Source organism: Staphylococcus sp. GDY8P198P (assembly GCF_017891615.1).
Classification (GTDB): domain Bacteria; phylum Bacillota; class Bacilli; order Staphylococcales; family Staphylococcaceae; genus Staphylococcus; species Staphylococcus cohnii.
Genome location: NZ_JAESJQ010000004.1, coordinates 230,687 through 288,357 on the forward strand (window position 1 = coordinate 230,687; position 57,671 = coordinate 288,357).

Consider the following 57,671-nt stretch of genomic DNA (forward strand, 5'->3'; position numbering starts at 1 on the left):
TTCATTAATAAATAAACGTCAATTTCTATCTTATTTTAATAGAAATTGACGTTTGCTGTATATTGGGATAGATTCATCATACGAAACTTGGCATATTACTGATGAGAAAAATGATTTCTTGATTATAATTTAAGACAATGGTATAACATACAAAACAAAATCTTCTATTCAAGAAAAAAGCCTGTGAATGAATCATGGAATGCATTCATTCACAGGCTTTTTTTATAAACTTATATTTTAAATTCTTTTTATTTTTCCTGTTTCATACCTAATAATTGATTCTTCATTTCTGTTTCTAATTGGTTTAATTCAGTTTCTGCTTGTCTACGTTTATTTCGACCTTGTTCTTGAATTTGGAGCGTTTGTTCAATCGTATCAATAATATCTTGTTGTGTTGTTTTTAAGGTCTCAATATCAACGACACCACGTTCATTTTCAGTAGCTGTAGCAACTGCATTTTGTTTTAATAGTTCTGAATTCTTGAGTAACAAATTATTCGTTGTATCTGTTACTGCTTTCTGTGCAGAAACTGCATTGCGTTGTCTCATTAACGTCAAAGCAATTGACATTTGATTTTTCCATAAAGGAATGCTCGTTAAAATGGAACTTTGAATCTTTTCTGCTAAGGCATGGTTTACATTTTGAATCATTCGAATTTGAGGTGCTGTTTGTATAGCAATTTGTCTGGATAGTTGTAAGTCATAAATACGTTTATCTAATCTATCTATAAACTGTTCCATATCTGATACAGCTTGAACATCCATTTGATTACCTGTAGATTCAGCTTGTGCGTTTAATTTAGGCACATCTTCCTGTTGGAGTACTTGTTGCTTTCTTTTAGCAGCTTCAATATACAGTGTTAATTCATCAAAATATGTTTTATTTAAATTATACAATTCATCTAGCATTCCTATATCTTTATTTAAATTATTTTTATGTTTGTCTAATTCAATAGAAATACGATCAATTTGAGAACCGACAGATTGCATTTTTGAAAAAATTTCATTTACTGATGCTTTTGTTCTTCTGAAAATACGTTTTAATTTCGATTGATTTTCTGGGTTTAACTCATCTGGGTTTACTGATTTAAGTTTGCTCATCAATCCATTTAAGGATTCCCCAACAGGGCCAACATCTGTAGTTTTTACCTCATTAAGAATACGGTGTGAAAATTGAGACATATCAGATTGTGCAGTAGTACCATAATTTAATAAGCTATCATTATCCATTGGTTTTATTTGTTTACTCAATTCATCAATTTTCTGTTGATCTTCTTGAGTAAATTGTTTTGTGCTGTTGATAATTTCCGATTCATTTGCTGATTGTTCATCAATATATTTATCCAATGGATGCGAATTTAAAAAGTCTTGTTCTCTTACCATTTAATTTCACTCCATTTCTTCATGTAATTTACTTATGCCTTTTTTGTTCAATTTTATTTAATTCCATTTCTATATCTAATTGACTATAGTCTTCTTCATTAATTCTCTTTAAGTCCGCTACTAAAGTTCGTTTAACTTCATCTAATGTGATACGAGTTTGTGCTAACTTTTGCTTTTCTTCTTCAGATTTTTTTGGAGATTTTGCTAATCTCGTATAAGATTCAATGAGATTCAATGCATTATCAATATGAGAGTAGAAAAAACTTTCTACTTTAAAAAACATTCTGGGTTGTTGTTTAACAGCAAAGTAAATAGCTCGAGATAATCTATATATTTCATTTACTTGTCTAAAATCTTTGATTGATCTCACATTAACAAAAGATTTTAAAATTCTTCTTATCTTGTCTTGAGCATTATTTAATTGACTATTTACAAAATGATAATCTCTTCGTGTTAAGCCAATTTCATTTAAATATTTTCTAGAAGTTAAACGCTGAGTAGGGAAGTAGAATGCTATAAACGCTACTGCAGAAATAAGAAAATCAAAAATAAAATTTAATTCTAATGCAAATATACTAGAAATCCACGCGATAACTGCTATTGGAAAAGCAATAATGGTCCCATAAATTCGCGAAATATTATATCTCAAACTTCATCTTCCTTTATAATGTACTAAAATTTTTCCATGATGGGTTCGTTTCTATTTCTTCAATTTCATAATCTTCAACTTGAGAAGCAGGTGAAGCACCCTCAATGATAGCGTTAATAAATGAAGTTAGTGATGTCTCATCACTTTGGGCATAAATCTCTACATAATCAGATATATTTTGAACAGTACCCACAACATTATATTTTCTTGCTATCTTCTCAGTATAATAGCGAAAACCAACACCTTGCACTATACCGAATACTTTAATATGTTTGCATTGCATATAATCACCTCTTATTATCATTATACGAAATTTTGTCATACAAAACTAATATTTTTGTCTGAACAACAATTGTCTATCCGTCAAAAGTATGAAACAGATAACTTGATTTTGTGTATGATACAGTTAAAATATTACACATAGCTATTTAGCAATATCATTTGAGTATCGATGAATAAATGTATTCTTTTAATACATTACATACATATAGCTAATATTTGCAAATAAATCAAAATAAACGTAATAAATCAAACTTAATATAATGTTGATAATGAACGAAAAATGTATTTGACGAAGTTAAAATATGAAGTTGAAAGTGAAAGGGTGTAATTTACATGTGGACAGTTGCAAAAATTCGAGCTGATTATGAAGGCTGGTGGTTATTTAGTGACTGGACTGATCATATCGTAGAACAATATCATTTTGAAAACTATGAGAAAATGCTAAATTACTATCAATCAATCATTGAAAATAGTAAAAGGCATTATGATAATTTCCTAGTTGGTAAATACAATATTCATGCATTTTATAATAATTGTGAATTAGGATTTTGTGAAGATTGTGATGAAGATTTACAGATTTTTTATAGTTATATTGTTTTAAATAATAATGAAGTTTATTATAAATTACCGATTGTTTAATAAATTGTTTTTTCATAATTGCATTGCATTTTCAGCTATTATGGCTTATAATATGAGTCAAGCAATTGTTTTATTCCATATTGCAAAGAATATTGTAAGACAGATTTACACTGTGAAATTGTATTTTTTGTAATATGCGAATAATGCATATTGAATGAATATTAGTCTTGGAGGTTTCACATTTATGAAACAAGGTACAGTAAAATGGTTTAACGCTGAAAAAGGATTTGGTTTTATCGAAGTAGAAGGAGAAAACGATGTATTCGTACACTTCTCAGCGATTAACCAAGAAGGTTACAAATCATTAGAAGAAGGTCAATCAGTTGAATTTGAAGTAGTTGAAGGCGACCGCGGTCCTCAAGCTGCGAACGTTGTAAAACTATAATATAGATTGCAATATTGACTATAAAAAGAACCTTGTTAAAGGTTCTTTTTTAATATACAAATTAATAAATTGTAACTTAAAAAGCTCTTTTTAAAGTGAATACTCGTAAATCGAGTACTTTAAAAAGAGCTTTTAAATATATTTGGTTCTTTATAATACTAACAAGTTATTTTGTATCATTTATTATTAATTGTCGCAATGATTGTCGTTTTATAACTTCTCTCGCTTTACTATCTTTTAAAAAGAATACTGATGGCTTTTGCATTTGGTTATAATTAGAAGCCATGGAATAATGATAGGCACCAGTTGATAATACTGCTAGATAGTCACCACGCTTAACTGTACTAGGTAACTTAGCATCTTTAATTATAATATCTCCAGACTCACAAAGTTTACCAGCAATTGTTACAGTTTCATCTTTAGGCTCATTTCTATTAACTAACAATGCTTCATACTGTGCGTCATATAACGCAGTACGGATATGATCACTCATACCACCATCTACCGATACATATTTGTTAACATTGGGAATCTCTTTGATTGTGCCAACTTCATATAATGTTATACCAGCTTCTCCAACAATGGATCTCCCAGGCTCTATTCCAATTTCAGGAAGAGGGTAGTCGAATTCAGTTGAAAATTGTTTAATTGCATCAGTGATTTCAGTAATACCTGTTTCGATAGGGAAACTAACATCACCCTCAACATATTTAATACTGAAGCCACCACCCAAGTTAATCAGCTCAACATTTATAGCATTTTCTTTTAACCATTGAATTACTATTTTTGCAGTTTCAATCATTGCTTCTGTGCCTTCAATTTGTGATCCTACATGAAAGTGAACGCCTTTTAATTTTAAATGCTTAGTGTTTTTTACTTTTTCAACTGCTTGTATTGCCAACCCATGTTTAATTGACAGACCAAATTTACTATCTTCCTGACCAGTTTGAATAAATTCATGAGTATGTGCTTCTACACCAGGGTTTAAACGTAATACGACATTAACCGTTTCACTCGCATACTTATCGATGAGTTCTATTTCTTCTAAAGCATCAATAACGATGTAACCAACTTGACTTTCTAATGCATACTGTATCTCATGTTTTGTCTTGTTGTTACCATGAAAATGTATATGCTGTGGATCAAAACCTGCCTCCAATGCTGTATACAGTTCTCCTTCAGATACTACATCAAGTTCAAGACCTTCTTCTTGTACTAATTTCACCATTTGTAGACAGGTAAATGCTTTAGAAGCATATGAAATGTTATAGTTCAATCCACTTTTCTGAAAAGCAGAGTGAAATCGTTGCATTTGTGTTCTGATTTGATCTTCGTCATAAACAATCGTAGGGGTACCGAAACTTTGTGCTATTGTTTTAAGACTTGTACCTCCCATTGTTAACTCGCCACGATCATTATATTCTACTACCATAATTTATCTATACTCCTTTATTAGTGAGTCATGATTCATTGCACTTAATTGTTCAGAATTCGCGCCAACACCTTTAAATGTAAACTCATCAACACGAATATCATTATTATATAATATTACTTCGTCTTGTGCATGCACGTTATGATCAACTTCAACAAACATATGACTCATCATCAACGCACGAATAGGGTAACGCTTGCCATTGATAAGTGCCTCATGTTTTGCTCTTGACTTAAGAATACCATCTCCATAGCCAATATCAACTACTGCTAATTTTGTATGATCATGTTTAGCTTCAAATGCAAAACTATAGCCACAATAATCTCCTTCATTTACTTCACGAATTTGGATGACATTACCTTTTACAGTCAATGATTGTTCAATCGCATTTACATCAATTGTTTGATAAGGTCTAGAGCCATAAAGCGCAATACCGACTCGCGCATGTGTATGGTTTTCAAGCACACCGTTTTCTCTATAATAGCTTGCACTGTTTTGTGCATGTATCATATCAAAGTGATAACCTTCGTCTATTAATGTACTAACAATATCTAACCAAGCCTTACGCTCTACGTTATATTCAGATACATCAAATTCATCAGCATATCCAAAGTGGGTCCATAAACCAGCGATATGCATTTTATTTTTATTTGCATTTTTCATATGATGATGTATCACTTCTCTTATTTCATCAATATTTTTCAAACCTGAACGGTGAAGTAAATTTTCAAATTCTAAATGCACTTGAATACCTTGTAAATCTTCAATATGTTCATAATAGAAGTTTAATGAGGGGAGGGTCATTTGAATCTGATAATCTCGTACTTTATCAAATTCATACACCGCATTCATTAAAAAAATTGTTGCATTAGGGGCTAATTGTCTAATGCGAACTGCTTCTCTTAAGGAAGTCGTACTAAAGGTATTGATACCTGCTTTTAAAAATTGCTGTACAGCAAATTCCAATCCGTAATGATAAGCATTATTTTTAACTACTGCCATAATTTGATTATTTTGGATTACTTTAAGCGCACTATTATAAAATCGTTGAGCATCCACAGACCATATTGCTGTCATTGTGTTTCCACCTCACTGTATGATTTTAAAATCGCTTCATAATAATCTACAATTTTAATTAACATATGTTCATTAAAATTTAAATGGGCAGTATGCAACCCTGTTACAAAACCATTTGACTCGTCTCGTACACCGACAAAAATAAAATAACTAGGTGCAAGTTGACTATAAAAGCTAAAATCTTCGCCAAATAAATACGGTGTGGGCTTGTCTACTATTGTTAAGTTGGCAATGTTCAGACCATTTTCAACATGTTTACGTAATTCAGGTGAATTATATGTTGGCGGATAGCCTTCTTCAAACTTCACTTCACAATCAACATCAAACAATAATTTTACACTTTCAGCAATTTTGTTCATTTGCTGTTTAACAGTTTCCAAATCATAGACATCATAAGTTCTAATTGTACCTTCTAAATAACCATTGCTAGGAACTGTATTTATGGCTTCTCCAGCTTCAAAATGACCCATATGTACAATATTTCTCTTTAACCCATTTAAATGGAATTGTTGTATCTGACCAACTTGACTTAAAACATGCTGTAGCGCTTCTCCAGCAGAATGTCCTTGCTCTTTGTCCGCAACATGACTTGATAGACCAGTTAAATAAAAACGATATTCTGTGGCACTTGCTGTAATTTCTTCGTCACGAATCACAACTCGACCTTCATCTTCAAAAGGCATTACGTGAATACCAAATATAGCTTCGATAGGGTATTTATCAAAAGCGCCTGCACGGATTAAACGATTTGCGCCACCTCCAGTTTCTTCAGCTGGCTGAAAGATAAATACAATATTTTGAGGTAGTGTACCTTGATCTGCCATAGATTTACATCGTATAACAAATAGCATTAATGCAGTTGTATGTCCATCATGCCCACATGCGTGCATAACATTATCAGTTTTACTACGATACGGGATGTCATTCTCTTCATAAATAGGTAAGGCATCTATATCCGCGCGATAAGCAATCGTATGATTACCATTACCAGGAAGATAGGCAATCAAACCCGTTTCCAGTGGCCGATGATATTCGATATTAAGATCATCTAAAAATGCTGCAATATATTTAGTGGTTTCAAATTCATGGAGGCTTAATTCTGGATGTTGATGTAAGTGACGTCTATGGGTTGTAACAAATTCTAACTCATTCATTAAAATCAAATCCTTTTAGTTATTGTAATATGTATAGGTATAAATTAATGCTCAATTAAGAAGATTTATGTATAAAAAGGAGGTTAGACGACTTGCATAGTTGCATATTGATATATACATTAAAATAAATGTATTTATCAATGATTGCATGTTATGTCGTCTAAAACCTCCTATAAATATTAAAATTTCAGTTTTTATTAATTAATCATTTAATTTTCTTAGTGCTGAAACGATTTCTCTTTTTGAATCTTCAACTTCACTTGTTTGCTTAATTACTTTTGCTGGTGTTCCAGCAACTACAGATCCAGCAGGGACATCTTGCGTAACGATTGCACCAGCTGCAACAATAGAACCTTCACCAACACGAACACCTTCAAGAATCACTGCATTTGCACCAATGAGTACGTCATCTTCAATGACCACTGGTGATGCACTAGGCGGTTCAATTACACCAGCTAATACTGCACCAGCTCCAACATGGACGTTTTTGCCCGTAGTAGCACGACCGCCAAGTGTTGCGTTCATGTCTACCATTGTTCCTTCACCAACTACAGCACCGATGTTGATAGTAGCACCCATCATAATTACTGCGCCATCTTCAATAGTAGCTTGTTCACGAATAAATGCACCAGGTTCAATACGTGCATTAGTATTGGTTAAGTCTTTTAATGGAATTGCTGAATTACGACGGTCCATCTCAACTTCTAATTCATCAATCACTGATTGATTATTTTCATAAAATTGCTTCCAATCATCCGCTTCACAAAAGATTACTTTAGAATCAGAACCACCAAACACTTTAAAGCTGTCAGGGAACGTTACTTTGTCAAACTGACCATTCACATAAACTTTAAGTGGTGTAGATTTCTTTGCATCACTTATATATTGAATAATTTCTTCTGCCGTTAAATGTTGTACCATAATTTAATTCGCTCCTTAAAAGTTATAAATTATCAAATGTATAAAATTCATTTGATTTATTAATTAATTTTTCTGCTGCACCAATCGCTCCATTAGCAAAAATATCTTTTGATTGAGCGCGGTGGGTGATTTCTATTGTTTCATCAGTACCTGCAAATAAAACATCATGTTCCCCAACAATCGTACCACCACGTATTGAGTGAATACCAATTTCATCTTGGGAACGCTTTTCATTTATTTCATGTCTGTCGTAAACTGGTGTTGTCTTTTCACGTAAAGACTCAATTACATCATAAAGTTTTACTAATGTACCACTAGGCGCGTCCACTTTTTTATTATGATGTGCTTCTGTAAGTTCAATGTCAAAATCTTGAAGTAGGGGAACAGCAGCTTCCAAAATTTTAGTTAATGCGTGAACCCCATAACTCATATTTGCACTGAAAAATACTGGCATTTCACTACTTAATTCTTTTAATTTTGCAATAATTTTTTCTTTTTCTCCAGTTGTTGCGATAACTAATGGCAAATTAAATTCATCGTCTAACAAAGGCAACAATAACTCTGGATTTGAAAAATCAATTGCGACATCAGCATCTTTAACGTCTGAAATACTTTGGTACGTTGGATAAGGATATGATTTTGAGGAATTAGGTACAATCACACCTTCAATTTGATGTCCTTTTTCTTCAGCTAATCTTGCTACCCGTTGATTCATGGCTCCATAGCCTATTAAAACAATCTTCATGTATTGTCACCTGCTTTAAATTGTTCGTATGCTTGCTCTAACGTTTGACGTTCTGCATCTTGAAGCTTCACTAATGGGAGGCGTACTTCATAATTACCAAACCCTTCAACCGCTGTTAATGCTTTGATTGGAATAGGATTGACATCAACAGCTAATGCATCTAATAGTGTTTGAATTGGTTGAAATTGTGAATTGATATCTTTTCTACTTTGTTTTGCTTCGAATAAAGACTGGAACGCATTAGGAATTACATTTGCTGCAACAGAAATGACACCGTGACCACCTTTTTCAAAATAATCAACCACATTATCATCATTACCGCTGTACAAAGCAAAGTTATTTAAATCTAATCGTTTTTTCAATTCATCCATATATTCAAAATCATTAGTAGCATCTTTTATCGCTACAATATATTCATTATCACTTAATGTTTCAACTGTTTCTGGATTAATAGTCATGTTCGTACGTGAAGGTACATTATACAAAATGACAGGTAATTTTACTGCGTTAGCTATAGTTGTAAAATGTTCAATCAATCCACGTTGATTTGTTTTATTATAGTAGGGCGTAATCAACATAATACCATCTGCACCAATTTCTCTCGCACGTACTGAAGCTTGGATAGATTTTTGAGTATTATTTGTACCCGTTCCAGCGATAACTGGCACTTTACCATCTACATAATTAACAACTGTCTCCAACACTTGATCTTTTTCTTCATCTGTTAAAGTAGGATTTTCGGCTGTTGTACCATTAACCACAATACATTTCGCATTATTTTCTAATAAATATTTTACATGTCTTCTAAGCGCATTTAAATCAACTTCATTGTGTGTAAACGGTGTTGTTAGAGCAACACCTACACCTTCAAAAATATGTCCCATTTTATTTTACTCCTTTCAAACTCATTACTTGTTCTAGAACTTGTACTGCATTTAAAGCCGCACCTTTTAGTAAATTGTCTGAAGTACACCAAACATGGAAAGTATTATCTAATGAATCATCTCGACGAATTCTACCAACAAAAATTTCATCTTTGCCAGTAGCGTTAACCGCCAATGGATATTCATTTTGTTCTGGATTATCAATAAGTACAACGCGTTGATCATTGTCAAAGAGTTGCTGAATCGCTTGAACTGAACTTTCACTTTCAAGCGTAACGCTCATATGTACACTGTGACTATCTTGAACAGGTACACGTACACAAGTTGCTGTTACTTTTAAATTATCATCTTTTAAAATTTTTCTAGTCTCATCAATCATTTTTTGTTCTTCTTTTGTATACCCATTTTCTAAAAAACTATCAATATGTGGCAACACATTATTATAGATAGGGTGAGGGTATGCTTCCGGGTCTTTACCATTCGCACCTTCAGATAAGTCTTGTCTACCTTTTACACCAGAACCTGAAACTGCTTGATATGTTGTATAAGCTACACGCTCTAGGCCAAATGCTTCTTGTAATACTTTTAAAGGTACAACTGATTGAATAGTAGAGCAATTTGGATTAGCGATAATCTTTCTGTTTAAAACAGGTTCATTAACTTCAGGTACAATTAAATCAATGTCATCTGCCATTCTCCATTGACTAGAATTATCAATAACAATGGCACCAGCTTGTTCAAAAATAGGGGAGAAGTGGGCACTTGTACTTCCACCGGCACTCATTAAAACATAATCATAATGTTCACTTGCAGCCTCTTCAGTTAATTCTTTAACAGTATACGTTTTGCCTTGGAATTCAATTTCTTCTCCTGCTGAACGTGCTGAAGAAAACAATACTAATTCATCAAACGGTACATTTTTACGATCTAATGTTTCTAACATTTTTCTTCCTACTAAACCAGTTGCGCCTGCTATTGCTAATTTTGTCATAGAATATACACTCCATTTTCATTTTTATAAGTTTTTAAAAATTAATTATATTTAGAAAATTCAGATATCAAAAGTTTGATATAAGGCATGAACTGCACGTTCACCATTTTCGGAATCTATTACACATGAAATACTAATTTCTGATGTGGTGGTTTGATAAAAAGCAATATCATTTTCAATCAATGTAATAAATGCTTTTGAAGCAACACCAGACATATCTCGCATACCAGAACCAATTAATGAAAGTTTAACGTATCCTTCGTTAATCTTGAAGTCTAATGCATTAAATCTTTCTTTTAACACATCTAAGATGTTTGTTATTTGAACAGCATCTGTATCTTTTATCGTAAAAGACATTTGCAACCCTTCCAAATTAATAATTTGAGAAATCATATCCACATTGACTGATCCTTCTTCTAAATGATTGAATAAATCCGTCAATAATCTATTGTCCGGTAGGGGATAACTAATTGTAACGTGTAACATGTGTGTATCTAATGCTACACCAGTAACTGCTTTTTTTTCTAATAATTCTGCTTGTGACATAATCCATGTTCCTTTCACATTTGATAAAGTTCTTCCTAAATACAGTGGGATGTTATAATTATTTGCTAACTCCACACTTCTAGTTTCAAGTACACCTGCACCTAAAGCACTCATCTCCATCATTTCCTCATAAGATACATATGCTAATCGTTTCGCATCTTTGTAAACCCTTGGATCTGTCGCATATACACCATCTACATCAGTATATATCTCACAAGTCGTTTGATTACTTGCAGCTAAAGCTACAGCAGTCGTGTCTGAGCCGCCACGACCTAAGGTAGTTATTTCTAATTCATCATTAATACCTTGAAACCCTGCTATCACTAGTACATCATTGTTTTCAAAAGCTTGTTCAAATGTACTAGGATTGATTTCAGCAATTTTACTTTTCAAATGATGCCCAACCGTTTTAATTCCTGCTTGATATCCAGTCATCGCTTTTGCGTTTACACCGATATCATTTAATACCATCGACAAATAGGAAACGGTCTGTTGTTCACCGGTTGTTAATAGCAAGGCTAATTCTTGATCTTTAGGTGTCGTAGTAAGCGTTGAAACATTAGCCATAAGCTCATCTGTTGTTTTTCCCATTGCACTAACGACAACGATAAGTTGTTCGCCTTCATCAACTCTTGTTTTTAACATACCTGCTATATTTTTAATTTTAGTAAAATCACTTACGGAAGAACCTCCAAATTTCAAAACACTTCTTTCCAATTCCATATCCTCCTCATTTGATAGGGGAGAATCACAGTGATATAAAAAAAGAACAAGTCCGGAATGCGAACCTGTTCTATAATTTATATACAAGTGATGCACTCCATTATTTTAAAATAATGACAGACTCTTAGCTCTTAACCATAAAGTCCAACTTGTTATAAGCTGCTATTATAACTGTTTCGGCATCTCACCCTTTCAAAATTAGCTGCTAGCAGACAGGTTCTTCTAAAATTTACTAATGATTGATGCGCCTCATCAAAACTTATTTAATTTTGTTTATGAATCATATTATACATATGCTTATATGTACTGTAAACCGCTTTTACAAAGTTTTTTAAATTTACTGAAAAATTAAACCGTTTTATTAACGTTTTGCTAAATAAGTGTAATTATATATATTAAAATTTAAATATTCAAATGTATGAACTATTAATTTAAAATTCTTCATAAGTGGCCGGATCTTGGTCTTTACGTCTGCCATCTGTACGTGTTAATACATTGATTTTCTCAATATCATTACTATCAAGATAAAAGTCAAAAATATCCATATTTTGCAGTTGTCTTGATACAGTTGTAGATTTCGGAATAGGCACAACACCATTTTGAATATGCCATTTTAATATAACTTGAGGAATTGTTTTATTATGTTTTTTAGCAATTTCGACCAGATTTTCATCATCAATAACACTAGAAGCACGACCTAATGGGCTCCATGCTTGAGTAACAATTCCTTTGGATGTGTTGTATTGAACTAATGCTTCTTGATTGAAATACGGGTGTAATTCAATTTGGTTTACTGCTGGCAGAACACCAGTTTCTTGTTGTAGTGTTTCGATATGTTCTGGTAAAAAATTACACACACCAATCGATTTTATTAAGCCCGCTTTTTGTGCTGCAATCATTGCTTGCCAAGCTTCAACATATTTACCTTGTTTAGGATTAGGCCAGTGAATTAAATATAAATCAAGATACTCAACACCTAAGCGATAAATTGATTCCTGAATTGCAGTCAGTGCATCGTCGTAAGATTGATAACGTCCAGGCAATTTTGAAGTAATCATAATTTGATCTCGTGAAACACTGCTCATCTCGATTGCTTTACCAACTGTTCCTTCATTCTCATAATTATAAGCTGTATCTAACAAACGATAACCTTGTTCTAATGCATTCACAATTGCATGTGCACCATGCGCACCATTTAACTTATATGTACCAAACCCAATTTGAGGAATCACTTGTCCATCTAACATATTTAACTGTTCCATTTACATACCTCCATAACGATATATGTCTTTGATTATATAATGCATAACCATTTATGCCTAATATTTAGTCTTCATAGGGGAGAAGACTATAAACAAAAAAAGCTGAGATAAATCAATATCTCAGCTTCAGAACATAGACGAACCCTTTGCATTAAGTTGCGAAGGGTTTGTCTATTGTCTATTTATATAGCTTTTTCAAAATAGTAGGGGTATTTCATACCATTATTGGCCATTTTACTAACCATATTGCCATTTTTTAAAGATTCGTGGTAACACAAATTATCATGGTATGCATAGAAACTTTGTCATGGCGACTATATTTCGTTCATCGCATACCATGTGTTCTTTTATATCGCCAAATCTTCTCTCAATTGTTTGACTTCGCAAATTATATTGTTTCTTTACAGTATCAACAATACTTTTCAATTTGGGAGAGAAAAGTATCTTTTTTCACAATTTCTTTGATTGTTTGTCACATTGACTTGAGACAAAATATTCTCTGAATTAATAGTGTTTTTAGTGTGATATTGGCAGTAATTTGGGCCGACTCCTGCGGGAAGAGCACTAGCCGAAGACTACAGGCAAAGGCAGTGCCCGCGGAAAGCGTGCACAAAAAAACTGCCAACAAAGTCGTAGACTTTGTCGACAGTCTGAGCTTATATATTAATATCTCAGCTTTAACATATGATTTCATCCATTGATGGTATTTTTCATATATGCTTAATAACGCTATTTGCTATCTAATTTACCATTGAAATATGCAATACTTTTAATCTATGTGTTGACTAATATACTTCTATATTTTTAATGGTCTTATTTATTTAATACGCCAGTTTCCTGTAAATAAGCTTCATAAGATATTTCTTTTGATAAACCGCCAGTAGGATTTAAGTCAATTACTCGGTTCGCGATTGTGTTGATAAATTCAAAGTCATACGACGTGAAAATCATTGAACCTTTGAAATTTTTCAAACCATCGTTTACTGCAGTAATACTTTCTAAATCTAAGTGGTTTGTTGGTTCATCTAGTAATAGAACATTCGCACTAGATAACATCATTTTACTTAACATACAACGCACTTTTTCTCCACCAGATAAAACACTCGCTTTTTTCTTAACTTCTTCACCACTAAATAACATGCGGCCTAAGAAGCCTCTTAAGAATGTTTCTGTTTGTTCATCTTCAGGCGCATATTGACGTAACCAATCAACAAGGTTCATATTTACACCTTCGAAGTATTCAGAGTTATCTTTAGGGAAGTAACTACGTGAAGTCGTAACACCCCATTTTACAGTTCCTTCGTCTGGCGTCATTTCACCAGCTAATATTTTGAGTAATGTCGTTTTCGCAATTTCACTATCTCCAATTAAAACTGCTTTATCATTAGGGTTCATTGTAAATGAAATATTATCTAACACTTTATTACCATCTATTGTTTTTGATACATTTTCAACAAATAGTAAATCATTACCAATTTCACGTTCTGGCGTGAATTTCACATATGGGTAACGACGTGAAGAAGGTTGAATATCGTCTAGTTCAATTTTTTCTAGTTGCTTTTTACGGCTTGTTGCTTGTTTAGATTTAGATGCATTTGCAGAGAAACGAGCAACGAAATCTTGCAATTCTTTAATCTTTTCTTCTTTTTTCTTGTTTTGTTCTTGTGCCATTTTCATTGCTAATTGACTTGATTGATACCAAAAATCATAGTTACCTACGTATACTTTTATTTTTCCATAATCTAAGTCTGCAATATGTGTACATACATTATTTAAAAAGTGTCTATCATGTGATACCACAATCACTGTATTTTCAAAATTGATTAAGAAATCTTCTAACCAGCTTATCGCAGGGATATCTAAACCATTGGTCGGTTCATCAAGTAGAAGTACATCAGGTTTACCAAACAAACTTTGGGCTAATAATACTTTTACTTTTTGGTTATTTTCTAATTCAGCCATTTTTTTATCTTGTAAATCTGCAGATATACCTAATCCAGATAATAAAGAACCTGCATCTGCTTCGGCATTCCAGCCGTCCATTTCAGCAAATTCACCTTCTAATTCTGCAGCTCTGATACCGTCTTCATCACTGAAATCCGGTTTCATATAAATTTCATCTTTTTCTTTCATTACTTCATATAGACGTTCATGTCCTTTAATGACAACATCAATCACACGTTCTTCTTCATATGCAAAGTGATCCTGTTTTAAGATTGCTAAACGTTCGTCTTTCCCCATAGATACATGACCTGATTGAGCATCCAACTCGCCAGATAAAATCTTTAAAAATGTCGATTTTCCAGCACCATTAGCTCCAATCAAACCATAACAATTTCCTTCTGTAAATTTAATATTTACATCTTCGAATAATTTACGATCACCAAATCGTAAACTCACATCAGTAACTTGTAACATGCATTTGCTCCTTTACGTTAATCTACCGGACAAATTATAACACACTTAAGAGGGAGTTTCGACCATTCACAATGAGTTGATGCTTGTTTCTTTATGGCATGTTATAATAGATAAGAATAAATTTAAGTACGAAGGAGAACAGTATGGCCCAAGAAGAGAAAAATATTGTAGGTTCCATTGAATTTCTTGAAGTTGTTGGATTAGAAGGATCTACTTACAAGTTACAAGGACCAAACGGAGAAGAAGTTAAACTCAATCAATCAGAAGTTAATGAAGAAGATAATTTAATCATAGGCGAGGAATATAGCTTTTTCATTTATCCTAATAGATCTGGCGCATTGTTTGCTACACAAAATATGCCAGACATTACAACTAGCAAATATGATTTTGTGAAAGTTTTAAAAACCGATCGAGATGGTGCACACGTTGATGTAGGTCTTCCAAGGGAAGTTTTAATCCCGTGGATTGATTTACCAAAAGTAAAAGATGTATGGCCAATACAAGGTGATGAATTATTAGTTACTTTACGTATTGATAGCGAAAACAACATGTTTGCTCGTCTAGCAACTGAAACAATTGTTGATTCAATGTACACACCAGTAAACGATGATACATTACAGAATAAAGTTATCGAAGCAAGACCATACAGAGTTTTAAGAATCGGAAGCTTCATGCTATCCAAAGATGGTCATAAAATATTCGTCCATGAGTCTGAACGTAAATCGGAACCTCGCTTAGGTGAAAAGCTAGAAGTTCGAATTATAGGGCATAATGAAAAAGGGGAACTCAACGGTTCGTTTTTACCATTTGCACATGAAAGACTTGACGAAGATGGTCAACATATATTTAATTTACTTGTAGAATATGATGGCGAATTGCCGTTTTGGGACAAATCAAATCCTGAAGCTATTAAAGAAGTATTTAATATGAGTAAAGGCGCATTTAAACGTGCGATTGGTCATTTATATAAAAACAAAATTATAACAATTGAAACTGGCAAAATCGCGTTAACTAATAAAGGTTGGAGCAGAGTTGAAGACTAGTTCTTTCTATATAAAATAGTGTTTAAATATTTATAATTTTATCCTGTACTACATAAATCAACATGTAGGACAGGATTTTTTTGTTTTTATATTACAAATCATGCGCTTTTTGTAATATTCATTTTTCCACAAATGTTGTCATATCAAGGTTTGTTCAAAAGTTTAAGCCATAGATCCTACCATTGTGAATTTTGTAAACAAGGTCAATAAATACTTAACAAAACATTTACATTAACTATATTTGTATTTAATAAAAGGTGTGTAGTATAGGAACTGTAAGAAATACATATAACTTTTGGGTTATTCACTTATTAGGAGGATGTTTCAATGAAAAAATGGCAATTATTTGGTACTACTGTAATCGGTGCTTCACTTTTATTAGGAGCTTGTGGCGGCGGAAATAGCGATTCTGGTAAAGGAAGTGGAGAAGTTAAAGGTGACGGTTCATCTACTGTAGGTCCAATCATTGAAAAATTAAATGAAAAATTTGCTAAAGATAATTCAGATGTAACTGTATCAAATGGTACATCGGGAACTGGTGGTGGATTTGAAAAATTCATTTCAGGCAGCACTGATTTCTCAAATGCATCTAGACCTATAAAAGATGAAGAAAAGAAAAAATTAGATGATAAAGGCATTAAATATGATGAATTTAAAGTTGCACAAGATGGTGTAACAATTACAGTAAATAAAGAAAATGACTTTGTAGATGAACTTACGAAAGAGCAATTAAGAGAAATCTACTCAGGCAAAGCAAAAACATGGAAAGACGTTAATTCAAAATGGCCAGATAAAGAAATTAAAGCATTCTCTCCTGACCAATCACACGGTACTTACGATTTCTTCTCTGAAGAAATTATGGACAAAAAAGATATCAAAGCAGAGAAAAATGCTGACACAAATACAATAGTCCAATCAGTAGAGAAAAACAAAGACAGTGTCGGTTACTTTGGTTATAACTTCTATAAACAAAATAAAGACAAATTAAAAGAAGTTAAAATCAAAGATGAAAATGGTCAATTAACAGAACCAACTAAGAAAACAATCCAAGATGGTTCTTACGCATTAAGCAGACCACTTTATATCTACACTAACGAGAAAAAATTAAAAGATAATGAAGGATTCCAAGACTTCATGAAATTTGTCATGAAGGATAAAGGAAAATCAGCTGAAGAAGCAGGATTTGTTGCCTTACCTGAAAAAGATTACACAGAACAACAAAGTAAATTAAAAGACATCATTGGTAAAGATAGCGACAAAAAAGACAGCAAAAAAGAAGATAAATAAACATAATAGCAATTTTTAAAGTTGGGATTCAGGAAGTAGGTAGACAAAACGCATTATTAAATTTATCTATCTACTTCCAAGTTCAATTTATCTAGCGTTTAACAATATAGTGAAAATCGCTATGTTGCTAAACGCTAGATGAAGAACAGTCCCAACTTTATTTTAAATATTGGGAGTCTATACGAAAGAAGGGTATTTACATGGCTAATCAGAATACTTCTGTTAGTGAAATGATTGCTAAAAATAACGGCAAGAAAAAAGGCATTAGCGATAAAATTGTACCGATCATTCTGGGAATCATTGCAATTTGCTCAATCTTAGCAACAGTAGGGATTATCGTTACATTATTAACAGAAACCATTACATTTTTTACACGTGTTCCAATAACTGAGTTTTTATTTTCTAAAGAATGGAATCCATTCTCATCAACACCACAATATGGTATTTGGGCATTAATTTTAGGTACGCTTAAAATTACAGCTATTGCAACAATCGTTGCTGTTCCTCTTGGTTTAGGAGCTGCTTTATATTTAAGTGAATATGCTTCTACAAGAGTGAGAAAAATAATAAAACCTATATTAGAAATATTGTCTGGGATACCAACAATTGTTTTCGGCTTTTTCGCTTTAACATTTGTTACCCCTGTACTTCGTTCAATATTTCCTGAGTTAGGCAGCTTTAACTCAATTAGTCCTGGTATTGTCGTAGGCGTTATGATTATTCCGTTGATTTCAAGTATGAGTGAAGATGCTATGTCATCAGTGCCAAACAAAATACGTGAAGGTGCACTTGGTTTAGGTGCAACAAAATTTGAAGTTGCAACAAAAGTAATATTACCAGCCGCTACTTCAGGTATTATGGCGTCTATCGTATTAGCTATTTCTCGTGCAATCGGAGAAACGATGATCGTATCACTCGCTGCAGGTAGTACACCTAGTTCCTCATTAAATTTAACTGGGTCAATCCAAACTATGACAGGATATATTGTACAAGTGGCAACAGGAGATGCGACATTTGGCTCTGATATCTATTACAGTATCTATGCTGTTGGTTTCACATTATTCTTATTCACACTTGTGATGAATTTAATTTCACAATGGATTACGAAACGCTTTAGAGAGGAGTATTAATATGGGAGAGACAAATACTAAAGCGCTTGTTAATCAACAAAAAGTTGAAAAAAAACTTTCCAGTAGATTAGCAACAAATAAATTCAATAAATGGGCATTTTTTACATGTACTTTAGTAGCCTTACTTTTTCTAGCAGCTCTAATCATAGACACACTCATTAAAGGTGCAGGACATTTAACACCGTCATTCTTCAGTAATTTCTCGTCCTCAACACCTTCAATGGCAGGTGTGAAAGGTGGTTTAATCGGTACAATTTGGTTGATGATTACAATCATACCCATTTCAATTGTATTAGGTGTAGGTACAGCAATTTATTTAGAGGAATATGCCAAAGATAATGCATTTACAAGTTTTATTAAAGTCAGTATTTCAAACTTAGCCGGCGTGCCTTCAGTGGTTTTTGGTTTACTTGGACTCACTATTTTTGTAAGAGGTATGGGGATAGAAGCACTTGCTTTAAGTAACTCAGTACTTGCAGCAGCATTAACCATGTCGTTACTAATCTTACCAGTCATTATTGTCGCAAGCCAGGAAGCTATCAGATCTGTGCCAAATTCGGTTAGAGAAGCTTCATATGGCTTAGGTGGAAATAAATGGCAAACAATACGTCGAGTTGTATTACCAGCAGCTATTCCAGGTATACTAACAGGTTTCATTCTAGCATTATCACGTGCATTAGGTGAAACTGCACCGCTCATACTAATCGGTATACCGACCGTTTTATTAAGTTTACCTTCAAGTGTATTCGACCAATTCCAAGCATTACCTATGTCGATTTACAATTGGGCAAAACTTCCACAAGATGAATTCCAAAATGTTGCGTCTGCCGGTATCATTGTCTTGCTAGTCATTTTACTGCTAATGAACGCAATTGCGATATTTTTGAGAAACAAATACAGTAAAAAATATTAATGTTATTTCAAAATCAAATTTAATTAAACGGTTATTTTGGGGAGAAATTATAAATTTATAGTTTGAAAATAACCGTAAAAGGAGTTTTAATTATGGCTAAAGATACAATTAAAGAAGAAAAAACAAAAATAGCGGAACATACGAATCAAAATTCAGTACCAATTGCATCCATTGATAGAAACACAGATAACAAAGAACATAAAATTCCTGATAGTGAGAAAAAAATTGTCTATTCTACAAAAAATCTAGATTTATGGTACGGCGATAATCATGCTTTAAAAAACATAAATCTAGATATCTTAGAAAATAATGTCACTGCTATTATAGGGCCATCAGGTTGCGGTAAATCTACTTATATCAAAGCATTAAATAGAATGGTGGAACTTGTACCATCTGTTAAAACAGCAGGTAAAATCATTTACCGTGATCAAAATATTTTCGACGAAAAATATTCAGTTGAAAAATTAAGAACAAATGTCGGAATGGTGTTCCAACAACCCAACCCATTTCCAAAATCAATATATGATAATATCACATACGGACCTAAAATACATGGTATTAAAAACAAAAAGATTCTTGATGAAATTGTAGAAAAATCTTTACGTGGCGCTGCAATATGGGATGAATTAAAAGACCGCTTAGATACAAACGCATATAGCTTATCAGGTGGCCAACAACAGCGTGTTTGTATTGCACGTACATTAGCAATTGAACCAGATGTTATTTTAATGGATGAACCAACATCTGCGTTAGATCCAATTTCAACGTTAAAAGTTGAAGAGCTCGTACAAGAACTAAAAGAAAAATATTCGATCATTATCGTTACACATAATATGCAACAAGCTGCGCGTGTATCTGATAAAACAGCATTTTTCCTTAACGGTTATGTAAATGAATACGACGACACTGATAAAATCTTCTCTAACCCATCTGATAAACAAACAGAAGATTATATCTCTGGTCGTTTCGGTTAATATATGGTTATTAGAGAGAAATATGAAGGCCAATTAGACGCATTAATGAAAGATTTACGTCGACTTGGCCTTCACGTATATTATAATATTGAATATGGATTAAAATCGTTAAGTGAAGAGGATAGAAATTATGCGCGGGAAACAATTGCGAACGATAAAGACATCAATGCCTTAGAAACAGAAATAAATGAAAAAGTAATTATGTTAATTACTAAACAACAGCCCATCGCTTCTGATTTAAGGTTGATGATGGCTGCATTAAAAATCGCTTCTGATTTTGAAAGAATTGGTGATAATGCTGCAAATATTGCAGAAATTAGATTACGCGCTAAAATCACCGATGAATACGTGCTTACAAGATTGAACACAATGGGTAAACTTGCATTATTAATGTTAAAAGATTTAGATGATGCAGTAAAAAGAGACGATGTTACCTTGATTAAGGAAATTATTGAACGTGACGAAGATATTGATGATTTATATAAAAATATTGTTAATACAACTTATTTAATAGATAATGATCCTTTTGTTGCAGGACAAGCACATCTAGCAGCCAGACATTTGGAACGCATCGGTGACCACATCAGCAATGTTGCAGAAAGTATTTTTTACTTTGTCACAGGTGAACGTTACGAATCATATGACTAAAATACAAAAGCACGGTGTCGAGATAAGCTACATCCAGTTGTAAAACAGGGCTTGCTTATTTTATCGACATCGTGCTTTTTTAAGATATGTCTTTATTTATATTTATTAGTGTTGATGATTGTCTGCTTCAATTTCATCTGTAAGCTGCTCCAGCTCATCTACCAATTTACCTATATATGCAATTGTAGATTTTAATGGTTGATCAGTGCGAATATCAATACCAGCCAATCGAGCTAATTCAGTAGGTGATTGACTGCCACCTGCTTGCAATGTTTTTAACCAATCACTCACAGCAGGTTGTCCTTCTTGCTGAATACGTTGTGACATAACTGTACCTATTGTTAAGCCAGCAGAATACGTATACGAATATAATCCCATATAATAATGTGGTTGTCTCATCCATGTAAGCTCTGAACCTTTAGTAAACTTAACACTTTCTCCAAAAAATTGAGTGTAGACATCCAACATAATTCGATTTAATAATGGCGCAGTCAGCGATTCGCCATTATCAACTTTTTTATAAACTTCGCGTTGATACGCTGCTTCTAGTAAATGCGTTACCATATTGTGATAATACGTTCTAGAAACGATAGAACCTATAACCCAACGCTTAAATTGAGCATCGCTGCTATTTTCGAATAAATAATTCGCCATTAACATCTCATTCATTGTCGATGGTGCCTCTACAAAATACATGGATGGTTCTGATTCCAAATAATTTTGGTGACTTTGTGCTAACGTAAAATGGCCAGCGTGTCCTAACTCATGTGCTAAAACAAATGTCTCAGTCATTTTACCAGTCCAAGAAATAAATATATACGAATGTGTAGCATATGGACTTGCACAATACGCACCAGTATCTTTGCCTTTGTTCTGAGCAAAATCTATCCATCTATCTTGATAAGCTGTTTCAACCATATTCAAATAATTTTTACCTAATACATTTAATGCGCCATAAATATATTTTTTAGAATCTTCAATAGAGATATCTGGTTCGTAATTAGGATCTATAGATATCTTTAAATCTTCAAAATGCATGACTTCTAAGCCATGAACACGTTTAATCAATTTCGCATATTTTTGCATAATAGGCGCTAAATTGCTCATAATAACATCAATTTGACGGTCAAACATATCTCGAGTAATTTCTTGATCTTGTAATAGGTAATCAATTACAGAATCATAACCACGTAAATCTGCTTCAATTTTTTCTTGTTGTACTTGCATATTATATGTAGCAGCAGTTGTATGTTGATACTTATTTAATGCATCGCTAAATTTTTTGAAACTAATCCTTCTAAATGCTTCTTCTGGATGATCTTCATATTCATTTTCAAAGGTAGCATAATCTAAAGGATATGTTTTACCGTTATATTCAAACGAATCAAAATCTATATCTAACATCTTCGTTATACCATATAGTTCAAAAGGACGTTCAAACACTGATGATAAACTTGCTAATGTTTTTTCAACTTCAGGACTAAGTTGATACGGTTTACTTTCTTTTAATTTTTTTAAATAATGTGGGTATTTAGATGTTGAAATAAAATGATTGAATACCTCATCAGAAAGTTCCAATATTTCTGATTCAACAAATGATAGTTCACTCGCAATTTTTCCATAAGTATTTGAAAATTTAGCACTTAATGTTTGTGCTTGTTCATTTGACGTATCAACACTTAATCTCAATTCTGCATAATTTGCCATTTTATCTAATTGGACCAGTATATCAGAATATACAGCTAATGCTTTTTCAATAATAGTAGGATTATCCAATTGATGAACATAATTTTCATTAAATGTTTTTGCAGCTGCTGTGGTGTTATCTAAAGTTTGATAAAATGCTTCATCTGATGAAAATAGAGCTGAAATATCCCAAGTTGTTTCAGCTGAAACTTCATTTCTAAGTGGTAAAGTATCTGCCATTTAATCACTCCTAATTATGTATAATAATTTCATGTTTAATTATACATGAAATTACCTGGTAAGATACAATTGTGCGTTTATAGACCAAACCCGCGTAAGAAAACAAGTTATCTAATTGTATAAAGAATGTTAATTTGACGTGATTAATGCAATATTTTAATATGTTATTATACTACTCAAGATGGATATGATATATAATTTCATTTAGTATTATTGTTATAATGACAAATATGCCGATTTTTATAAGGAGCGCTATAAATGACTATTTTTGATTTACCTAATTTTTTATGGATTACAGTAGTAGCTGTTATAGTAGTTACATTATTCTGTACACTTGTTTTAAATAAATGGTTTGCAGCTGCAATTTTAACATTTGTTATATTAGCTATTGCTGCATTCTTAATACCTAATTTTGAAAATATTACTTACGAGCCTTTATTAGGTTTTGCTGCATTTATGGCGGTATTAAGTTTAATTATGAGCTTTTTAATTTGGTACTTTACGCGTGACTTCAGACGTAAACGTCGAGAAAAAAAGGCATTAAAAGAAATGAAAAAACGTGGTATCTCGCCTGAAGACGAAGCACATGAATTTAAAAGAAAAAAATAATTGTTAAAAGTAACATCGGAATAAAAATGCAAAGCTCATTGTTTCATCTACCAATATTGAAAGTCCCCAGACACATTTTGTCTCAGGGACTTTTTATTTTTATTATACTGCTAACAATAATACAAAATTTATTATTGACCCTGACGTTCCGTTAAGCATTATAGTCATTTTATGAGGAGGTAAGATAAATGCAAATGACGGTTAAACAAATAGCCAATTTAGTAGGTATTAGTGTGCGTACGTTACATTACTATGATGAAATTAATTTATTAAATCCAACGAAACTGTCCAAGTCAGGATATCGGCTATATTCAGAAACAGACCTAGATAAATTACAGCAAATTTTATTTTTTAGAGAACTCGACTTTTCTCTTAAAAAAATAAAATCAATCATTGATAGCCCGTCTTTCGATAGACAAGAAGCATTAAAAATACACAAGCAATTACTTATTGAAAGACAAAATCGTACCGATCAAATGATTCAAACAATTGATCAAACATTACGTCATATGAGAGGAGAAATAGCAATGACCAATGAAGAAAAATTCGAAGGCTTTAATTTTGATAATTTATCTAAAAGCTATGACGAAGAAGCACGTAAAAAGTGGGGTGATAGCACTATTATAAAAGCTAACCAGCATATTAACTCATGGTCAGACAAAGAAAAAGTTCTAAAAACAAATGAAATGAATGATATCTTTTCAACTTTCGCCAATTTAAAAAGTCAGCCACCAGAATCTGTCGAGGTCCAGTCAAACGTACAAAAATGGTATGATTATTTAAATTCAAACTTAAATTTTAATTACACATTAGATATTTTTGAGTGTTTAGGTGAAATGTATGTCGAAGACGAACGATTCAAAGTAAATATTGATAAATTTGGAACAGGCACTGCTCAGTTCATTAAAGACTCAATAGATGTTTATGTAAAAAACAAACAATAATGATATGCCTTTATTAAATCAAAAAAATTACGATTTGATAAAGGCATATATTTTATGTAAAGTTATCAGTTATATTTTCAGCATCAATGAATAAAGCTGTAGAGTTCATATAATGATTAATAGATTATAGTAAATACTTAATAGACTAATACGTATCGTTACATATTTAAGATACAATGCAAATAATTATATATAATGAATACATAGTGACTTAATAATTTCAGTTATTAAAGTAGATAACGAATAATCTAATTTAAACTGCAAGTAAGATATGAAATTGGTTATTCAAAAAAGCTAACGAAAACAAATTAAAACAAACATAAATAGCATAAAGATTATATGATAGGTCCCTTATATCGAAATACACATAACTTCCTATAATATATATTATGTAAACTAAAATGTTAATTTATATATGTATGCTGATTTATCTATTAATTTATAAAAGTATAAAGTTCATCGTATGATAAATCCTTAATTAATTTAACCAAAACTTAAGATAGAAATACAAAATTGATAATCACATCTTATTTCATTCATGTGAACATCACTATATGTATTCTACTTTTTTCTTAACCATCCTCAACGTGTATTTACAGTAATCTAACTGACAATAACATTATCATAAATCAATTTTTGGCTCATTTGCAATCATGTTTACATAGATACACAAAAGCAAAGTTCAACGTTCAGAAATCAACTTCTCAGCGTTTCAAATGAGATGTTTTTTTAAAGTAATTATAGTTTCTATTAATTATAAGAGTATTACTATCAGATAACATTTATAACAATCCTTACTTAACCTATGGTTTAAAAATAAGCATATATAATTATAGGTTTACATAACATAAATAACGTTAACTAAATGATTGTCTTATATAACATAAAAAAATCAATAGTATTGAGATAAAAGTAAAATCTCAATACTATTGATCAAAAATTTTATTTTAATTATCTTTGTATAAATAATCTCTTGTCATTGGCAGTTCATTATTGACGCCTTTTGTGATTAAAAATTGGTGCAAATCAGAAACGCCACATGTGAAGTTTGCCGCACATGCATTTAAATACAAACGCCACATTCTTATAAATCTCTCATCAAATTGCTCTCGTACTTTATCTAGATTTGCTTCAAAATTCTCTGCCCAGTTGCGTAAAGTTAAAGTGTAATGCCTTCTTAAACTTTCTACATCTACAATTTTTAAGTTATTTTGTGACATATTGTCAACTAACGCTCTTATAGAAGGAATTGCACCTCCGGGAAAGATATATTTAGTGAGAAAGTCGTTACCTTCTACTTCAACAAGTCCAGTAATACAATGCAATAAGGCCACACCGCCATCGTTCAATAACTTATGTGTATTTTCCATGAATATAGGAATATGATCATGTCCAACATGTTCTAACATGCCTACACTTACAATACGATCAAACGTTCTTTTTTCATTAATAAGTTCTCTATAATCCATTAACTTAACATCCACTTGACCGATCAAACCTTCAGCTTTAATACGTTCTTTTGTTTTGATATATTGTTCTTTACTTAATGTAATACCTAATGTTTGGACATTGTATTGTTTTGCAGCTTCAATAATAAGATGTCCCCATCCAGATCCAATATCTAATAAGCTTTGTCCAGACTGTAAATTTAGCTTTTTTAATATATGGTTAATCTTGTTAACTTGAGCTGTATATAACGAATCTTCTTTCGTTTTAAAATATGCACAAGAATAATTCATCGTTTTATCTAACCATAAGCGATAAAAATCGTTACCTAAATCATAATGAAATGAAGCATTTTCTTTAGCAATTTTTTTATTGTTTTTATATTTTTTACGAGATTGTACATATTTTTTCTTAGGTTTATTAATAAAACTTTTTTGTTGTGAAAAGATGGACGCCATAATAAATTCTAAATCACCACTGACTTCAATATTCTTATCCATATAGCCTTCTGCTAATGCAATCATCGGATTTGCTTTTAACAGTTTTTTATTTAACGGTCTATTGAAAGTCAAATGAAATTTAGCAATTCCGTCATTATAATGTACGGTTGAACCATCCCAAAATGTTACATTAAACGGCTCAGTTGCTAAATTTTTTAATAGTTTTTTATAAATTGATTTTTGAATCGAAATTCCCACTGATCATACACTCCTAAAACGAATACTTAATTTTCAAACCCTATATATTATAGATTGGACCTAAATATTTATTAAATCAAACGAAACAGGTTACTTTGTTATTCGTTTTTGTTAACATAATAATATTATTATTTACTAAAGTGTTGAATACTTTCATTTTGGGTAAATATTATTGAGATTGGAGTGAAAAACATGCAACAAAAATCAGGTATTAAATGGTCCAGTTTATTAATAGGTGTTTTCTTCTTGATTATAGGCGTTTTTATCATTAGTTTTCCTGAAGAAAATTTATTTGCCATTACTTGGTTAATTGGTATTTTATTTATAATTAATGGCTTCATTGAAATTTTTGTAAGGCGTATTATGAAACAAGCCACGCAAAATGGTTCGAGTTTACTTATTATCTTAGGTATTATCAACATCATTATTGGTATACTTATATTATTTAATGTAGTAACAAGTACAACATTTATTGTTTATTTATTTGCCATATGGTTTATTATTAATGCACTTTTGAATATGTTTACGATTACGTCAGCAGAAGGTGCAAACAAACGATTTCATATGGTATCTATTATATTAAACATAATAGAAATTATATTTGGTGTCATTTTATTGTTTAATCCATTGATAGCTGCCGTTGTTATCGCTGTATTTATGAGTGCAGTTTTCTTTATTATTGGAATAACTTATCTCATAGACGCTTTACGTTAATTGTTTTCAAAAAGATATTCTTAATATATTAGAAATATTTCTTAAACCTAACATTTTTGAATAATATTATTTATTAATTTACTATCCTGTTTATATAATAAAATGATATTGCACTTCTGATTAGTGAGATATATACTAAAAATGTGGACAACAACCAGAATTGACATCGCATGATAATCCACGCAAAGGGAGTGGGACAGAAATCTGATTTTATTAAAAAGATTTCTGTCCTACGTTAAATGAGGTTGGGCGAATCCATTATATCTCAACCTCTTTTGAACATAAGAAAGCATACTGGCTTAGGGCTTATATACCAGTATGCTTTCTTTTTATTTTTTAATTTTTTTTCTAATATTGTTAAGCGTATTGAATAACTTATACTTTGTTTTTTTGATTGGTTTATAAAAATCACCAATTAATTCTTCGATTTGTACGCCGAAACCTCGTTTAAATCGATAAACACCATAGTCTTCACTATTTTCAGTGAAGTCACCAGATAAGCCATAGAAATTGTAACGACCATATCCATGATCAAAACAATAATTAATCATAAACCAATGCATCATATAAGGTCCCATGTATTGATTGTATTTTTCAGATGACCCACCTGAGAAATAATTCACTTCATACGCATTAGCAAAATATACGCCTGCTGCAAGATTCAAGATAGAGCCATCTGTCTGTCTTAATTCACTCGCATGTAATAATTCTTTTTTATCATGCTCAATTTGTTTATCGATTTCAGCAATTTTTTTCAATTGCTTATCAGATTTATTTTCATTTTGCATCATTTGATCCCTACGCGCTTCTTTTTCATTAATACTTTCTTGCGTATTCGTAATATATTCATCTAAATCAATATAAGCTAGAGGAATTAAAGCTTTATCCCCATAATTATCTATGAAATTATAGAAATATTCATCCGTTTTTGATACAAAACCAGCTCGTTTTTCAGTTTCACGATAGAGTGATAAAAAGATGTCAAATTCATCTCTTTCTAAAAATCTTACTTTCACGCCAAAATTAATCGCTTTATTAATATTTCGTTTTCTTTGGCTATCAAATTGTTTTTTTAATGATGCTGGTGATTTACCATCTAAATTAAGTACACCCATCCATCTAACTTGACTTGATGTATCATATTCTGTTGTAAAACCATGATGCGTATATCCATGTGATTTAAATAAATTAACAAGCGCATCATTTTCTTGATAATCAGGCATTGGATTAATATCTTTATCATAAATTTGGTATATCCAATAAGGATCCATTTTCACATATAAACAATTTTGTTTTTGAAGGTAAGTATCTAATTCACGTAAATAGAAATCAACTAAACCTAAATCATTATAATCCATGACTGGACCACGGTTTGAATAATATACATAGCTACCCATAGTTGGGATTTTAGAGAAAAGACTAGCTGCGATAACTTGATTATCATCATCTTTTAAGCCTAATAAAACAACTTGAAAACCATCTTCTTCTCTAGTAGCTATATTTTCCTTTACTTGAAAGTAATGACTCTCTAAAGCTGGATTTTGTACAAAATTGTCGTATTCTTTGACAGTTAACTCTGTAAATTTCATTATAGCTAGTTCCTTTCTAAATATAATACGTATTACTTTTTATCTTTTAATCCCTTTAACATTGTATAAATTTTGTACATTGGTTTATTTATTGGTTTTATAAAATCACCAACATATTCAACTACATCAGCGTTGAAGCCTTTTTTAAATTTAACAACACCTGCATCTTCTGCATCTTCTGAAAAATCACCACTAACGCCATAGAAGTTATATCTATCAATATTATTATCGATTGCATAATTTATCATTTTCCATTGTATTGCATAGCTTCCCGCAAAATGTCTAAATTCGTTAGATGTTCCTCCTGCGTAATACACTACTTCGTATGGATTAACAATAAAGAATGCTGCTGAAATTGGTAATTCATTACCGTGTTGTTCTTGTAATGACTTAGCTTCATCAATTTTTTGCTGATTTGCAATAAGTTGTTTTTCTAAATTTTCTTTTTTATTATATGCTTTTTTATTTTCAGGACGTTTTTCTATATCTTTAAGCGCTTTATTGATATCTTTACTTAACACTTCACGCTCTGACTTGAGTTCATCGATATATGCTTCAAAATCCATATAAGCTAATGGCACCAATACACGATTCTTATAATACTTTAACCTATTGTAATAGAAACTGTCTTCTCTATCATCGAAATCTTTAGATTCTGAAGTATCTTCCATAAACGAACGGAAAATAGGTAATTCATCTTCGCCTAAGAATCTGACCTTCACGCCATTTTTTTGAACTTTTTTCGTATTACGTTTACGTAAACTATCCATATCATTTAGTACATCTTTTGCTGTCTTATCTTTTAAGTCTAATACAGAATGGAATCTTATTTGAATAATTGGATCAAAACCAGTTAAAAACCCTTGATGTTTATAACCAAGTTGTTTCATTTTATCGAAGATCCAATCATGACCTGCATTTTCTAATACATCTCCATCGTGATTTCGATATTGATATGCTAAGTATGGATCTACTCTTAAATATAATGCATTATGTTTTTTTACATATTTAGCTAATTCATTGAAAAAATAATGGACGAGTTCTTTATTTTCGAAATCAATCACTGGTCCACGATTTGTATAAAAATATTTAAATATTTTCATAACTGGTACAGCCGTTAATAAACATGCTGCTATAACTTCATTTTCATTATTTTTAACGCCTACTAAATGTGTTTCTGTGCCTTCTGCAATTTTTAACTCATAATTCCCTACCATCTGTGTGAAATGACTGTTGGGCATGTGATCAACAAATGCACCAAACTCTTTTGCAGTTAAATTCGTAAATTTCATTTTATATACTCCTATTTGTCTATAGTACTTTATTTCGAGTTTAAACTTTAATCTTAATTATTATACAATATTCAATTATAAAACTAAATCGATACCCTAGTTAGAATTACTAAATGCTACAATTCACTTATAATTTATGTATTGTTTTATTATAGCATTACTTTTATTCTAACAAAGAATAACTATTTAAACACAAATCTTAATTTAATTATGTAAATATAAAAACTACTAACAAGTTTTTTACTTGTTAGTAGTTCATGTTACCCAATATAACTTATTTTAAAAACCCCACTATTTTAAGGCATCTTTTAATGCTTCACCGATTGCTACACTTGATTGAGGATTTTGACCAGTGATGAATTGACTATCTGTTTCAACATGTTCCGTAAAATTATCTTTGGTAACGAATTTAGCGCCCTGTTGCTCTAATTCTGTTTGTGTTAAGAATGGTACTTTATTCTCTAGTCCCATCGTACGTTCTTCATCATCTGTAAATGATGTTAAAGTAACACCTTCTACGAGATATTTACCATTTTTATCTTTTGCACCGACAAATGCACTTGGTCCATGACATACAGAACTTATAAATTTGCCTTCATGTTTAAAATCAGACAAGATATTAGCTAATTTTTGATTATGAGCAAAATCAAATACTGTACCATGACCACCTGGTAGGTAAACTGCATCATAATCTGAAACATTAATGTTATCTATACTAGGCACATCATTAATTTTTTCTACAAATTGTGCATATTTCGTTAATTCGTCATTTTGAGTTGAATTTGGATCTAAAGGTATTTCTCCACCTTCTATTGAAACGATATCTACGTCGATACCTGATTCTGTTAAAATATGATAAGGTTCACTTGCCTCTTCCAACCATAATCCAGTTGGTGTACCATCTTCATATTGTGCTCTACTTGTTATAACGAATAAAACTTTTTTATTCACGATTGTCACCTCTTCATTTATTTAGGTTATTATCTACTTGAAATCACGTCAAATTCATTTCGATGTTTCAATTTTGACTATCTATTTCAAATAATACCCATCTAAAATAAACATTACACATCATTTATTAATTTGTACATCATCTAGGGTTGTTCTAATTGAATTTAGATACGCGATTGTCGATTCTTTTTGGTCTTGTTCAAACCGTTTAACAATTTCACTACCGATGACTATACCATCAGCTACTTCGCTAATGTCACTAACATGCGTTTTAGTACGAATACCAAAACCGGCTACTACAGGTACATTTGCTTTGTTTTTAATTTTTTCAATTTTTCGTTTTAGTTCTGGATGAAACTTTCCATTTTCTCCAGTTGTTGCATTCATTGTAACTGTATAGATAAACCCTTCCGCATTTTCAGAAATTTGATTGATGCGTTCATCAGATGTTGTCATAGCAATTAATGAAATAATATTAACTTTGCGATGAGGATGTCTATCTTTTAATTGTTGGACAAGTTCATGTGGCAAATCAGGTATAATTAATCCATATACACCAGCTTTCTCACATGCATCAAAAAATGCATCTTCTCCATAATGATTAATTATATTGATATACGTCATAAGTACATATTGACTGTTTATAGAATCACGATGTGCAGTCAGTTCATCAAAAATATATGCGATGTTCACGCCTTGTTGTATGGCTTTATTTCCAGCTTCCATAATCACTGGCCCATCAGCTACTGGATCTGAAAATGGAACGCCTACTTCAATAATATCCGCGCCTGATTCACTTAATATTTTCATATTTTCAATAAAATTTTTGTTCCCCATGATATAGGGAATAAATAATTTATGCATTACTTTCGCCACCTTGTCTCATGTAGTTTCTAATCGTTTCCATATCTTTATCACCACGTCCTGACACAGTTACGACAATGATTTGGTCTTTATCCATAGATGGTGCTAGCTCTTCAACAAAACTTAATGCATGCGCACTTTCTATCGCAGGTATAATACCTTCTGCCTGGGTAAATTTCACCAATGCATCCATGGCTTGTCTATCACTAGCAGTTGCATATTTAACTCTTCCAATATCATGATAATATGAATGCTCAGGTCCTACACCTGGATAATCTAACCCAGCTGAGATTGAATGTGCTAATTCTATCTGTCCATTTTCATCTTGTATTAAATACATTTTTGTACCATGTAAAATACCTTCATGACCTTTATTTATTGCGAGTGCATGTTTGTCACTATCAATGCCCTCTCCTGCTGCTTCAACACCATAAAGTGCAACATCATCTTGAATAAATGGATAAAATGTACCAATAGCATTTGATCCTCCGCCTACACATGCAATTATCGCATCTGGTAAACGCCCTTCCTTCTCTTTGATTTGATCTTTGATTTCAGTACCTATAACTTTTTGGAAATCTCTCACTATTGTCGGGAATGGATCTGGTCCTAATGCAGAACCTAATAAATAATGTGTATCGTCTACATGACTTACCCAATATTGTAACGCCTTATTAACTGCATCAGATAACGTTCCTTGTCCTTCAGTCACGGGTTCAACTTTTGCACCAAGTAATTCCATTCTAAATACATTCAATTCTTGTCGTTTGATATCTTCTTCACCCATAAACACCACGAGTTCCATATCAAATAAGGCTGCTGCTGTCGCGCTAGCAACTCCATGTTGTCCTGCACCAGTTTCTGCAACTAATTTATTTTTGCCCATTCTTTTAGCTAAAAGTGCTTGACCTAGTGCATTATTAATTTTGTGGGCACCAGTATGATTCAAATCTTCTCTTTTTAAATATATTTTTGCCCCGCCTAGCGCTTCTGTATATGATGCCGCATATGTTAATGGTGTCTCTCTTCCTACATAATCTTTTAAATAGTTATTCAATTCATTTTGAAACTTAGGATCTAGTTTAGCTTTTTCATAAGCTTGTTTAAGTTCTTGAATTGCTGGCATTAATGTTTCTGGGACATATTGCCCACCAAAATTGCCAAAAAATCCAAATTCATCTGCTTCTGTCTGTATGTTTTTAACCATATTTAATTAACTCCTTTTACAAGTTCTATGATTGCTTGCATTTTTTCGCTATCTTTTACACCATTTGTTTCGATACCACTTGCAATATCATAACCATTGTGATTTAAATTAAGTTTACTTACACTTTGAATATTTTTATAATTCATACCGCCAGCTATTAAAAAATCCACATCTTTTATATCTTTTAAGATTTCCCAATCATAGGATTGGCCAGTACCACCGTAAGAAATTGATGGTGTATCAATAATAAATTGATCTACAAAACCTTTATAATATTGAATATGCTTCGCTAATGTATTTGTGTTTTTTGCAGGCAATGCTTTAATAATCTTTATATTGTCTTTTTTTTGACGTATAAAATGAATAATTTCCAAATTTTCCAACCCGTGTAATTGGATGGTAGTTATATTTGTATTATCTATGAGATTACTGATCGTTTGATAATCTGGATTTACTACAATTACTACTTTGTCTTTATCTTCTGGTATTATGTTAGCAAATGTTTCTATCTTATCGATATCCACATAACGTTTACTTTTGGGGTAATGAATAAAACCAATTGCATCAATATCTAAATCTTTTGCTTTATATACATCTTCAATTGTTTTAAAACCACAAAATTTCAATTTCATACCTTCACCTTATCTAACTTTAGACTTGGTAAAAACTGACTTAAATCATCACATTTCATTAATGATTCGCCGATAAGTAAACCATCAATACCTGCATTTATAATACTTGCAACGTCTTGTTTGTTGCGAATACCACTTTCAGAAATATAATAATAACCTGCTTTTTTATTTTCTAATATTTCATTTGTATGCAAAACATCTGTTACAAATCGTTTTAAATCTCTATTGTTTACACCAATAATTTTGGGATCTAACTTGTAAGCACGTTCCAATTCTTCTTTATCATGAACTTCTACTAATACTTCTAAATTTTTTGATATCGCATAATCATATAAGGCTTTTAACTGTTGATCAGTCAATACATTTACAATAAGTAAAATAATAGATGCACCTGCCTTTTTAGCAACATCAATTTGAATAGGATCAACTACAAAATCTTTACACAATACTGGTAAATCAGTTACTTGTGTCAAAGTTTGTAATCGTTCGTAACTCCCTCCAAAATAATGTTCATCTGTTAAGATTGAAACTGCGTTAGCACCATATGCTTCATACGCCTTAACTTGTTGTTTCAAATCTCTCCCTGGAAGTTCAGATAATGTCGGGCTTTTCGATTTAATCTCAGCGATAACCGATAATTGATCAGCTTGTGCTAACTGTGACTCAAACGTTTGTTTATGCGTAATGTCTACCTCATCAAGGTCTGATAATTTTTTTGTATAATAGCCATCCTTCAATAATTCCTTTTTATATGCTACTATTTCATCCAATATAGTCATACGTTTTACCTCCCATTTTGTTATATTGTTTGAGTGCATCTCCATTTTCAATTAATATTTTTGCTTTATGAACACCTTCTTGAATAGTGGCTGCTTTTTCAGCAACATATAAGGCAATACCTGCATTCAATAACACCACATCTCTTTTAGCACTTTGATCTTTACCATTTAATATTTGTTTTGTAATTTCTAAATTTTCCTGAGGTGTGCCACCTTTTAAATCCGTATTTGGTGCATAATCTAACCCTAAATCTGTTGCATTTATAGAATAAGATTTAATATGTTTGTCTTCCGTCACTTCATATAGTGTGTTATTTCCAGATAATGTAGCTTCGTCCATACCATTTGCACCATGTAAGACGATTGCTCTTTTTCTACCTAAATCTGCTAATGTTTGCGCAATTTTATTTAATTGAGACGGTTCATAGACACCCATAACTTGATAATCTAATTTGAATGGATTAATTAATGGTCCAGTAACATTAAAAATAGTTGGATTACTAATGGCTTTTCTTAACGGTTGAATATGCTTCATAATTGGATACGTTTCAGTCGCATTTAAAAAAACAAGCCCTTGTGTTTTTAAATGTGTTGATGTTTCCTCAACACTTCGTGTCGGAATACGCATTGCATTTAATAAATCGGTACTCCCTGATGCTGATGTAACGCTTCTATTACCATGTTTAATAACTGGTACACCTGCACTTGCCAATACAAAAGAAACTGTTGTTGAAATATTAAAACTATTAGATTTATCTCCGCCAGTACCACAAACACACATACTATTAGGAAAAGTTGGTTGTGTAGGGTACATAGACCCTATTAAGCTTTTTGAAATATATGTTAATTCCGCTTGACTAGGTTCTCTTTCCGAAAAGGCTTCTAACAGTTCTCGTTTTATATCATCTTCTAGTTGATCTGTGATTAACAATTCTATAAATTCGTTCATTTGTGTTTGATTAAGTGGCTTATACTGTTTTATATGATTTTGTAGACTCAACATAATTGACCTCCTCTACTATATTTAAAAAGTTACTTATGATTGCTTCACCGTATTCCGTAGCAAAAGATTCGGGGTGATATTGTATGCCAAAATGTAAGTCATTAATATGCTCAAATGATTGAATACTATCTTTTGTTTGAGCAGTTACTTTTAATGTATCGGGTAACGTTTTTGGGTCACTAATTAATGAATGATAGCGCATTATTTCAGAATATTCTGTAATATTTCGGTATAGTTTGGATTCTCTTACAATCTGCATCGTATCTTTTTTACCGTGACATATTTTTTCACCTTGGATAACATCACCACCGTGGTAACATGTCAACGCTTGTGAGCCCAGACATACACCTAATATAGGTTTATGTTTATAATGTTCAATAATATTGACTAAATAGCTAGTATCTAATGGATGTCCAGGTCCTGGCGATATAATCAAGCCATCTATTTTTAAATCAAATATTTCAGGATCATCTGGATACTTAATAATTACATCAGAAGTCTTTCCTACAATATTGACTAAGTTATACGTAAAAGAATCGTAATTATCCACTACTAAAATCATGGTGATACCTCCAATAAACTTTTGGCTTTTAATTTTGTTTCTTCTAATTCTTTTTCAGGTATTGAATCATAAACGACACCACATCCTGCTTCTACATTGATGTATGTATCATCAATCATCATTGTACGAATCGCTAAAGCAAAATCTAGGTCATGATTACAGTTGATATATCCTATTCCTCCACTGTATACACCTCGTTTTTGAGGTTGGGCTTCATAAATTCTTTGTATTGCTCTTAATTTAGGTGCTCCTGACACGGTACCTGTAGGTAATAAACTTGCAATTACAGTCATTGGCGAATAATTTGATTTCAGTTTTCCTGTTACCTCACTAACGATATGCATAACATGTTCATAGCGTTCAATTGACATTAACTTTTCAATTTTAGAACTAGCAATTTCACTCACTCTATGAATATCATTTCTACCTAAATCAACAAGCATGCTATGTTCGCTTATCTCTTTTTCATCGTTGATTAGTTGTTTTTCATTTTCAAGATCTTCTTTGTCAGTCGTGCCTCGTTTAATTGTTCCAGCTATAGGATTTGTGACTACAGTTTGCCCTTTCACTTTGACAAAACTTTCAGGCGAACTACCTACAATAATCGGTTCATCAAAATTCAAATAATACATGTAAGGACTTGGGTTTTGTCTCTTTAAATTCTGATAAAGCTGATACGATAATTGTTGTAAATTCATTCCAAAATTATGTTTATACTTATATATAATTGAGGGTACAACTTGAAACATATCCCCTTGTTGTATCAATGATTTCATTTCACTAACAGTTTTTTTAAATTGATCTGGTGTAATGTTTGATTCAATTGCTTTGTCTTTTATGTCATTTTTTATAGGCGAAGGATATATATTTATATTTTGCAACTCATCAACATGACGTTTGACACGTAATGCTAATTGTTCTTCATTTTCATTGGAAAACAAGTTTGTGGATATAACGTATAGATGCTCTTTGTAATGGTCAAATACGTATACATCTTCTACCATGTGAAATTTAGCATCGTGTTGTTTGTGGTCAGCTAAACCGATTTGCTTTAATACAGGAAATTCATGTCTTACCAAATCAAAACTGCATGATCCAACAAAGCCTGAGATAAATGGTAATTGTGCTAAATCTTCGTCTTCTATTTCTACTTTATATTGATCTATAAAAGCTTTCAGTTTGTCATATGGTGCTTCGTTTTCTATCTCTGTTTGCTTGTCATTGTATTGAATGGCCATATTTTCATTATCTAAAGTCACTGAGCCATATACATCAAATATTACAATTGAATAACGCCCTTTCACTTTAGATTGTTCTGTACTTTCCAACACTATTTTTTGTTTTTTTAATCTTGCCAATGCTTCTGGTGTTACTTCAGCATTTATCTTTTGATATTGCACCTTCATTTTTACTCCTCCTTATAAAAAAAATCAGCATCCTTAAATATTAATTAAGGACGCTGATGCGCGGTACCACCTAAATTAGTAGATAATATCAATCTCACCTACTCACTCATTTAATTATGCAATTTTAATCCAACAAAACCCAATTTCAGTATGTGTAGGTGTTAGTTTTCATCTACCACTAACTTTCTGCTTGCTACCATTCACAACTTACTACATTTTGTTTTTTTATATAAAAAACACCACACTAACGCATGCTGTAAGGACGCGTTACCGTGGTGCCACCTTAGTTAACAATTTCATTGTTCACTTTAAAAATTATTATATTATTCTTACGTTTAAAAGCCCAATTCACAATATATGTTGTGCTAATTTCCATCTACCATTAGCTTTCTACTTGCTACAAATCACATACGTTACTTTACCTTTCAAACGGCAACTGTCGTTGCAAAATGAATTAACTAGAATAATACAAGCATCATTCATTTTTGTCAACTCTTATTTTTAAATTCTTCTACTTATTTAAAGTAATCTGGTGACTTAGTGTTTTAATTATATTGAAATTGTGTAAGCTAAATTGTTTAGAATCAAAAACTGTTAAACCAGTGGCCTTATAAATGAGTTCTGCTTATGAAATAGAAAATAAAACATGTATTGCGAATTAACTACTCCTACTATACAATGTTACTATTCTGAAAATTTTGATAGAGGTGGTCAGCAAAATGAAACAAATACTTTTCGTAGGTTTAGGCTTAATTGGTGGTAGTCTGGCAAGTAATTTAAGATATTATCATAATGACATTGAAATCACTGCATATGATGCAGATTGCTCCCAATTAGAAAAAGCTTTATCTATTGGAATTATTGATTATCAATCTACTGATTATAAAGCCTGTGTGGAAAATGCAGATATTATTATTTATGCCACACCTGTGCAACAAACAATCAAATACTTACAAGAACTACCAAACTATCAAACAAAGTCTGACGTCATTGTTACCGATACTGGCAGTACTAAATTGACGATTTTGCAATATGAACAATACCTTTTAAATCACAATATTCACCTAATTGGTGGTCATCCGATGGCAGGTAGTCATAAATCTGGCGTACTCAATGCAAAGAAACATTTATTTGAAAATGCTTTTTATGTTTTGGTTCACGACGAACCTGCAAATGATAAAGCTTTTGATGAAATACGTTCATTACTTAGTACAACAAATGCAAAATTTATTGCTACTAATCCAAAAGAACATGATTTTGTGACAGGAATCGTTAGTCATGTCCCTCATATCATTGCGTCGAGTCTCGTTCATTTAAATGCAAACCACGCATCTCACTCTTCATTAGTTAAAACACTTGCTGCTGGAGGTTTTAGAGACATTACAAGAATTGCAAGTGGCAGTCCAATTATGTGGCGTGATATTACTATTGAAAATAAAAATACTATTGTTGATATATTAAAAGAATGGAAATCACAAATGGAAGATGTCATTACGCTCGTTGAAGAAAACAAACCGGACGCGTTATATAATTTTTATAATGATGCAAAAGTATATAGAGATGAACTCCCCCTTAAATCACAAGGTGCACTATCTATAGAGTATGATCTTTATGTAGATATTCCGGATAAACCGGGTATGATTAGCCAAGTAACACATATCCTTAGTTTACATAATATTTCTATAAGCAACTTAAGAATATTAGAAGTCCGTGAAGATATTTATGGTGCGTTACGTATTAGCTTCAAAAATCCAGAAGACCGTAAAAAAGGCGCTGAAGCATTAAGTGATTTTGATACTTATATTGAATAGATTTTATCTTTTTAAAAAGGTTAATTACTTAATTGTTATTGTTTTATTTATTTTTTGTTTGCATAAATCGTAAAGTACATATTTAAGCCAACCACTCATTTCTGTGGTAATGGTTGTTGTTTTTTACAACGCTAAATTTAAAAGCATTTTCAATTTATTATCAAATATAAATATGAGCCTAGCGCAGTTTTCTTTTGTTAGAAAGCTACGTTAGGCTCATATTGTTTCATTCTCGTATCTCGGTATAGTTTGGATGAGACTGTTTATATTTCAAATGTTGTTTTACATAACTAATTTAGCAATTTTCCTTCTTCTTCTTGTATCATCTCTATAATTTCATTTTTTTCATTCATAAGCGCGACTTTTGGATTGTGATTTAATGCTTCTTCTGCAGTAACTTGTACATAAGACATAATAATAATAATATCATTTACTTGAACAAGCCTAGCAGCTGCACCATTCAGGCATATCTTTCCACTATTACGTTCTCCTTCAATCACATAGGTTTCTAATCTTTCTCCATTGTTATTATTAACAATTGCAACTTTCTCATTAGGTAATATATCTACTGCATCTAAAATATTACGATCTATCGTGATACTACCAACATAATTAAGGTTAGCTTCTGTTACACGTGCACGGTGTATTTTTCCATTCATCATAGTTTTTATCATTTGATTTATGCTCCTGTTCAAAAAAATAATTTTACATTTTTAGTTGATTAACACTTCATTATTGATTACTATCATAAACATATCTATTATAATTTTATTTTCTAAATAAACGGAGGTCAACTATAAATGAAAAAGATAGGTGTTATTGGTCCTGGTGCTGTTGGTAGCTGCATCACAGTTCAACTTTTAACAACAGAACATAAAGTCTATTTAATTGGTCAACGTAATGAGCACATTACCTATCAAGATGCTTCGAATAACGTAAATATAGTACTTAATGTTGTTAAAGCATCAGATATGACTGAACCATTAGATATTATATTCATCGCTGTTAAAATTCCACACTTAGAGGGATTATATGAACAAATCAAGCATTTATCACAAGATACTACTATTGTTATACTAACTCAAAATGGATATGGACAACACTTAAAACTTCCTTTTCCAAATATATATCAAGCTGTAACTTATATTAGTGGTCAAAAGACCACTCAACATGTGATTCACTTTAGAGATGAAATACTGCATTTACAACAAGATGACAACACAGTGTCATTGAAAAAAATATTAGCTTCAAGTGGTCTTTCGCTTGTGTTACATAAAAATATTGAAGTGGAAATCTGGTATAAACTATTAGTTAATTTAGCAATCAATACAGTTACAGCGCTTGGAATACAGCCTGCATCTATTCTCAAGCAACCTCATATTAAATCATTATGCATATCGTTATTAAATGAAGGTTATATGATTGCTAAACATTCTGGTATCAATCTTTCTGATAACGTTATTGAAGAAATAATGACAATTTATCAAGGTTATCCAGACGATATGGGAACAAGCATGTATTATGATGTACTTTCAAATACACCATTAGAAATCGATGGCATACAAGGTTTTCTATATCGACAAGCTCGAAAGTACAAATTAACAACACCTCATCTAGATACAATTTATGCTTTATTACTATCTAGACATCATACTTTTTTAAATAACTCATAGTAGTAATGTAAAGTCTATTATACCCTCCTTATCATACCAATATGATATTTATATGTTTAATAGATGTACGTTAGATTTTTTACTTACTTAGCATAGACAAATCATCTATTATGTTATAGATACGTTATTTAAATTGTATTTGTTAAAAAGCTAACTAAGTTTGATTCAACAGCTACTTTAGGGACGGGCTGCACCGTATAAACTTACTTAAAATTATCTCCGTTCCATATATTGCCAATGAAATTGATTTATGACTATATTAAACGTTCAGTTTATCATTTTAATTTTTACATTTTATGCCCTGCCATAAGTCCTAAACGCCCATGTTTTGTGCCTGCATCTGTATAGGAGATTGCTTTAGATACGATACCTTTACCAAATTTTTGATGTAGCGCATCAATCGTTTTGGCCAATTTTTCATTCCTTTTTCTTTCGTATTCATCTATAAATAAATTCAATTGTGTATTTCGCTCATCTATAAACTGCGTGAGTGAAATGCTCACCGTTCTGTACAACATTGTTGGATCACATAATTTATCTGCTAAATATTCAACCACCTTAAAAATAGTACCATCTAAATTTGTTGGATCTTCTAATGTGTATTGTTTCTGCACCCCTCCTTGGTCACTATAACCAAATGAAAAGTGTATTGTCTTAGCTAATTTATTTCTTGCTCTAACACGACTCGCTACGTCCTCAATTAATTCCTGCATCACTATTTTAGCTTCATCATAATGGTAATCACGCATCAATATTTGACTCTTACAAATTGACGGATTAACTACACTATACTTGTCTCTTATTCTACTTTGATCAATACCATTTGCATGCAAATGTAAATCCACACCTACGGTACCAAAATCCCTTTTTAAATATTGATATGGATAATGAGCTAAATCACCTATAGTAAAGATACCTCTTTTATTCATTTTTGCTTCTGTTTTTCTACTAATCCCCCAAAATTTACTCAATGGTGAAATAGGCCAAAGTTTGTGCGACACATCTTGATATCTCCATTCAGCAATGAGATCATCAGTATGTTTTGCTTCTACATCCATTGCAACTTTACTTAATAACATATTTGATCCAATCCCTATTGAACAATGTATACCTGTTTCTTCTAGAATTTCATATTGTAATTTTTTACAAAAAGATTGAATTGTACTACTAAATCTGTGATAACTATTTGTTACATCCATAAAAAATTCATCAATACTATATTGGTGTAAATCTTCTGGAGCAGCATAGCGTAAAGCGATTTTAGAAATTGCTACTGAAACTTCCAAATATTTTCTCATGCTTGGATTGATAATATATATATCATTTCTATGAGGGATTTCGAATAATCTTGACCCTGTTTTAATACCTATAGCTTTTAGTGGACCCGTAGCAGCCAATACAACCGATCCCTGTCTCTTAGTATCCGCAACAACTGCTAACTTTTCTTTCATTGGATCTAATCCTTTTTGTATGCAAGAAACACTTGCAAAAAAACTTTTTTGGTCGATACACAATATATCTCTTTCCTCTAACAGATTGTAATCATAAAATTCATACATATAACATTCCTCCCTTAATCACTTACATTATAAAAGAACATAAGTTCTATTTCAATATAAATAAGAACAAATGTTCTTATTTATATTTTTTATAATTTTGTGAATTTTCATGCTATAATATATAAAAATAGCTTTAGGAGGAATTTAAATGCCAATAGTAAATGTAAAACTATTAGAAGGTCGTTCTGATGAACAACTAAAAAATTTAGTCACAGAAGTTACTAATGCAGTAGAGAAAACAACAGGTGCTAACAAAGACGCTATACAAGTTGTAATAGAAGAAATGAAAGCTTCTCATTATGGTGTTGCTGGAATTAGAAAATCAGATCAACAATAAATTACATATCAAAAAACTAGAACATAAGCATCAATTTCTATTCTAAACATATTAGGGATTGATGTTTTTTACTTTTCAAAAGTTTATTCATTTATCAATGATATGACCAAAAAAACGAATGATACGTATAGGTATATAAAATTATTTTCAACAACATCACTTATAGAGATTTTGCATCGTGCGGACGCCCGGGGAAATGATATGAGCGAGAGACTACAGGCTCGAGCCATATCCCCAGGCAAGCATGCACGGTCAAAATCGCAAGTTTTCAAATAAAAAAAAGGCTAATCCTTTTGAAAACGGATTAGCCTTTTTAAGTATGAGATTTATATTTCATTCACGTTTAAATGAATGCTTTTAATCATCATTCATTTAAAAATTTCTGTACTTCTTCTTTATTTTTGGCTTTATCGATTTCTAGTGCGCTGCCATCCATTGGTGACTGAATATCTTGATAAGTGTTTGATACAGGTAAAGTGATAGACTCTACTTTTTTATCACCACGTATTCCAAAATTCAAACCAGTTTGGATGAGCGCAGAATCTGGCATATTCGTATTTAAATAACCTCTTAAAATACCTGCAACTCTAGGTAATTTAGGTAGCGTGTCTAAACTAGCCAATTCTTGTTTAAGTGATTGCATGACTTGTTGCTGACGTCTTACACGCCCGAAATCGCCTTCTTCATCATGTCTGAATCTAGCATAACCTAATAATTCTTTACCATTTAATCGATGATGACCTTTTTTAAGCGATACACCTATATTTTTAGACATATCTTTTTCAACATCAATCGGTACACCGTTAGGTTCCAATTCATCAATCATTTTTTCAAAACCGGTAAAATCAAGTATTGCATAATACTCAGGGTCTATACCTAAATTTTTCTTTAATGTTTGTCGTAATAATTCAGGTCCACCGATAGAATAAGCTGAATTAATTTTATGTTGCCCATTGCCTGGTATATCTGCATAAATATCTCGCATTACAGACATCATCTTCATCTTTTTATGAATATAATCATATTGTGCAATCATAATTGAGTCGGTTCTAGAAATACCACCTTGCTCTTTATCTGCACCTAAGACCATAATCGTAATTTTTCCATCATTTTTTTTAGCACCATTAAATTTATGTTGCTTGAGCGTTTTGCCATGATCTTTTGCGTATTCAATACCTGATTTATAACCATGAACAGAATAACCAACTATAATGGCTAAAATAATTACAATGATTAAAATTACAATCGGAAATTTTTTTAATTTCTTCTTTTTTGTCCTACGCATCGTCGGTTGTTCTTCTGTGTTTGCACTTTCTTTACTACTGTGTTTGTGTTCATTCATATGTAATCAACCTTATATCTTCAAAATTGCACTGCTATGTACTATAATTAACATATATTAAAGTTATATAAAAACTGAATAAAAATCAAGTGATATCTTAATATATGGTACTAAGGTCTAATATGGAAAGGATGTTAAACATGAATATAAACAAGGCATACTTCGCTGGAGGTTGCTTTTGGTGTATGGTCAAGCCTTTCGACACATTTGAAGGTATTGAGAAAGTGACTTCTGGTTACATGGGAGGTCATACAGATAATCCGTCGTATGAAGAAGTTAAAACGGGTAACACCGGGCATTACGAAACAGTTGAAATAGAGTATGATGTCGCTCTATTTTCCTACAATAAATTATTAGAAATATTCTTTTCTGTAATAGATCCAACTGATGAAGGTGGACAATTCCAAGATAGAGGGTCACAATATAAAACAGCAATTTTTTATACAAATGAAGACCAAAAAGCGGTAGCTGAAGATTATGTAGAACAATTAAAACAAAGTATAGATAAAGAAAAAGCTATTGCTACAAAAATATTACCCGCTTCTACATTTTATGAAGCTGAAGCAGAACATCAAAATTTTTATAAGAAAAACCCTGAACGATATGCTCAAGAACAGCAAGAACGTCAAAAATATAAGTAAGCACATAAAAAAACCGGTGCCTTTTGCATCCGGTTTTTATTTATTACTCAAACTTCAAAATAACTTATTGTCGTTTCATTTCTAAAGGTATTTTATTCTTTTTCTCAACCTTTTTACCATTATATAAATTCATTATTGTTTTAATACTTTCTTCTCCCATCAAATTAGGTTGTTGCGCAACTGTAGCAAATAACTTACCCTTTTCAACAGATTTTATCGCATCTTCATTACCATCAAAACCAACGACTTTAATATCCTTATTCCCTATCGCTTCTACTGCCCCTAAAGCCATTTCATCATTTTGAGCAAAAATAGCTTTGATATCAGGATGAGCTTGAATAATATTTTGTGTTACATTTAAACCTTCTGTTCTATTAAACTTAGCACTTTGTTTGGAAACTACATCAAGTGATTTATCTGCGACGTTATGGAAACCTTTACCACGTTCACGTGTAGCACTGGCACCAGGAACGCCCTCAAGTTCCGCTACTTTCGCATCTTCACCTAATTCATCGACAATGAGTTCGCCACCCATTTCACCGCCTTTGATATTATCGGAAGCAATAAATGATGCAACATCCCCTTTAGCTACATCTCGGTCTAATGTAATAACTGGTATTGCCTCATCATTCGCGATTTGGATACTACCTGATATCGCATCAGAATCTGTTGGATTTACAATCAGGTAATCCACTTTTTGTTGTATTAAATCATCAATATCATTAGCTTGTTTCGCTGCATCATCTTGGGCATCTGCAAACTTAACTTTCACACCTTGTTTCTTTGCCTCTTTCTCAATGCCATCTTTAATTTTCACAAAGAAAGGGTTATTTAAGGTAGAAATACTCACACCAATAACAACATCAGATTTTTTCTTATCTACTTTACCATTATCATTTTTTTCTATAGGTGATTCTAGAGAACAACCTGTTAAAAATAATAAAATAGCTATTGTAGTTATAAAAAGTTTTTTCAATATCAACACCTCCAATTATTTATTTTTTCTATCTATCAGTACTGCAATGATAATAACGACACCTTTTACCACTTGTTGGTAAAATGAAGATACACCTAGTAAATTCAAACCATTGTTCAAAACACCAATAATTAACACACCAATTAATGTTCCAACAATACGACCTTTACCACCAGTTAAAGAAGTTCCTCCTAGTACAACTGCTGCAATGGCATCCAATTCATAGGACATCCCTGCTGTTGGTTGTGCTGAATTTAAACGTGAAGTTAAAATTGATCCTGCCATAGCTGACATTAAGCCGGCTAAACTATAAATCATTATTTTGATTTTATTAACTTTAATTCCTGAAATAAATGCTGCTTTTTCATTACCACCCATAGCATAAGTCTGTCTACCAAATACGGTTTTATGTAGCACAATATATAATATGATAAATGTAATAAACATTGTAACAGCTGGTACTGGAATACCTAAAAAATAGCCCCTACCAAATAATTGAAATGCATAACTACCATTTAAATTTGTAATGGGATTTCCATCTGTAATGACAAGTGTTAATCCTCTAAATACAGTCATTGTAGCCAGTGTTGCAATGAAAGGTGCCATTTTACCTATCGTGATGAGTAAGCCGTTCACAGCTCCCAAAATCGCACCAAATATACAACCCATGAATAAAGCTATAATAGAATCCATACCTGAAACCATTAAAATCGCTACAAAAGCACTAGATAACGCTAATGTTGAACCTACTGATAAATCAATGCCTCCAGTCAATATTACGAAAGTCATGCCAAATGCAATCAAACCATTAATAGAAACTTGTCTTAATAAATTAAATAAGTTAGAAGGTTCTAAAAAAGCACTATTTAATATACTAATAATAACAACTAATAGTATTAACCCAATAAAAGGTATAATTTTTTCAAAATACGAATAAGAAAATGATAATTTAGACTGTTTCATTTAATTTTCCTCCTGTAGCTAAAGTCATAATACGTTCTTCTGTGATAGCTGAACCCTCTAATGTTCCTGCAATGGATCCTTCATGTACAACCGCAACTCTATCACTCATACCTATAATCTCTGGTAGTTCTGATGAAATCATAATAATAGACATACCTCGGTCAGTTAATTCATGCATCAATTGGTATATCTCACGTTTAGCACCTACATCAATGCCTCGTGTTGGTTCATCTAGTATTAACACGTGTGGTGCAGTCGCAATCCATTTAGCTAAAACTACTTTCTGTTGATTACCACCTGATAAATTGCCACAAGTATCTCCTATTTTGCCTTTAATATTTAAACGCTGAACCATTTGTTCTGAATATTGTTCCATAGCATGTTGTGTTAAAAAACCAGAACTTGAAAAACTTTTCAAAGCAGGTAATGTAATGTTTTCTAAAATTGAATCCTGTAAAACTAAACCTTCTTCTTTTCTATTTTCAGTGATAAAAGCCAGACCTTGTGAAATGGATTGGTTAGGATTTTGAATCTGTAATTGCTTATTGTTAAGTTTCACCGATTTATTCCCTTTATCTAAGCCAAAAAGTACTCTCATAATTTCTGAACGACCGGCACCCATCAAACCACTAAAACCAAGTATTTCACCTTTATGTAAATCAAAATGAATATGTTTTAAATGATGTTCAGCCGAATCCAAATTTTCAACAGAAAGTACAACATCACCTTGATGATATTGTCTAACAGGGTATTGATTATCTAAATCTCTACCAATCATAGATTTTACTATCTCAGCATGCGTCGTATTTTGAGTTTCTTTAGTTAATATCGAACGACCATCCCTCATTACTGTAATACGATCTGAGATTGCAAAAATTTCTTCCATTCTATGCGATATATATATAAAAGAAACGCCTTCTTTTTTTAAATTTTTGATTTGTTCAAACAACGTATTTATTTCGTTATTTGTCAGGGCTGCAGTAGGCTCATCCATGATAATGATTTTCGATTTTTCCATTAATGCTTTACTGATTTCGAGCATCTGTTGCATGCCGACTGATAAAGTACCTGCCATGCGGTTTAAATCGATATCAATATTTAATTTTTTGAAAATAGCCAAAGCACGTTGTTTCATTTTTTTATTATCAACAATGCCAAAAACTTTTGTTTCTTCTTTTCCTAAAAATAAATTTTCAAGCACTGTAAGATTTGGCCAAATATTTAATTCTTGCTGTATAAATGACACACCGTTTTGTTCAGCATCCATCGTATTTTTAAAATGAATAGGTTGACCGTTTTCTAAAACATTACCGCTATCAGCGTTATATACACCTGTTAATATTTTCATGAGCGTACTCTTACCTGCACCATTTTCACCCATTAAGGCATGTATTTCTGCATCATTGATTTCAAAATCAACACCTCTTAAGACATCATTTTGACCAAATGATTTATGAATTTGATTCATCATTATCATATTTTTCACCCCTTAAAATAAAACACCGCTTGATAAAATTGCATTTGCGTAAGGTGTCGCTTCACCTGTTCTTATAATTGCTTTAACATCCTTACTATACATTTTTAATTTTTCATGGGATTCCGTGACCATATCAATATTTTCAGCTAATAATTTCACATATAACTCACTATTTTGTTTTATCATTTCATTTGCAATGGTAAGCTGTTCAATTTTCATATGTGCTTTAACTAAATTAAATACTTCTTCAAATGAAGGGTGTCCAAAAGTTAATGCTAAATCTATTTTTTTAACACCATCTGGTACTGGTAATCCACAATCAGCAATGATAATTGTATCTGTATGCCCTAAATCACTTAATACCTTAGAAATTTCACTGTTTAAAATACCTGTTTTATACATTTAATTCCCCTTTCGTTAAATCATATTTTATGTAACCCGTTACATATCATTACTCAAATCTAATACTGCCTCTGCGTTTAGTTGATAACTTTAGCGTATTATCTTGTTGATTCACTACACAGTTTTTATTTAATTTCAATAAAATTGATACCGCTTGTTGTCCTAAAAAATACGCAGACTGATCAATAGTTGCAATTTGAGGAAACGTCATTGCAGAAAAAGGTATATTGTCATAACCCACAATTTGAATATCTTCAGGAACTTTCAATTGAAATTGCTGAATAAGTCCCATTGTTTCAATTGCAAGTACATCATTGCTACATATAATGCTATCAATATGTAAATCTTTAACTAATGAAATAAATGCACTTTTATTTTTTAAAGTCTCGGCTGAACAATCGTAATAACTTACATCATAATTGTTCAATTCTTGTTTAATGCCATCTATTCTCAATTTAAATGCCCCAATATTCAAATCTAAATGAAGAATCAAAATATTTTTTGGCTTACCTTCTAACACAAGCCGAGCTTGTAATTGTCCGCCTTCAAAATGATTCATAGAAATACCATTACCTTCATCTTTAACACGATCTACAAATACATAATGAATACCTTGTGATACTAATAACTTTTCGATTTGATCATCAGCAAATGCTGTAGCAATCACGCCTACACAATTATAAGCATTGAAAGTAGATAGATAATCTTTAGCCTTATCAACATCGTTGTCACTATTGCCAATTAAAACTTGAAAACCATGCGCAAGCGCAATATCTTCAACACCTCTCGCTATCAATGTAAAAAAAGGATTACTGATATCTGGTAATAATAAACCAATCATTTTTGACTTGCGTTTATATAATGTACGTGCTGCTTCATTAGGTTGATAGTTAAGCTCATGAATCGCACGTTCAATTTGTGTTTTTGTTTGAGCTTTTACATATCCATTATTATTGATAACTCTAGATACCGTTGCTACAGAACAACCCGCTAATTTAGCTACCTCTTTTATTGTTACTATAAAAATCACCTCTATTTTTGTAACCGTTTTCATATTATCATAATAATTTATATTTTGGTAGTTTATTTGAAATTTTAATTTTTATATTACTTTATATTCCATATTTTTATTAATTTATTTATATAGCACAAAAGCATTAGTTTATACTAATCGGACCAAAAATATAAATATCTTACCATTTTATAAACTATTGCGCTATTAGTTATATTAAATAAAGACGTACTCGAACCTTCATTACTTTTATTAAGTGATAGTTTCATCATTTTCTTGAAAACCGCAATTCTTTCACCTCATATAAATTTAAATAAAAAAAACACTCATCCTGTTAATTCGGATAAGTCTTTAAAGTTGATATTGAACATTATGTTCACACTCATTAATATCTATTCTATAGTAGATATTTGATCTATATTTTCTATTGCCGTCACTTTTTCATTTGAATCAAAATATACTTTAACAGAAAAATGATTAGATGGATTATCATCATATATTATCGTGCGATTATGACTATTAAATGTTCTTTGACCATGTACTTGAGCAAACGATTCAACAGTAACATTATCAGGAACAACAAAAATTCGTTGAACTTTATCATTTTTAAACAAAACTGCGATGTTACCATATTTATGTGCTTTCTCATTAGCAATTTGTATTATATTTTCACTATCACCAAAATATGTTTCAACTTTACGCTTGTGCATACCTTTTGAAATATGCATATAATGATTTCTTACATCACTATTCATGAAATTTTCACTGAATTGTTGCGATAATACATTAATCTTAGGTATTTTATACTTTGGAATTTTTTCCTTTTTAAATTTTTCATTTTGAGCAGATTGGTTCGAACCTTTGTAATTTGTGTGTATGGTATCATATAACGACTTAATTGATAACGTTAACGCAACTAAAAGCATTATTAATACCAAACAAACGATAACTTTTTTCATTTTTTCACCCCATTGCGCACACTGCAAGCATTAATATTTACATGTTACTACATAATCTTAAAATATTGAATGTATTTTAATAATATAACAAATGATAATAATTCAAATTGCAAATATTAACTTTAATCTGATGTAAAAATACATTTAAGTTTCAAAATGAAATTAACTATATAAAATGTCAATTTTTATTCACATGAGATGATATTATAGTATTGAAAGCGTTTTCTATTGATGATATATTATATTTACACCTTGGACAAAGGGGTAACTAGAAATTCATAAATATAGTTAGAGTCAAAATGATATTTAGAAAGTATATAGTTAGTTTATTAAAAAGTAGTTAATAACTTCTCCGGCATTGACTACAAAAACCATTAAAAGCTATAACTCCAAAAAACAACCAACAGTCATTAACGGGATTGTTGGTTGTTTTTTATTATTTTTTTCTAATTACGCGCATGACTTTTGTCATACTTACCCATAATGAATTTCCTTTACGATATACTAAAAATCTTGGTTGCCAGTTGGGATTGAACTTTTCTTTATAACGTCTTAAACCTTGAAATCTATATAAGCCATTGAAATGCTCAAATATTCTACCAGCAAGTCTTTCTCTGTAAAATGAAAACGGTACTTTACCTACATTAGACAGTGTTGCCATGCCCATATTAAAGTATTGATAATGATTTGCTTTAGCCCATAATAGCATATGCAGATATAAACTATCCATCAGTGGTAAGGAAGCATCTGATTTCCAACGAATTAAATCAATAGATAGTGTCGAATTGTCATTCACAGGCATAAATGTACAAAAACCAATAATAACTTTTTCTTTATCTCTAATGACTCCAATCGGCGCCTGTGATATATAATGTTCACTAAAATTCCCTACTGAAAATTGCATTTCTGTAGAACCTGATAACCAATCATCACTTATTTGTTTCAATTCATCAAATATGTTTTGTGAAAAAGGCGGTTCTAACATCTCAAAATTACAACCCAAATCTTCTAGTTTGTTCAAGGTAGCACGCAAACCGTGCTTCTTTTTTCCTGAAGTAGTGAAAGTTGATAAATCAATAATGGCTTCTTCACCTAATTTAAAAAATTGATTTCCAAAATCATGGTAAATTGACATATATTTGTCAGTTACTTGATAGAAAATAATATCGTAACCTAAATAGTGTGCTTCATTATAAAATGTTTCAAGCAACTCATGGAACGATGCACTATTTCCGATAGGATCACCCAAAACAATATATGCATTTCGTTTATAACGATACATCACAAATGCATCTTGCTGTTCATTAAAGAAAAACTTCTTATCACCACTATAAATTAGATGACTTAAATAATTCCCACCAAATTTTTGAATGATTGTTTCACATTGCTCTAGATTGTGATCACTGCCTGCAGATTTAAATCTTGCTTCAAACCACCACACAATAACACTTACTATAATAACTACCGTAATAATTGTGAACCAAAAATAATATCTTAAAAGAGAGGTATCTACTTCTAAATGATAAATATCTAAAGTATAAAATGTATTCTTTATAAACACATGGTTAATGAACAACACTAGTGCGCTTATGATTACACTAGACAATAGTTTCGTATATCTAAATGGACGCTTTATGACGCGTGCGCTTCTATAAAATAAAACAAGCATTACGAACATAGTTATTAACCAACTCAAAAGAATCAAAGAAGGATAAGTATAAATTGTGACGCTAAATATAATGATGATTGAACAGATAGCGAACAAAAGTGCTCTCTTAGATAAATGATATACACCAATCACATTTAACAATAATAATAAACATGCACAAGTATGGATAGACGCTATAATATAATAAAACGCATGATTGTTACTATATAGCCCATCATAAATAATTGTAATGTTATTAAAGAAAAATAAAACACTCGTAAATAAAAGTAATAATGCAATGGAAAACGCTGGAATTCTTGTTAAAATATCTTTTTGATAAGATGCTAGAAGTGATGACATATCTTTGACAGGTATCATAATTTTAGAGTCATCCCAATAACGTTTTGCAGTATTTCTGAATTCAAATGTTGAGAGAATAAGTGCAATTAAAACAGGAAATAGGTAATAAGCTAACCTGTAGAGTAATAAAGCTAAAACAATTTTCTCTTCTGGAATGTTTAAACTTTTCAATCCTAATAATAGTACCAAATCAAATGTGCCAAATCCACCGGGAATGAAACTCATTAACCCAGATAAAGCGCCAATGATAAATATCCCCATGAATACAGGAAAATGCACATGTATACCAACAATTAATAGTGCCATGTACAACACTAAAGCAGCAATCATCCATTCAATACTAGAAACAATGGTACAATATATCCCAGTCAGTTTACTGTTTTTATTGACTGGTTTCCAAATTGTAAAGAAAATAAAGATCGGCAAAAATAATGCTACAATATACATTAACCATCTAACCCAAGGGAATGGACTAAATACATGCCTAACATCAAATACATGAAATACTACTAAAATAGAAAGCATACTCAAACCAGTCAACATAGAGATTAAAACAATAGAAATAGTGTGTAGTAATCCTTTTTTATCTTCCGTAGTATCTTTATATAATAAAAATCTTACGCTCGCTCCTATAAATCCTCCAAAACCCAATACTGCATTCAAAGCATTTACAATATATCCTATACGTACGGTTTTAACTAAAGAAATTTTTAAATGTAATACCTTAGCTAAAATTACATCATACATCGATAAAATCAATATGGCTAGGCCGCCACTCATAAACAACACAACCAACCATACACTATTAATATCTTTTATAGAATGAATCGTTTCTTTTAAATTTATATTCGCTAATTCTTTATATAACGTAAAAGCAACAAATATAAATAACGAAAGTGCAAATATAACTTTCATTATTGTTAATATTTTATTTCCTAACTTCTTTGACATGTGTTCACATCACTTTTCTATATTCATATAATATTTAAAATATAGCACAATTCTTATTTTTAATAAATAATTCTTATACACGTTATATATTACAATATTGTTAGACTCTGTATACTTCGTTTAAAAGTTTACACATGGAATCATCTTACAAACAAAATAAAAATGAGCAGAACGGGAAGCTAATTCACTTAAAATGAATATTTCATCCCATCTTGTCAATCATAAAAGAGACTGGAACATAAATCCCCATTCTCAAAATAAGAGGGCCAATCCTTAATATAGATTGGTCCTCTTTATATTTAAAATACTACGATTTTGATCGTGCATGCTTGCCTGGGGATATGGCTCGAGCCTGTAGTCTCTCGCCCATATCATTTCCCCGGGCGTCCGCACGTTACAAAATCGCTATAAGTGATGTGTTTTAAAACAATGGAAAAACTTTCGTATTTATTATTTAAAGAAGTAACTGTTTTATAATATTAAAAAACATGATTTAACATATACAACTGCTAGAAATTTATAATTTTAATTTCACCAAATGATATAACTTAATATGATTACACATGATGGATGAGTCCATTTTATATAAAAATCTTACGATTTTGATTATGCATGCTTGCCCAGGATATGGCTCGAACCTGTAGTCTCTCGCTCATATCATTTCCCGGGCGTCCGCACGTTACAAAATCGCTATAAGTGATATGTCACGACATGTGAATGAAATCGTTGAAACAACCCCTAAAAATGTATTCGGTTAAAAAAGTAAACACGTCAAAAGAGAACTTGGATTTGTATTGATGGCACTTAATATTAGAAAAGTAATAGCTCAATAAGCTAGCAATAATCAAAACAATAATGAAAAAGACAATTTCTATATTATTTCAATAGAAATTGCCTTTTTTCACTTGACCAAGAACCTTATGTCTCAGCCTTTTAATACATTGTTTAAATTTTAAATCAACGAATTTCTTCATCAGAAGTAATTTCATATTCCCCTGCATCATCACCATAATATTTATTATAACGACGTTTGTACATGGTAAATAAATGCGAAACTAATACTTTCAATATCGCATAAGCAGGAATACCTAAAATAACACCGACAACACCTAATAAATTACCTGCACTTAGTAAGATGAATATAATTGTCAGTGGATGAATTTTCAATGTTTTACCCATGATATTCGGAGAAATGAAATGCCCTTCAATAAATTGAACAGCTGTCCAAACAACCACTAACTTCAGCAACATAATCGGTGAAGTAATTAAAGCAATTATAATTGCTGGTGAAATCGCAATCGTCGGACCAATATATGGAACAACACTTGTGACTGCAGCGATTGAAGCTAAAATTAAACTGTAGTCTAAACCGATGATACTATACCCAATAAATAATAATATACCAATACAGAACGATACGATAATTTGTCCTTGGATATAAGAACCAACTTGTAGACTCATTTTATCTAATAAATCATGAAAATCTTTTCTAAATTTAGGCGGCATTAAGTTTGTTGAAAATTCTTTGAAGCGGTGCCCATCTTTTAACATAAAGAATAAAACAAATGGTGTTGTAGCAATTACAACGCCAACATTTACTAAAGCTTCAGCAAAATTTTTAACTTTAGAACCAAAACCATTAAAATAATCAGACACCATTGAAGGTAATTTTTTCGCCAATGAATCTAATTGATCTTGAATTTGTCCATAAAAATTAGAAATTAAAGAGTATTTCGTTACACTATCTATAAATTTATTAACCTTATCTACATAGTATGGGAAGTTATTTCCAAAACTTTTAAACTGAGCGCCAATCACAGGTATTAATAAATTAATAGCTAACGCAATCACACCAATAATGACTAAGAATAATATAATCACACCCCAAAGTCTTGATATATTATATCGTTCCATCAAATTAACTAATGGGTTAAATAAATAATATAATATAATCGATACAATGATCGGTGCTACAATTGTATTAAAAACAATTATAAATGGTTTAAAAATATAAGAAACTTGATCAAATATAAAAATAGCACAGCCAATAAATATCAATATAAGCAAAGCAAAAACTAAATCTTTGCCTCCTAAAAACTTCATAAAACGCGTTTCGGGGAAACTTAATTTTAACTTACTTTTCTTAGATTCCGTTTCTTGCTTTAAATTATCTTCATTTGACATAACATCACCAAACCTTATTTTTCAAAATATATTGATCTTTTAGCGCATAATAAAAAAATTATGCACTTTTGTGACACAATACATAACGTTTAATATTTAAAATAACTAATGTTAATCATAACACAATGACCATTTCCCAAACATATATTTTGTCATGTTTTATTAAAAATTAACTAAACACCCATAATTCATAATAACTACTACAAATAAAAAATGTATTGGACTAAAATATTACAGTGTATATTAAAAAGCAGTAATATAAAATCAAATGTTTAACATAACTTTATATTACTGCCTATATATAAATTAATATTAAAGAAAATATGATAATGAAGAAACATTTAAATCTTTGCACTAATATTTAAACAAGATTATTTTTTCTTCATTCCCCAACTCTCAATACCGAACAAGTTGATTTCTAACTCTTCAGGTTTAAATACAGGCTTTTTGCCGGCTTTACGTTGACGTTGGTAATCATTCATAACTGCGAAAGCAATGTTAGATAAACCAATAATAGCTACTAAGTTGACAATCGCCATTAGACCCATGAATACATCTGCCGTACTCCATACCGTTTCAGTTTTCACAACTGCGCCAACGAAGACAAGTACAACAACTAAACATCTGAAAATAAATAATACAGTTTTATTTTCCCATAAAAATTCCATGTTCGATTGACCATAATAATAATTACCGATAACGGAAGAAAATGCAAATAAAGTAATCGCAATCGTTAAGAAAATACCACCTGCACTACCTAAATGTTCATTCAATGCAGATTGTGTAACTGCAACGCCTTGTGCTGCATTCTCTCCAAATTCCAATCCAGTATATAATAAAATCATTATCGCCGTTGCCGTACATACTAACATCGTATCAAAGAATACGCCTAATGATTGGATCAAACCTTGTTTAACTGGGTGTGGCGCAGCAGCTGTAGCAGCAGCATTTGGCGCAGAACCCATACCAGCTTCGTTTGAGAACAAACCACGTTTAATACCTTGAAGAACAGCTGCACCAACAGCGCCTCCAGTTGCTTGTTCAAATCCAAAAGCATTTTTAACTATAGTTGCAATCATTGGTATGATTTGATCATAGTTGAATATTAATATTACAGCAACTAAACCTATATAAATAATTGCCATCACAGGCACAATTATAGAAGATAACGTTGCAATACTTCTTACGCCTCCAAATATAATAATAGCAGTAACAATAGCTAAGATTATACCAGTAACAATAGGGCTTACATTATATTGCGTTTTTAAT

Annotated in this window: 52 protein-coding genes, 1 pseudogene and 1 riboswitch (1 of these 54 cut by a window edge); of the genes and pseudogenes, 16 read left to right on the plus strand and 37 right to left on the minus strand. The window is 31.5% G+C overall.

The features are described 5' to 3' along the window. Positions 1 to 248 precede the first annotated feature (248 nt). The 3 genes from KA824_RS03955 to KA824_RS03965 are packed head-to-tail and all read right to left on the minus strand — an operon-like array spanning position 249 to position 2,314. A complete protein-coding gene (locus tag KA824_RS03955; protein WP_107383927.1) occupies positions 249 to 1,382 on the minus strand; it encodes a toxic anion resistance protein in 1,134 nt (377 codons plus the stop codon). A gap of 28 nt (positions 1,383 to 1,410) precedes the next feature. After that, a complete protein-coding gene (locus KA824_RS03960) occupies positions 1,411 to 2,031 on the minus strand; it encodes a 5-bromo-4-chloroindolyl phosphate hydrolysis family protein (RefSeq protein ID WP_107383928.1) in 621 nt (206 codons plus the stop codon). Positions 2,032 to 2,044: 13 nt separating this feature from the next. After that, entirely contained in the window at positions 2,045 to 2,314 is a 270-nt protein-coding gene (locus KA824_RS03965; protein ID WP_107383929.1) for an acylphosphatase, read from the minus strand. A 332-nt stretch (positions 2,315 to 2,646) separates the two neighbouring features. Here KA824_RS03965 and msaA point away from each other — a divergent pair, with 332 nt between their 5' ends. Together msaA and cspA are read left to right on the plus strand one after the other, a co-directional pair. Further along, positions 2,647 to 2,952 (plus strand): regulatory protein MsaA, encoded by a 306-nt coding sequence (msaA, locus tag KA824_RS03970; RefSeq protein ID WP_064208967.1) that lies wholly within the window; start codon positions 2,647 to 2,649, stop codon positions 2,950 to 2,952. Between the two features lie 184 nt (positions 2,953 to 3,136). Next, positions 3,137 to 3,337: a cold shock protein CspA gene (gene cspA / locus KA824_RS03975; protein ID WP_001831260.1), complete on the plus strand. Its 201-nt coding sequence runs from the start codon at positions 3,137 to 3,139 to the stop codon at positions 3,335 to 3,337. A 166-nt stretch (positions 3,338 to 3,503) separates the two neighbouring features. Here cspA and lysA read toward each other — a convergent pair whose 3' ends face one another. The 10 genes from lysA to KA824_RS04025 form a co-directional block, all read right to left on the minus strand. Continuing rightward, the gene (gene lysA / locus KA824_RS03980) at positions 3,504 to 4,769 is read right to left on the minus strand and encodes a diaminopimelate decarboxylase (protein WP_107383930.1); all 1,266 of its coding nucleotides are present in this window, start codon (positions 4,767 to 4,769) and stop codon (positions 3,504 to 3,506) included. A gap of 3 nt (positions 4,770 to 4,772) precedes the next feature. Then, positions 4,773 to 5,846: an alanine racemase gene (locus KA824_RS03985; RefSeq protein WP_181187572.1), complete on the minus strand. Its 1,074-nt coding sequence runs from the start codon at positions 5,844 to 5,846 to the stop codon at positions 4,773 to 4,775. Further along, positions 5,843 to 7,000, minus strand: a complete 1,158-nt coding sequence (locus tag KA824_RS03990) for an amidohydrolase (protein WP_181187571.1) — start codon at positions 6,998 to 7,000, stop codon at positions 5,843 to 5,845. The genes KA824_RS03985 and KA824_RS03990 overlap by 4 nt, the downstream gene beginning before the upstream one ends. A 201-nt stretch (positions 7,001 to 7,201) precedes the next feature. After that, positions 7,202 to 7,921, minus strand: coding sequence for a 2,3,4,5-tetrahydropyridine-2,6-dicarboxylate N-acetyltransferase (gene dapD, locus KA824_RS03995; RefSeq protein WP_107383933.1), 720 nt, complete (start codon positions 7,919 to 7,921; stop codon positions 7,202 to 7,204). A 22-nt stretch (positions 7,922 to 7,943) separates the two neighbouring features. Further along, entirely contained in the window at positions 7,944 to 8,666 is a 723-nt protein-coding gene (dapB, locus tag KA824_RS04000) for a 4-hydroxy-tetrahydrodipicolinate reductase (protein WP_107383934.1), read from the minus strand. After that, on the minus strand, positions 8,663 to 9,550 hold the full coding sequence (gene dapA / locus KA824_RS04005) for a 4-hydroxy-tetrahydrodipicolinate synthase (RefSeq protein ID WP_107383935.1): 888 nt from the start codon (positions 9,548 to 9,550) through the stop codon (positions 8,663 to 8,665). Before dapA ends, dapB begins: the two co-directional genes overlap by 4 nt. Before the next feature lies 1 nt (position 9,551). Beyond that, entirely contained in the window at positions 9,552 to 10,541 is a 990-nt protein-coding gene (locus KA824_RS04010) for an aspartate-semialdehyde dehydrogenase (RefSeq protein ID WP_107385784.1), read from the minus strand. 60 nt (positions 10,542 to 10,601) lie between these two features. Then, a complete protein-coding gene (locus tag KA824_RS04015) occupies positions 10,602 to 11,810 on the minus strand; it encodes an aspartate kinase (RefSeq protein ID WP_107383937.1) in 1,209 nt (402 codons plus the stop codon). Positions 11,811 to 11,892: 82 nt separating this feature from the next. Further along, positions 11,893 to 12,071: riboswitch (Lysine riboswitch) on the minus strand. A 170-nt stretch (positions 12,072 to 12,241) separates the two neighbouring features. Continuing rightward, a complete protein-coding gene (locus KA824_RS04020; protein ID WP_107383938.1) occupies positions 12,242 to 13,072 on the minus strand; it encodes an aldo/keto reductase in 831 nt (276 codons plus the stop codon). An 813-nt stretch (positions 13,073 to 13,885) separates the two neighbouring features. Further along, positions 13,886 to 15,490 carry an ABC-F family ATP-binding cassette domain-containing protein gene (locus tag KA824_RS04025; protein WP_019468776.1) on the minus strand — a complete coding sequence of 535 codons (1,605 nt, stop codon included), beginning with the start codon at positions 15,488 to 15,490 and terminating at the stop codon, positions 13,886 to 13,888. 143 nt (positions 15,491 to 15,633) lie between these two features. On the opposite strand from KA824_RS04025, the gene KA824_RS04030 reads away from it, so the two are divergent. From KA824_RS04030 to phoU, 6 genes are all read left to right on the plus strand, one after another. Then, positions 15,634 to 16,533, plus strand: coding sequence for a CvfB family protein (locus KA824_RS04030; RefSeq protein WP_107383939.1), 900 nt, complete (start codon positions 15,634 to 15,636; stop codon positions 16,531 to 16,533). Between the two features lie 327 nt (positions 16,534 to 16,860). After that, positions 16,861 to 17,820 (plus strand): PstS family phosphate ABC transporter substrate-binding protein, encoded by a 960-nt coding sequence (locus KA824_RS04035; RefSeq protein WP_107383940.1) that lies wholly within the window; start codon positions 16,861 to 16,863, stop codon positions 17,818 to 17,820. 200 nt (positions 17,821 to 18,020) lie between these two features. Then, a complete protein-coding gene (gene pstC, locus KA824_RS04040) occupies positions 18,021 to 18,950 on the plus strand; it encodes a phosphate ABC transporter permease subunit PstC (RefSeq protein ID WP_181187570.1) in 930 nt (309 codons plus the stop codon). Position 18,951: 1 nt separating this feature from the next. Further along, positions 18,952 to 19,863: a phosphate ABC transporter permease PstA gene (gene pstA, locus KA824_RS04045; RefSeq protein WP_107383942.1), complete on the plus strand. Its 912-nt coding sequence runs from the start codon at positions 18,952 to 18,954 to the stop codon at positions 19,861 to 19,863. Positions 19,864 to 19,955: 92 nt separating this feature from the next. Next, the gene (pstB, locus tag KA824_RS04050) at positions 19,956 to 20,837 is read left to right on the plus strand and encodes a phosphate ABC transporter ATP-binding protein PstB (protein ID WP_107383943.1); all 882 of its coding nucleotides are present in this window, start codon (positions 19,956 to 19,958) and stop codon (positions 20,835 to 20,837) included. Positions 20,838 to 20,840: 3 nt separating this feature from the next. After that, positions 20,841 to 21,485 (plus strand): phosphate signaling complex protein PhoU, encoded by a 645-nt coding sequence (gene phoU / locus KA824_RS04055; protein ID WP_181187569.1) that lies wholly within the window; start codon positions 20,841 to 20,843, stop codon positions 21,483 to 21,485. 105 nt (positions 21,486 to 21,590) lie between these two features. Here the strand turns inward: phoU and pepF are convergent, their stop codons facing one another. After that, positions 21,591 to 23,411, minus strand: coding sequence for an oligoendopeptidase F (gene pepF / locus KA824_RS04060; RefSeq protein ID WP_107383944.1), 1,821 nt, complete (start codon positions 23,409 to 23,411; stop codon positions 21,591 to 21,593). Positions 23,412 to 23,669: 258 nt separating this feature from the next. On the opposite strand from pepF, the gene KA824_RS04065 reads away from it, so the two are divergent. Then, positions 23,670 to 24,020, plus strand: a complete 351-nt coding sequence (locus KA824_RS04065; RefSeq protein ID WP_107383945.1) for a hypothetical protein — start codon at positions 23,670 to 23,672, stop codon at positions 24,018 to 24,020. Positions 24,021 to 24,208: 188 nt separating this feature from the next. Then, positions 24,209 to 24,964, plus strand: a complete 756-nt coding sequence (locus KA824_RS04070) for a MerR family transcriptional regulator (protein ID WP_107385782.1) — start codon at positions 24,209 to 24,211, stop codon at positions 24,962 to 24,964. Positions 24,965 to 25,911: 947 nt separating this feature from the next. Here KA824_RS04070 and KA824_RS04075 read toward each other — a convergent pair. Continuing rightward, positions 25,912 to 27,108: an SAM-dependent methyltransferase gene (locus KA824_RS04075; RefSeq protein ID WP_275113067.1), complete on the minus strand. Its 1,197-nt coding sequence runs from the start codon at positions 27,106 to 27,108 to the stop codon at positions 25,912 to 25,914. 192 nt (positions 27,109 to 27,300) lie between these two features. On the opposite strand from KA824_RS04075, the gene KA824_RS04080 reads away from it, so the two are divergent. Continuing rightward, entirely contained in the window at positions 27,301 to 27,822 is a 522-nt protein-coding gene (locus KA824_RS04080) for a DUF308 domain-containing protein (protein WP_107385325.1), read from the plus strand. Positions 27,823 to 28,151: 329 nt separating this feature from the next. Here the strand turns inward: KA824_RS04080 and KA824_RS04085 are convergent, their stop codons facing one another. From KA824_RS04085 to KA824_RS04130, 10 genes are all read right to left on the minus strand, one after another. Then, a complete protein-coding gene (locus tag KA824_RS04085) occupies positions 28,152 to 29,411 on the minus strand; it encodes an aminoacyltransferase (protein WP_107385324.1) in 1,260 nt (419 codons plus the stop codon). A 32-nt stretch (positions 29,412 to 29,443) separates the two neighbouring features. Next, positions 29,444 to 30,703: an aminoacyltransferase gene (locus KA824_RS04090; protein ID WP_107385323.1), complete on the minus strand. Its 1,260-nt coding sequence runs from the start codon at positions 30,701 to 30,703 to the stop codon at positions 29,444 to 29,446. A gap of 291 nt (positions 30,704 to 30,994) precedes the next feature. Beyond that, positions 30,995 to 31,654 (minus strand): type 1 glutamine amidotransferase domain-containing protein, encoded by a 660-nt coding sequence (locus KA824_RS04095; RefSeq protein WP_107384592.1) that lies wholly within the window; start codon positions 31,652 to 31,654, stop codon positions 30,995 to 30,997. 120 nt (positions 31,655 to 31,774) lie between these two features. Further along, a complete protein-coding gene (gene trpA, locus KA824_RS04100; protein WP_107384591.1) occupies positions 31,775 to 32,518 on the minus strand; it encodes a tryptophan synthase subunit alpha in 744 nt (247 codons plus the stop codon). After that, positions 32,511 to 33,725: a tryptophan synthase subunit beta gene (gene trpB, locus KA824_RS04105; protein ID WP_107384590.1), complete on the minus strand. Its 1,215-nt coding sequence runs from the start codon at positions 33,723 to 33,725 to the stop codon at positions 32,511 to 32,513. Before trpB ends, trpA begins: the two co-directional genes overlap by 8 nt. Positions 33,726 to 33,727: 2 nt before the next feature. Next, positions 33,728 to 34,357: a phosphoribosylanthranilate isomerase gene (locus KA824_RS04110; RefSeq protein WP_107384589.1), complete on the minus strand. Its 630-nt coding sequence runs from the start codon at positions 34,355 to 34,357 to the stop codon at positions 33,728 to 33,730. Then, positions 34,354 to 35,136: an indole-3-glycerol phosphate synthase TrpC gene (gene trpC, locus KA824_RS04115; protein WP_107384588.1), complete on the minus strand. Its 783-nt coding sequence runs from the start codon at positions 35,134 to 35,136 to the stop codon at positions 34,354 to 34,356. Before trpC ends, KA824_RS04110 begins: the two co-directional genes overlap by 4 nt. After that, the gene (gene trpD, locus KA824_RS04120) at positions 35,120 to 36,139 is read right to left on the minus strand and encodes an anthranilate phosphoribosyltransferase (RefSeq protein WP_419413273.1); all 1,020 of its coding nucleotides are present in this window, start codon (positions 36,137 to 36,139) and stop codon (positions 35,120 to 35,122) included. Before trpD ends, trpC begins: the two co-directional genes overlap by 17 nt. Beyond that, positions 36,105 to 36,701: an anthranilate synthase component II gene (locus tag KA824_RS04125; RefSeq protein ID WP_107384587.1), complete on the minus strand. Its 597-nt coding sequence runs from the start codon at positions 36,699 to 36,701 to the stop codon at positions 36,105 to 36,107. Before KA824_RS04125 ends, trpD begins: the two co-directional genes overlap by 35 nt. Next, entirely contained in the window at positions 36,698 to 38,107 is a 1,410-nt protein-coding gene (locus KA824_RS04130; RefSeq protein WP_107384586.1) for an anthranilate synthase component I, read from the minus strand. The genes KA824_RS04125 and KA824_RS04130 overlap by 4 nt, the downstream gene beginning before the upstream one ends. 719 nt (positions 38,108 to 38,826) lie before the next feature. On the opposite strand from KA824_RS04130, the gene KA824_RS04135 reads away from it, so the two are divergent. Continuing rightward, positions 38,827 to 39,918, plus strand: a complete 1,092-nt coding sequence (locus tag KA824_RS04135; protein ID WP_107386072.1) for a prephenate dehydrogenase — start codon at positions 38,827 to 38,829, stop codon at positions 39,916 to 39,918. 290 nt (positions 39,919 to 40,208) lie between these two features. On the opposite strand, the gene panD is transcribed toward KA824_RS04135, so the two are convergent. Continuing rightward, on the minus strand, positions 40,209 to 40,592 hold the full coding sequence (panD, locus tag KA824_RS04140; protein ID WP_107384584.1) for an aspartate 1-decarboxylase: 384 nt from the start codon (positions 40,590 to 40,592) through the stop codon (positions 40,209 to 40,211). A gap of 126 nt (positions 40,593 to 40,718) precedes the next feature. On the opposite strand from panD, the gene KA824_RS04145 reads away from it, so the two are divergent. Continuing rightward, complete coding sequence (locus KA824_RS04145; RefSeq protein WP_107384583.1) at positions 40,719 to 41,591, plus strand: oxidoreductase; 873 nt, start codon at positions 40,719 to 40,721, stop codon at positions 41,589 to 41,591. A gap of 287 nt (positions 41,592 to 41,878) precedes the next feature. On the opposite strand, the gene KA824_RS04150 is transcribed toward KA824_RS04145, so the two are convergent. Next, complete coding sequence (locus KA824_RS04150) at positions 41,879 to 43,150, minus strand: Y-family DNA polymerase (RefSeq protein ID WP_107384582.1); 1,272 nt, start codon at positions 43,148 to 43,150, stop codon at positions 41,879 to 41,881. A 148-nt stretch (positions 43,151 to 43,298) separates the two neighbouring features. Between KA824_RS04150 and KA824_RS04155 the strand changes: the two genes are divergently transcribed. Then, positions 43,299 to 43,487, plus strand: a complete 189-nt coding sequence (locus KA824_RS04155; RefSeq protein WP_107384581.1) for a 2-hydroxymuconate tautomerase — start codon at positions 43,299 to 43,301, stop codon at positions 43,485 to 43,487. 364 nt (positions 43,488 to 43,851) lie between these two features. Here the strand turns inward: KA824_RS04155 and KA824_RS04160 are convergent, their stop codons facing one another. Then, entirely contained in the window at positions 43,852 to 44,829 is a 978-nt protein-coding gene (locus KA824_RS04160) for an LCP family protein (RefSeq protein ID WP_107384580.1), read from the minus strand. Positions 44,830 to 44,969: 140 nt separating this feature from the next. On the opposite strand from KA824_RS04160, the gene msrA reads away from it, so the two are divergent. Next, positions 44,970 to 45,470, plus strand: a complete 501-nt coding sequence (gene msrA / locus KA824_RS04165) for a peptide-methionine (S)-S-oxide reductase MsrA (protein ID WP_107384579.1) — start codon at positions 44,970 to 44,972, stop codon at positions 45,468 to 45,470. Positions 45,471 to 45,534: 64 nt separating this feature from the next. Here the strand turns inward: msrA and KA824_RS04170 are convergent, their stop codons facing one another. From KA824_RS04170 to mprF, 7 genes are all read right to left on the minus strand, one after another. Then, positions 45,535 to 46,446 (minus strand): D-ribose ABC transporter substrate-binding protein, encoded by a 912-nt coding sequence (locus tag KA824_RS04170; protein WP_107384578.1) that lies wholly within the window; start codon positions 46,444 to 46,446, stop codon positions 45,535 to 45,537. 15 nt (positions 46,447 to 46,461) lie between these two features. Beyond that, positions 46,462 to 47,409 (minus strand): ABC transporter permease subunit, encoded by a 948-nt coding sequence (locus tag KA824_RS04175; protein WP_181187568.1) that lies wholly within the window; start codon positions 47,407 to 47,409, stop codon positions 46,462 to 46,464. Then, positions 47,396 to 48,886: a sugar ABC transporter ATP-binding protein gene (locus KA824_RS04180; RefSeq protein WP_107384576.1), complete on the minus strand. Its 1,491-nt coding sequence runs from the start codon at positions 48,884 to 48,886 to the stop codon at positions 47,396 to 47,398. Before KA824_RS04180 ends, KA824_RS04175 begins: the two co-directional genes overlap by 14 nt. 12 nt (positions 48,887 to 48,898) lie before the next feature. Beyond that, positions 48,899 to 49,288 carry a D-ribose pyranase gene (gene rbsD, locus KA824_RS04185; RefSeq protein WP_107384575.1) on the minus strand — a complete coding sequence of 130 codons (390 nt, stop codon included), beginning with the start codon at positions 49,286 to 49,288 and terminating at the stop codon, positions 48,899 to 48,901. Between the two features lie 49 nt (positions 49,289 to 49,337). Then, positions 49,338 to 50,342, minus strand: a complete 1,005-nt coding sequence (locus KA824_RS04190; protein ID WP_181187567.1) for a LacI family DNA-binding transcriptional regulator — start codon at positions 50,340 to 50,342, stop codon at positions 49,338 to 49,340. A 350-nt stretch (positions 50,343 to 50,692) separates the two neighbouring features. Beyond that, on the minus strand, positions 50,693 to 51,259 hold the full coding sequence (locus KA824_RS04195; RefSeq protein ID WP_181187566.1) for a hypothetical protein: 567 nt from the start codon (positions 51,257 to 51,259) through the stop codon (positions 50,693 to 50,695). A gap of 436 nt (positions 51,260 to 51,695) precedes the next feature. Then, positions 51,696 to 54,218: a bifunctional lysylphosphatidylglycerol flippase/synthetase MprF gene (gene mprF, locus KA824_RS04200; RefSeq protein WP_181187565.1), complete on the minus strand. Its 2,523-nt coding sequence runs from the start codon at positions 54,216 to 54,218 to the stop codon at positions 51,696 to 51,698. 773 nt (positions 54,219 to 54,991) lie between these two features. Between mprF and KA824_RS04205 the strand changes: the two are divergent. Continuing rightward, positions 54,992 to 55,174, plus strand: a pseudogene (locus KA824_RS04205) (IS5/IS1182 family transposase); the annotation flags it as partial. A gap of 1 nt (position 55,175) precedes the next feature. Here KA824_RS04205 and KA824_RS04210 read toward each other — a convergent pair. Further along, a complete protein-coding gene (locus tag KA824_RS04210) occupies positions 55,176 to 56,402 on the minus strand; it encodes an AI-2E family transporter (RefSeq protein ID WP_107384981.1) in 1,227 nt (408 codons plus the stop codon). A gap of 371 nt (positions 56,403 to 56,773) precedes the next feature. After that, positions 56,774 to 57,671, minus strand: partial view of a glutamine transporter AlsT gene (alsT, locus tag KA824_RS04215; protein ID WP_107386597.1) — the 3' portion only. Its footprint extends 548 nt past the window's final position; the window shows 898 of its 1,446 coding nt (coding positions 549–1,446); the start codon falls outside the window, past its right edge; its stop codon occupies positions 56,774 to 56,776.

Bases quoted from the DNA above. Each gene is read 5' to 3' on its own strand.
- KA824_RS03955 (WP_107383927.1), bottom strand. From the start codon at position 1,382: ATGGTAAGAGAACAAGACTTTTTAAATTCGCATCCATTGGATAAATAT.
- KA824_RS03965 (WP_107383929.1), bottom strand. From the start codon at position 2,314: ATGCAATGCAAACATATTAAAGTATTCGGTATAGTGCAAGGTGTTGGT.
- msaA (WP_064208967.1), top strand. From the start codon at position 2,647: ATGTGGACAGTTGCAAAAATTCGAGCTGATTATGAAGGCTGGTGGTTA.
- cspA (WP_001831260.1), top strand. From the start codon at position 3,137: ATGAAACAAGGTACAGTAAAATGGTTTAACGCTGAAAAAGGATTTGGT.
- lysA (WP_107383930.1), bottom strand. From the start codon at position 4,769: ATGGTAGTAGAATATAATGATCGTGGCGAGTTAACAATGGGAGGTACA.
- KA824_RS03985 (WP_181187572.1), bottom strand. From the start codon at position 5,846: ATGACAGCAATATGGTCTGTGGATGCTCAACGATTTTATAATAGTGCG.
- KA824_RS03990 (WP_181187571.1), bottom strand. From the start codon at position 7,000: ATGAATGAGTTAGAATTTGTTACAACCCATAGACGTCACTTACATCAA.
- dapD (WP_107383933.1), bottom strand. From the start codon at position 7,921: ATGGTACAACATTTAACGGCAGAAGAAATTATTCAATATATAAGTGAT.
- dapB (WP_107383934.1), bottom strand. From the start codon at position 8,666: ATGAAGATTGTTTTAATAGGCTATGGAGCCATGAATCAACGGGTAGCA.
- dapA (WP_107383935.1), bottom strand. From the start codon at position 9,550: ATGGGACATATTTTTGAAGGTGTAGGTGTTGCTCTAACAACACCGTTT.
- KA824_RS04010 (WP_107385784.1), bottom strand. From the start codon at position 10,541: ATGACAAAATTAGCAATAGCAGGCGCAACTGGTTTAGTAGGAAGAAAA.
- KA824_RS04015 (WP_107383937.1), bottom strand. From the start codon at position 11,810: ATGGAATTGGAAAGAAGTGTTTTGAAATTTGGAGGTTCTTCCGTAAGT.
- KA824_RS04020 (WP_107383938.1), bottom strand. From the start codon at position 13,072: ATGGAACAGTTAAATATGTTAGATGGACAAGTGATTCCTCAAATTGGG.
- KA824_RS04025 (WP_019468776.1), bottom strand. From the start codon at position 15,490: ATGTTACAAGTTACTGATGTGAGTTTACGATTTGGTGATCGTAAATTA.
- KA824_RS04030 (WP_107383939.1), top strand. From the start codon at position 15,634: ATGGCCCAAGAAGAGAAAAATATTGTAGGTTCCATTGAATTTCTTGAA.
- KA824_RS04035 (WP_107383940.1), top strand. From the start codon at position 16,861: ATGAAAAAATGGCAATTATTTGGTACTACTGTAATCGGTGCTTCACTT.
- pstC (WP_181187570.1), top strand. From the start codon at position 18,021: ATGGCTAATCAGAATACTTCTGTTAGTGAAATGATTGCTAAAAATAAC.
- pstA (WP_107383942.1), top strand. From the start codon at position 18,952: ATGGGAGAGACAAATACTAAAGCGCTTGTTAATCAACAAAAAGTTGAA.
- pstB (WP_107383943.1), top strand. From the start codon at position 19,956: ATGGCTAAAGATACAATTAAAGAAGAAAAAACAAAAATAGCGGAACAT.
- phoU (WP_181187569.1), top strand. From the start codon at position 20,841: ATGGTTATTAGAGAGAAATATGAAGGCCAATTAGACGCATTAATGAAA.
- pepF (WP_107383944.1), bottom strand. From the start codon at position 23,411: ATGGCAGATACTTTACCACTTAGAAATGAAGTTTCAGCTGAAACAACT.
- KA824_RS04065 (WP_107383945.1), top strand. From the start codon at position 23,670: ATGACTATTTTTGATTTACCTAATTTTTTATGGATTACAGTAGTAGCT.
- KA824_RS04070 (WP_107385782.1), top strand. From the start codon at position 24,209: ATGCAAATGACGGTTAAACAAATAGCCAATTTAGTAGGTATTAGTGTG.
- KA824_RS04080 (WP_107385325.1), top strand. From the start codon at position 27,301: ATGCAACAAAAATCAGGTATTAAATGGTCCAGTTTATTAATAGGTGTT.
- KA824_RS04085 (WP_107385324.1), bottom strand. From the start codon at position 29,411: ATGAAATTTACAGAGTTAACTGTCAAAGAATACGACAATTTTGTACAA.
- KA824_RS04090 (WP_107385323.1), bottom strand. From the start codon at position 30,703: ATGAAATTTACGAATTTAACTGCAAAAGAGTTTGGTGCATTTGTTGAT.
- trpA (WP_107384591.1), bottom strand. From the start codon at position 32,518: ATGCATAAATTATTTATTCCCTATATCATGGGGAACAAAAATTTTATT.
- trpB (WP_107384590.1), bottom strand. From the start codon at position 33,725: ATGGTTAAAAACATACAGACAGAAGCAGATGAATTTGGATTTTTTGGC.
- KA824_RS04110 (WP_107384589.1), bottom strand. From the start codon at position 34,357: ATGAAATTGAAATTTTGTGGTTTTAAAACAATTGAAGATGTATATAAA.
- trpC (WP_107384588.1), bottom strand. From the start codon at position 35,136: ATGACTATATTGGATGAAATAGTAGCATATAAAAAGGAATTATTGAAG.
- trpD (WP_419413273.1), bottom strand. From the start codon at position 36,139: ATGTTGAGTCTACAAAATCATATAAAACAGTATAAGCCACTTAATCAA.
- KA824_RS04125 (WP_107384587.1), bottom strand. From the start codon at position 36,701: ATGATTTTAGTAGTGGATAATTACGATTCTTTTACGTATAACTTAGTC.
- KA824_RS04130 (WP_107384586.1), bottom strand. From the start codon at position 38,107: ATGAAGGTGCAATATCAAAAGATAAATGCTGAAGTAACACCAGAAGCA.
- KA824_RS04135 (WP_107386072.1), top strand. From the start codon at position 38,827: ATGAAACAAATACTTTTCGTAGGTTTAGGCTTAATTGGTGGTAGTCTG.
- panD (WP_107384584.1), bottom strand. From the start codon at position 40,592: ATGATAAAAACTATGATGAATGGAAAAATACACCGTGCACGTGTAACA.
- KA824_RS04145 (WP_107384583.1), top strand. From the start codon at position 40,719: ATGAAAAAGATAGGTGTTATTGGTCCTGGTGCTGTTGGTAGCTGCATC.
- KA824_RS04150 (WP_107384582.1), bottom strand. From the start codon at position 43,150: ATGTATGAATTTTATGATTACAATCTGTTAGAGGAAAGAGATATATTG.
- KA824_RS04155 (WP_107384581.1), top strand. From the start codon at position 43,299: ATGCCAATAGTAAATGTAAAACTATTAGAAGGTCGTTCTGATGAACAA.
- KA824_RS04160 (WP_107384580.1), bottom strand. From the start codon at position 44,829: ATGAATGAACACAAACACAGTAGTAAAGAAAGTGCAAACACAGAAGAA.
- msrA (WP_107384579.1), top strand. From the start codon at position 44,970: ATGAATATAAACAAGGCATACTTCGCTGGAGGTTGCTTTTGGTGTATG.
- KA824_RS04175 (WP_181187568.1), bottom strand. From the start codon at position 47,409: ATGAAACAGTCTAAATTATCATTTTCTTATTCGTATTTTGAAAAAATT.
- KA824_RS04180 (WP_107384576.1), bottom strand. From the start codon at position 48,886: ATGATAATGATGAATCAAATTCATAAATCATTTGGTCAAAATGATGTC.
- rbsD (WP_107384575.1), bottom strand. From the start codon at position 49,288: ATGTATAAAACAGGTATTTTAAACAGTGAAATTTCTAAGGTATTAAGT.
- KA824_RS04190 (WP_181187567.1), bottom strand. From the start codon at position 50,342: ATGAAAACGGTTACAAAAATAGAGGTGATTTTTATAGTAACAATAAAA.
- KA824_RS04195 (WP_181187566.1), bottom strand. From the start codon at position 51,259: ATGAAAAAAGTTATCGTTTGTTTGGTATTAATAATGCTTTTAGTTGCG.
- mprF (WP_181187565.1), bottom strand. From the start codon at position 54,218: ATGTCAAAGAAGTTAGGAAATAAAATATTAACAATAATGAAAGTTATA.
- KA824_RS04210 (WP_107384981.1), bottom strand. From the start codon at position 56,402: ATGTCAAATGAAGATAATTTAAAGCAAGAAACGGAATCTAAGAAAAGT.